This is a genomic window from Bradyrhizobium sp. AUGA SZCCT0177 (assembly GCF_018130125.1).
Lineage (GTDB): Bacteria > Pseudomonadota > Alphaproteobacteria > Rhizobiales > Xanthobacteraceae > Bradyrhizobium.
In genome coordinates, this window is record NZ_JAFCMA010000002.1 from 333865 (window position 1) to 387542 (window position 53678).

Sequence of the window (53678 nt, forward strand, 5' to 3'; positions counted from 1 at the left end):
TCGCGCCCGGCAATTCAATCGGCACCATCAACGTCAACGGCAATGTCACCTTCAACGCCGGCTCGTATCAGGTCGAAATCAACGCCGCCGGACAATCCGACAAGATCGCCGCGACCGGCACTGCGACCCTCAATGGCGGCACCGTGCAGATCGTGCCGCTCGGCACCGGCTTTCTCGCCAACACGCAATATACGATCGTCACCGCGGCCGGCGGCGTCACCGGGACCTTCGCATCGCTGGCGCCGCTGACCGCGCCGCTGGTGTCGGGGCAGCTCAGCTACGACGCCAACAATGTCTATTTCACGCTGCAGCAGATCGCAGGCTTCAGCACGCTGTCGCTGTCGATGTCTGGCTTGACTCCGAACCAGGCCGCCGTGGCTGGCGCGCTTGACCAGACGCAACTCGGCGGTGTGTCCGGGCCACTCTCCACCGCCATCAACACGCTCGCCGCGCTCAACACGCTCAGCATCAAGGCCGGTTTCGACGATCTCGCCGGACAAATTCACGCCGATGGGCGCCGCTTCACCACCGATCAAGCCGACGCCTTCCAGAATTTCATGTGGAACGCCGGTACCCAGTCGCGCGGCGAGACCGTGCGGATGTCGGTGTCTTCCTACGCGCCGGAGCCGACAGACCCGATCGGCAAGGCGCTTGCCGCGCGCCGCGCCGCACCGGCGCAGAGCGTGTGGTTCGGCGGCTATGGCAATTGGGACAGGGTGGCCGCGACCGACATCGCCTTCGGTACCAACACTAGCATCGGCGGCGCCGCACTCGGTGTCGATCTGTGGAACAGCCCCGGGTTCACGGCCGGCCTCGCAGTCGGCGCATCGACCGGCAAGATCCGGTCGGCTGTTCGCGCCGAACGGATCGATGCCAATGCCGGCCACGCCGGGTTCTATGCGCGCGGCGAGAGCTTCGGGTTCAACGTCGCATCGGCCATCAGCTATTCCTTCGCGGCGCTCGAATCCTCGCGCACGATCTCGTTCCTGGGAGAAACCGCCGCCGGCCAGTCCCGTGCCAACACGCTTGCCGCCACGTTCGGCATCGCGCGGCCGTTCCAGTTCGGCGGCTTCAAGGCCGAGCCCTTTGCCAACCTCGACTGGTATGCGACGAGGCAGAACGGCTTCAGCGAAACCGGCGCACCCGGCGTGAACCAGAGCGTACAGGCCGGTGGCTTCGACGCGCTGTTCGGCACCGCGGGTCTGCGCTTGACGCATCAAACCGTGATGGCGAATGGCCTTCCGGCGCAATTCGGCGTCACGCTCGGCGCGCGGCATGAGTTTTCCGGCAACGCGCCAGGCATGCTTGCGGCCTTCGAAGGCGCGCCAGGAATTCAATTCGCGATCAGCGGCGTCGAACGCGCCCGCACCACTGCGCTCACCGGCGTCGAGGCGCGGTGGGACCTCACGGCCACGACGTCTTTCAAGGCCTCCTACGAGGGCGCGTTCGCACCGGGCCTTGACCGGCACACATTGCGGGGCGCAATCCGCTGCGAATTCTGAGGCAGGCCCCTATTCCACCTTGCCGATCTTCTTCACCGCGGCGACCAGCCGCGCGCTGTCGTCGGTGACGAACTTTGCAAATTCCGGCGCGTCCATGTAGGCGACCGGACTGCCCGCGGTCTCGAAGGTCCTGATCACCTCGGGCGCCTTCACCGCCTGCGCCATCGCGCCGCGCAACTGCGTCATGATCGGCGCCGGCAGCGCGCTCTGCGCGAACAATCCCGCCCAGATGTAGAACTCGACGTCCTTGTAGCCGAGTTCCTGGAAGGTTGGCAGATCGGGAAAGCTTGCGATGCGCGCGGCGCCCCAGTTCGCGAGCACGCGCATCTTGCCGTCGTCGACCTGCTGCTTCAGCGTGCCCGGCGCCGAGGCCACCGCCTGCACCGTGCCGCTGAGCAGCGCGGTCAACGCAGGTGCGGCGCCGCGAAACGGCACGTGCAGCAGTTTGATGCCGGCGCTCGCCGCGAACATTTCCATCGCCACATGCAGCGTACCGTAGGGGCCCGACGAGCCGTAAGGAATCTGGCCGGGACGCTTTTTGGCGTCATCGACGAAATCCTGCAGCGTCTTCCATGGCGCCGAGGCCGGCACCGCCAGCAGCGTGGGGTCGGCCAGCACGCGCGCGACCGGCGCGAATTGCGAGACTTCGTAGGCCACCGGGCGGTCGAACAGCCGGTCGGCTTCCGGCAGCACCGCCAGCGACGACAGCGTCATCAACAATGTGTAGCCGTCTGGTTCGGCGCGCGCCGCCGCCGCATTGCCGACCGATCCGCCGCCGCCACCGGCGCGATTGTCGACCAGCACAGGCTTGCCGAGGATTTTTTCCAGCGCCTGCGCCACCGGCCGCGCCGCGAGATCAGCCTGGCCGCCAGGCGGAAACGGCACGATCATGGTGATGTTGCGCGAGGGGTACGCGGCTTGCGCGAAGGCTGCATTCGAGAGCGCAGATTGCGCGAGCGGCAGCACGGCGGCGGCTTTGAGAAGTTCGCGGCGATTCATCGGCATTTCCCCCGGAGTTATTGTTTTGGTTATTGGGGGTAGCCTAGCGTGAAGCTGCTGACGTTGCGAGGGGCCTGCTCTTTTTCACCCTCCCCTGGAGGGGGAGGGTCGACTCACATGGAGCGTAGCGAAATGTGAGACGGGGTGGGGTGAAGGTCTCTCCCCTCGAACAGTGCCCGAGTTGAGACATCACCCCACCCCGCCGAGCATCGTGCTTCGCACGGTGCTCGACGACCCTCCCCCTCCAGGGGAGGGTGAACGCTACGTCCGCTTCTTCCCCTTGGCAAAATGCTTCATCAGAAACTCCGCCAGCACCTCGACGCGGGCAGGGCGCGGGCCGCCGGGGGGTGTCACCAGATGCACCGCGCCTTCCGGCTGCTTCCAGCCCTTGAGGATCACCTCGACCTCGCCGGAGGCGATTGCATCGCCGACGATGAAGTCGGGCAGATCGGCGATGCCGAGCCCGGCAATCACCGACGGCAACACCGCCTCGCCATTGTTGACGCGAAGCTGCCCGGCCGGGCGCACGCTGGCCTGCTCGCCAGCGGCGTTGGTGTAGTGCCAGACGCCGGGCGTCGAGAGATAGGCGTAGCCGAAACATCTGTGCTGGGAGAGATGCATCGGATGCGTCGGCCGGCCGTGGCGCTTGAGATAGGACGGCGCGGCCACCGTGTAGCGCGGCATCGCGCAGAGCCGCCGTGCGATCAGGGAAGAATCAGGCAGCCGCGCGATGCGCAGGCCGGCATCAAAGCCCTCGCCGATCAGATCCACCGTCGCGTCGCTGAGATGCAGGTCGATCGAGACTTCCGGATACTGGCTCAGGAATTCCGGCAATAGCGGCGCCACCGCCTTGACCCCGAACGTCATCGGCACCGCGAGCCGCACCAGCCCGCGCGGCGCCATCGATTGCGACAACGTCTCGCTCTCTGCCGCCTCGCCGTCGATCAGAAGCTGCGTCGCGCGTTCGGCCAGTTTTTGGCCGGCATCGGTCAGCGCTAGCCGCCGCGAGGTGCGGTTGAACAGCCGCGCGCCGAGCCGTTGCTCGAGCCGGCTCACCGCCTTCGATACCGTGGCCTTGGACAGCGCGAGTTCGGTTGCGGCCGCCGCAAACGACCGCAATTCCACGACCTTTGCAAAAATCGCGAGCGCTTCGAAATCCGGGAGCTTCGCCATTCGGCCCGCCTTGTCAGATCGGATTCGAGCCTCGCCCGAAATCAGGATGCAAGCTTGACGATACCATACGGATTGAATTTGAAATCGCCTTCCGCGTAATCGGACTCGAAGGACAGTTTGGCGCGCCGCGACTTGAGCGTTGCCTCCAGTCCTTGCCGCGCGATCTCGTCAGCGACCGCATCCATGGTCGCGACGGCTTCGCGTTCACTGCCATGGGACTTCGGCACAAACACTTCGGGCAATCCGGTGAGGTGAAAACCGACGCTTTCCAGATAATCGTCCGAGGCCAGCGGCCGTTTGGCAAATGCCAGGCGGCAAACGCGGCGCAACGCGAAGTCATCATCGGATTTCAGCGCGGCACTGGCCTGAAGGATGAGTTCGTTCCACCTGACGAGGCTGTGCGCGACACCGGCGCTCTCGCCCTTGACGGCGGTGGCCCCCGCCTTGATGACCTGGTGGACGAGCATCAGGGCGCCGGTGGAAACGACCATGGTGGTTTCCGACGTCATGGGCGGGCCCAGCACGTACAGCACCGATTGGTGATTTTCCACCGCGTCCTCATCGGCGCTGGAGCGGGCATTGGGATGCACGCGATCCCAAGAAACCCCAAACGAGCGGCTCATGCGCGGATCCGGTTTGTCCTGGGAATAGGTGTGGTCGATGCTGAAGCCGGTGGCGAAATCGCGGATCGCCATTGAAGCCGCGTCCGACAGCTTCGCCAGGCCGTTCGCAGCGCAGAGGAAGCAAACAACGTGGCGAGGTTTCACCGCCAATCGCCGCGCTTTCGCAGCGGCATCCTGACCGGACGAGGCCGGCGTCCGGCCGCCAGCGTCTGACGGTCCCGCCACTAGCAGCGCTCCCATCAATCCCAATACTCCGCGGCGAACGGCGTTCATGCGCAACTCCTCCATACGGCGCCGAATGACGGTGCCATGCCCCTCCCCCGGTGGCTCGCGCCCGAGTGACTTGGCATCAGTCTGGGCAACCCGCCCGGCGGTTCGGTCCAGGAGGCCGATTCCGCGGCTTGGGCGGTCGAAAATATGGATGTCCGACACAGGCGGTCTTTCCATTATATGATAAATAGAAACAATGTGTTTCAATAGTTTCTATTTCTATACCACATCGGGAGGCATATCCAATGGCCATCGGAATTCAAGCAACGGAGAAATCCAATGGCCAAGAAACTTTCGGGCAAGGTTGCCCTCGTCACCGGCGGCTCGCGCGGTATCGGCGCGGCCAGCGCCCGCGCCCTCGCGGATCAAGGCGCCAACGTCGCCATCAGCTATGTCGCCTCCCCTGACAAGGCCGAAGCCGTCGTCAAGGAATTGAAAGCCAGGGGTGTCGAAGCTCGCGCCTTCAAGGCCGACCAGGCTTCGTCTCTCGAGGTCGAGCAATTGGTGAATGACGTCGCCAAGCACTTCGGCCGGCTCGACATTCTCGTCAACAATGCCGGCGTCGCCGTCAGCGGCGCAGTCGATGATGCCAACGCCGACACCGCGGCACTGGCGCGCCAGGACGCGATCAATGTGCATGGCGTGGTCACCGCGATCCGCGCTGCCTCGAAGCTGATGGGCGAAGGCGGACGCATCGTCACCATCGGTTCGGGCATTGCGACCCGCGCCTCGTTCCCGGGCCTCGCCGACTACGCCGCCACCAAGGCAGCGATCGTCGGCTACAGCAAGGGCGCATCGCGCGACCTCGGCCCCCGCGGCATCACCGTGAACGTGCTGCAGCCGGGCTCGATCGATACCGACATGAACCCGAAGGACGGCGGCGACTTCGCCGAAGCCCAGCGCACGCAGCACGCGCTGCAACGCTACGGCACCGCCGAAGAGATCGCGGCCGGCGTCGTGTTCCTCACCAGCCCGGACGCGTCGTTCGTGACCGGCACCGTGCTCAATGTCGATGGCGGCTTCGGCGCCTGATCCAATCCAACCAACAGAGGCCGGGCGCGTTGCGCCTGGCCCCCGCCAACACTTTCAAAGGAATATTCCCATGATCGAACTCAGACCCTTCGCAAAACTCGGCGGCGCCGACCACGGCTGGCTGAAGGCAAAGCATCACTTCTCCTTCGGCAGCCATTATGACCCCGACAATATGGGTCACGGCTCGCTGCGGGTGTGGAATGATGATGAGATCGCCCCCAACACCGGCTTTCCCGCCCATCCCCATGCCAACATGGAAATCATCACCTATGTGCGCGAAGGCGCGATCACCCATCAGGACTCGCTTGGCAACAAAGGCCGTACTGAAGCCGGCGACGTGCAGGTGATGAGCGCGGGATCCGGCATTCGTCATGCCGAGTACAATCTGGAGCCGACCAACACCCGGATCTTCCAGATCTGGATCGAGCCGACCACCAAGGGTGGCCAGCCGACCTGGGGCGCCAAACCGTTTCCGAAGTCGGACCGTTCCGGAAAGCTCGTCACCATCGCCAGCGGTATTGCCGGCGACAAGGATGCGCTGCCGATCCGCGCCGACGCCCGCGTGCTCGCCACCACGCTGAAGGCCGGCGAGAGCGCGGAATACGAAGCCGGCAAGACGCGCCATCTCTATCTGGTGCCGGCGGCCGGTAGCATCGAAGTCAACGGCGTGCGCGTCAACGCCCGCGATGGTGCCGCGATCCGCGATGAGGCCAGGCTGACCATTACGGCACTGGAAGATTCCGAACTGGTGCTGGTCGACGCGGCGTAGGCGCCAAACACACAACTCGTCATGCGCGGGCTTGACCCGCGCATCCATCCCGCTTCGCGAGAATCTTTCGAAGACGATGGATTGCCGGGTATAGGCGAGCGGAAGCGACGCCGTCCTTCAGACGGCTATGCCCGGCAATGACAACCTCCCAATCAACAACCCACCGACAAACTCAGGAGAGCCATCATGGCCAAAGTACTCGTGCTCTATTACTCCGCTTACGGTCACATCGAGGCGATGGCGAACGCCATCGCGGAGGGCGCGCGCGAAGCCGGCGCCACTGTCGATATCAAGCGCGTGCCCGAACTGGTGCCCGCCGAGATCGCCAAGGCTTCGCATTACAAGATCGATCAGGCGGCCCCCGTCGCCAAGGTCGAAGAACTTGCCAATTACGACGCCATCATCGTCGGCACCGGCACCCGCTTCGGCCGGATGGCCTCGCAGATGGCGAATTTTCTCGATCAGGCCGGCGGCCTCTGGGCCAAGGGCGCCCTGCACGGCAAGGTCGGCGGCGCCTTCACCGCGACCGCCACGCAACATGGCGGCCAGGAGACCACGCTGTTTTCCATCATCACCAACCTCTTGCACTTTGGCATGACGATCGTCGGCCTCAACTATGGCTTTGCCGGCCAGATGAAGCTCGATGAAGTCACCGGCGGCGCGCCCTATGGCGCCACCACGATCACCGGCGGCGACGGCAGCCGTCAGCCGAGCGACAACGAACTCGCCGGCGCGCGCTATCAAGGACGCGCGATCGCGGAGACCGCCAAGAAACTCCATAGCTAACTGCATGGCTGATGCGAGATGGGCGGCATTCTCATTCTGGATTGCCGCCCTAGCTATCCATCAGGGACGATGGATTTAGCGATGGTCGAATTTCTCTTTATGGCTCAACTGGTGCGCCGTCCGCTGCAGGCGATTGCACGGCGCTGGTGGTGCCGCAGTCTCTACCGCGCCTCGCGCGGGCAGCGGCGCTGCCCGGAATGCACTAAATCGTGAAATCGGCGGGACGCTGCGGCAGGTCCAGGCGCGGATCAATTCTCGTGGACAGCGCTGACTTCTGCCGTTGAAAGCCACCAGCCATCGCCCGCAAACCAGCAGGTATCGTCGACGGCGTTATCGAGCCGGAGAGACCGCACGAGTTCCCAGCCGTGCAGAAACGTCTCCGTCAAACGGCGGCCGGCATCCTCGTCCTGAAGGCCGACACAGCCGATGAACTGGGCCCGGCCAAAGAACATCGCTGGCCAAGCCGCGCTCTGACTGGGACGTTTGACCAACAGCATCCCTCCCAGCACGCCTTCGGGCGCCAGCGGAAACAACAGCCGGCCACCGGGACGCAATGCATCGAGCCACACTTTGGCTGGTTGGGCTGCACCGGCACAAACGTAGATCAAATCCGCTTTCGGCAAATCCGCCGCAATGCCCGATTTAGACTGAACATTTACCTGTGGCAGGTCTTTCAGATTGCCGCGCGCGCGATCCGCCAGGCCTTCGTCAATCTCATAGGCGTGCACCTGACCACTCGGTCCGACGAGTTGTGCGAGGATAGCTGTGTAGTACCCCGTACCCACGCCGACCTGCAGGACAATCTCGCCTTCCTTTAATTCGCAGGCACCGAGCCAGTAGGCATGAGCGCTGGGCATTCCGATATTGAGACGTTGCGCGCTATCCAGCGCGACCAGTGTATTTTGATAGATAAATGCCGGATCATCATTCGGGGTCGTCACGTAATCATGCGCGCCGAGCGTGATCAGCCAGGGCCCCGGCCCCACAAACGGTTCACGCTTTACCGCGCGAAAGGCCTGTTCAATCCGGGAATCCCGGACCTTGGCTGCGGCGCAGACAAGGCTGGCGTAGAATGAATGCAGATTTTCCGACCGCTCTTGCATGATCAACTTCCGGCATTGCGATGCTCGATCCTATTCGAGGCTGTCGCATGCAGGAAGCTCCGCACGATGGGCAAAAAGCCGGGAAGCGCCGCCATCACGGCGAAACGGGATCGCGATATGCGTTCCAAGTCCAATCGGAATGAAACGGCGCTAATGCTGCAATTGTGGCTTGACCATGGTCTGGCGAACTTCGGCGCCGCAGTCGGCGCATTCAAAGGTGAAGTCGATCTTCGCCATGCTCCAATGCGGCTCGACGTCCCTTACAAACATCGGAATCCCGATGCAGCTCGGACAAATGACGAAAGCCGGCTCGATGTCGTCGTGATGGTGGATATAGGCTGGCATGTCGGCACTCCCCACGGAAGCATTCAGCTGTAGCCCTTGACCCGACCATCAGCATACGCCGCTGCCGTAAACGCGATCATGAACTCTTGCGAACACAGGTAGAACAGCCGCACAATCCTGCCGAGTGTGACAGATTTGCACGAGCGTGGCGTTCTTGCCACAGCGCATCAGTTCTCTTCGCGCGGCGAGGGTTTAGCGGGCGCCCGCTTCAGATAGGCGCCGAGCTTCGGATGCTTGCGCAGCTCGCGCGCGGCGCGGTCGCGCAATGCGTAAGGCAATCCGCGCAGGCTCAAGGCGGCGCTGATGTCGACCAGCGGCAGCGGCGTCACGCCAAAACGCCGTTTATAGTCATAGTCGCCCACGCTGAAATCGAACTCGCGCACGCCGTCCCTGTGCAAGGCGGCCATGGTACGTTCGATGACCAGCCGGCCCGGCGAACAAGCCGACCATTTGTCGCCGGCATTGCTGACCCGCAGCATGACATAGCGCGGGCCGCTACGAACGCCGAGCAAGGTCGCGACGACTTCCTCGCCGACCGTCAGCGCCGACAACACGGCATAGCCATCGCCGACGCCATCACGCACGAGGTTTCGATAGAATTCGGCACAGGCCCCGTCGCCGAGAACGAAGTTCACTCCGAGATGCTGCATGCGGGCGCTCTGTTGCGCATCCAGGGCGGCAAGCACGCGCAAGGCTTCGTCGTTCTCTCCTGCAATCTTGAATGTAGCGGCAGGATACGCCGTAAACGCGCGCCAGCTCCGTTCGAGAACCCTGCGGACGTCGCGCTTGAGCGAACGCTTGTACTGATCGAAATCCTCGCCTGTGGTGACGAGATTACCGTTCAGCGAGCACGGCCCGGCTCCATCCAGCATCGCCAGCGGGTTGGACCCGCCCTGCAGATCGAGCGGCATTTTCTTGAATCGAATGAGATCAGCGCCGCCAGGCAGCCGGCGCAACGCCAGCCGCAGCTCGCGCCACAGGATGGCTGCCGCCTTAGGTTCGCGCGGCGCGGCCGGACCGAGCAGCGGCGCATTGTAATCGGTCAGTTCGAGGTCGGCGAACTCCACGACGCAAATGCGCTTCAGCTTGCGCCTGATCAGCGGCAGAAGCAGTGCGACTTCCCCTGTCGCACGATCCCTGACGGTTGCAATGAATGGCTCGATACCGGGCTGTCCGGCGAACGCGCCATACCATGCTGCGAGCCACTTTCCGTGCTGGAAGATGGTCGCCTGTCCACGACGATACGCACCGTCCCAGTTACCTGCGACGGTATCCCAATTGTCGAATTCCACGGAGAACGCCGCAACCTGCGACGTGCGGTTCCGCCCCACGTGCCGTACTGCGCCGTTCGTCAGTGTCGTCACGATCAAGCCGCCTTCATGCCGCCTTGGAAAGATCGACCACCTGCTCGGGATGGTCGTGGTCGAGCCGGAATTCGATCTCGTTGCGCGCCTTGCGCTCGCGCTTGACCCAGGAAGTGTTGCGCAACGCCTTCTGCATCACCGCCTTGCCCCAGAACGCCGGACCCTTGAGCGAACGGCTCTTGGGCGTATATCCGAAGCGATTGCGCAACAGACCGTTGGCCAGATTGACGATCCGGGTCCGCCTGATCTCTTCATTCTCGTAACCCACCGTCATGGAGATGTTGACGGTGCCGAGATTGTCGACGCGATGCGGCGCGTTCAGCGGCCAGTTCAGCATCTGCCCGGGCTCGAGATCGAGCACCGTTGCATAGCGATCGTACCATTCGTGATAGGGCATATCGAGTTCGAGCTCGAACAGCTGGATGTCCTCGAGGTTCTTCGGAGTCACGAAGGGAGGGTTCGACGGATAGATATGGACGCGCTTGCGGCCGGCGATTTGAATCAGGCTCTGGCCGGGAAGATCGGCGTGGTAGTGAACCTGCGCCTTCGGCGCCGAGATCAGAATGCCGGCGTTGTATTGGTGCGGCAGCGCGAAGTGCGGGACCTTCTCGCCGATTTCGGTGAACATCTGGGCCAGCAGGTCGCTGTAGCGCGAGTCGATATCCGAAACCATGCGCAGGTTGAGCCAAAGGTCGCCCCTGGAAATCGCGTCGATGACCTGACGACCGCTGAAATTGCCGATATCGCCCTGCCGCCAAATACGCTTGCCTTCCTTCACGCCGGTCTGCATCAGGCTGTAGTGCTCGCGCGGATAGTGCTCGATCAGTTCGGCAAGATGATCCATCGAGAACAACGGCGACTTGTGCATGTTGTGCGCAAGCCGGATGGGTGCGTGTCCCCACAGCACCGAATGGGTGTCGTCCCAATTGCTGAAAATGCGATCTGCTGCCATCGTCCAACTCCTTTTTTACCAAATATTTTTTTCGCCCGGATGACGACCGATTTCGGCTGCGTCCCGCACGCTGTCCCGAAATCTCAGATGGCTGCCACGCCGTCGATCATCCGATGTCCCGTTATGAGACGGCCGGACAACCTTCACGCTCTAACTGGCAAGAAGGATGCCGCAGGGGTGTCGCACCCGCTTACCGGACGATAATGTCTGGGATGTATGGCTAACGCTGGTCTACCTTAGAAAGCACCGGCGATCCCCACGATGGCTTCAGAACCGCAATATCGGGCGCTGTTTCTCGGCGCGGGACCGCAAATGCAGTGCGGCGTCGGGCAATTCACGCGATTGCTGGGAGAGTGGATCGAAAAGGCTGAACCCGGCAGCTGCACGACGTTAACCCTGACGCGATCGGAAGGGTCATTCACCGATATCTGGCGCGCCGTCGGCTCCGCACGGAGCGTGGTCTGCAACTTTCCGATCGTGGCCTGGAAGCGCGTGATGTTCGCGCCGCTGCTGGCGATGGCCATGGCGCGGCTGCGCCGGCGCAAAACTGTCCTGATTCAGCACGAATGGGCCGGGCTGCATTGGCTGCGCCGGATCACCTATATCCCGGCTCTCGTGCTCGCCAACACCATCGTCATGTTCTCGCCGCTGGTGCGACGGGAACTCGCCGAGGATTCCCTGGTGGGCTGGACCGCGAAAAAACTCGTGCTGGCCCCGCTGCCGCCGAACATCGAGGCGCCTGCAGGGATGGCGGATTCGGAATTGCGCCGGCGTCTCACGGCTGCAAGGCAGGATGGACGGCTGGTGATCGGTCATTTCGGTTCGATCTATCCGGCCAAGCAACCCAATGCGCTGCTGGAGATCGGCGCGATCCTGAAGCAGCGTGGGCTGAGGCCGCTAATCGTCTATGTCGGCTCCTTCATCCGCGGCACCGACAACGTCGAGGAGGAATTCCACGCCCGCGCCGCGGAACTCGGGATCGCCGATGATGTGATCGTATCCGGTTTTGTCGCCTCCGATCACGAGGTGTTCGGGCTGTTCGGCGCGGTCGACGGGTTCTGTTATCCGCTCGATGAAGGTCTCACTGCGCGCCGCTCCAGCGTTCTTGCCTGCGTGCAGGCCGGCCGGCCGCTGATCGTAACCGGCCCCGAGATGCCTGACGAATTCGACCATCATCTGCGCTTCAAGGAATTGATCGATCGCGGCGCCATCGTGCTCGTGCCGCGGGGATCGAGCGCGGACACCTACGCCGATGGCATCGTTGCCGCGCTGAAACGGCCGCCGGTGCAGGCCGCGTTCGACTTCGATGGGTGGTGGCAGGACGTCGCGAGCGCGGTTCGCGCGCAGCTCTAGATTCTTGATTTGACGCGTTTTCTTGACGCGAACCGGTGCCCACTTCGCTGGAAAACGCTTTGAGCCTCACTCCCGGACACGAAATCGCGCCAGAAAGTGCAAGCCGAACACCGCCACCAGGAAGGTGAACCACAGGGGATCGGCGCGGTCGAGGAAGAAGCTCTCCATCGCCGACAAGTAAAGTCCGAACAGCCAGATGCGCAACAGCGCCATCGCCAGCGGACCGTTATTGCCGCCCTGATCGGCTTGCTGGAAATTCCGGAGCGGCACGATCACCAGCACCACGATGAGCAGGATCAGTCCGGGCAGGCCCATGCCGAGCGCGGTATCGAGATAACCATTGTGGCTGTGTGCCGCGAACGCGGCCCATTCCTTGCCCGCTGGCAAATCCTCGAACGCCTTGCTGCCCCAGAAAGCGACGAAGCCATAGCCGGTTGCCAGCCGCTGCCGCAGCGCGTCCAGCGCGAAATTCCAGATGTCGGTACGGCCGGTGAAGGTCGAATCCAGCGGCAGCAGCTTGGCGACCGCAGCCAGGCCATCGCTCATGACGGTGCCGACGCTGAGCATGTTCAGCAACAGCAGCGGCGTCAGGAGCAGGATCGCCCGCACCCAGAACGAGCGAAACACAGAAGTAAGCGAGGTCAAAAGCAGCACGGCGAAGCACAGCGTCAGCGAACTCTTGCCGGCGGCATGAAACAGAAACAACGAACTAAGGCCGATAATGACCGCGCCGGACAGAAGTGCGCCGGAACGCGCGATGTAGATCCCCAGGAACAGCAGCATCGCCATCACGCCGGCGGCCACGTTCTTGTGACCGAAGGCACCGCGCCAGTCGCCGGCAAGAAGCGGCTCCTGCGGGTCGGTTGCCTGATGGATCGCAAATTGCGGCGCCAGCAGGATTCCGAGGTAACAGACCGCGAGCAGGATCAGCGCCGCGATACTGAGGAACCGCATCAGCTCGTTTTGCGATCTCGGCAGCAGCAGCATGGTCGACGTCACAGCGATAACGCACGCCGTCAAAACAAACCGCCGCATCGACGTGGCAGGATCGACCGACAAAACCACCGTCACACAGACCCATCCGGCAAACAGCAGGAACGATGGCGTCAGCAAAGTCGCCAGCCCGCGCATGTTGTCACGCGCCGCGAGCACAATCATCAGCACTGCAAGGCCGCCGAACACCAGATAGGTCGGCGCCTCATTGCCGGTACTGACTTCACCGATTTGTATTTCGCCGAGATCGGCGAACGGCCGCAAGGAAATCCATGCCAGCACCAGCGCTCCGACGAACGCGGCGCAGCGGACGACATCCAGCACTTGCTGCCGCCAAACCCCTCCTGCGACGATACGAAGCTGAGACGTGATGGCGAGTTGGCTCACGTGATCTTCGAGGCCTTGTAGGGTTGAGGTTCGATGCCGACCGCCGCCAGCACGCTACCGATCGCTACCGTCATGGGATGCATCGCAATGATGCGGTCGCGCTCGATCAGGGCAGCCCGCGCGGCCTGGAGAAACGACAGCGGAAACGCCGCCAGCAATTTGAGCGTCAGCCTGGCGCGCAGCCAGAGTGTCGGCGTCGCCTTGCGCTGGACGTGATAATTGATCGCGCCGATCCGCAGGCCGCGGCTGATCAGCCAGCTCAGCTTGGTCCGGCTCGGTGGCACCGTCTCGCTGATCGTGGCCTCCGCCACCCAGTGAAAGCGCATGCCAAGGCGGAGGCAGCGGTAAAAGAAATCGGTGTCGCCGCCGCCGAGGAAATTGAAACGCAGATCGAACGCCGGGGCGTCGACGCGCTCGAACACCGAGCGCCTGATCAGGCAATTGCCGCAGCCATAAATCACCGGAACCGGCCCTGACGTGTCGTAGGCCGGGGCGAAGGCCGGATGACGACGCAGCCCGCGCTTTCGCGCGTCATCGAAGTCGGGCATGACCGGCCCGCCGACGATGTCGGCCCCGGTGGCTTCGGCCGTCAATATCATGCGCTCCAGCCAGTCCGGCGAGGCAATTTCGTCATCGTCGATCATGAGGAAACTTGCCGCTGCCGGGAAGGTTGCCAGCGCCGTCTCGAACGCGGCGTTGATCGCATGGCAATTGCCCTGGCGCGGCTCGACCACGCAGAGACCGGGGAGCTTGTTCGATGCCAGGAATTCGGTCGCAACCGGAACGCTCTCGCTCCGCAACGCATCGTTCTCGACCATGACCACCGCAAAGCGGTGGCCGGTGCGCTGGCTGGCCAGCGATTCCAGCGTCTGCCGCAGATGCTGCGGCCGGCGAAAGCAGGGAATGCAGACGACGATCCCGATTGAAGAAGGATCGAGGGAAGGCGAGATCGCCGCCAGGGCGCGGGCTGCGTTCGGCATGGTGTCAGCGGTTTCCATCGGCGGGCAATCCGTTCAAACTCTGGCGCATGACGTTTGCTATGGGTCCAGACGATACAAGAGCATTGCTGCAATATCCGGTCCGACAGGATGCCTGGTGGTGCCGAATTGTTCCCGACGGTTAATGGACGGGGTTAAGTTTGAATTAAATCAGGTTCAGGCTCCGGGCTCAGCGGCTGAACAGCTTGCCGAACAGCTTCTGGGATTTGGGAAACTGCCCGTTGGAGATTCGCGTGGGCCACAATCCGTCGACGTCGAAATAGGCCGCGTAGGCGATGTTGTTCCGATGCTTCACGAACCAGTCGTGCATCTGCTGAATGAAGTATGGATTGTCGCCGAAATTGCCGACGCCCCATTCGGGATAGCTCATCGGCTTGCCATGCCTGGCGGCAAAGTCGCGGTGCCATTCCAGGCCAAACGGAGCCTTGAGATAGAAGGCGTTCCAACGCTCTTCCGGCGAGCCCTCATGTTTGAAATCGTAGATATCCAGACCGATGTAGTCGACGACATCGTCGCCCGGATAGGCCAGGTCCGCCGGCGTATCCTGCGTTCCCCATCCCGGACACCAATCATATTTGAACTCGCTGGAGTGGCGCCGGAAGATTCGGACCACGCGCCGGAACGCCGCGATGTAATCGGCTTCATGATCCTTGGCGAACCACGCCATCTGGGACAGATTCATCTCCCAGCCGAGACGGATGATCGCCCTTGGCTGTGCATCGGCGATCGCACGCGCCGCCGCCTCGAACTCGCCGTCGTGCAAGCCGTTGGCGACGTCGGCGAGCGGCGTTCCCGGAACGGTCAGCGGCACCGACCAGACGACATTCCGCGACGGGTTGAGCTTCTTCCAGATGCCGGGAACCCAGGTCAGTTTATGGAAGTCTTCCCAATTCGCCTGGCCGTAGAAATCAACGCCCACCACCGACGATGGCGGTTGTTTCAGCCATTTTTCCCAGGTCTGCAGGGTATGCTCGCGCCCAACGGGACCCCAATCGACGAACGCGCCGGCAAATTTTGCAGGACTCGAATTGACAGGACTCGAATTGACGCGCGGAGCGGCGTTGGTGTCGACGCGGGCCAGCAACAGCAGGCTCAAGACAAAGGCCACCAGGAAAAATACCAGGCGCTTGAGGCCCACCCGGCGGCGAGGCGCGGGGCGGTCAGTTCGAAACATTAGACGTCCTTGTCAATTTGTTGCCGAAGACAGCAGATAGCCTTCGGCCGACCTCGGCTGCGCCCTTGTCGGTGAGATGGCCCGCGTCGAACTGCATCGGAATATCGGCTTCGACGAACTCGTCGCAACGACCATCCCGGCAGACCGCATCGTAGACGGATGAATAGGTCGCGCCGCGAGCCTTTACCAAAGCGCCCATGGCGAGATCGCGCTCGCGAATTCCGGGTATGCGCCTTGTGCTGGCAAGGGACGGATGGTCGCGCAAAATCCCGTCGATCAGGAGCCGCGGCAGAGGGGCATCGTATTCGACGATCGGTCCAAGCACGATGACGTCGGCCCCTCTGGATTTCAGGGTATCCAGCGTGGCCGACAGGTTCGGCAGATCCTCATCCTTCCATGACGCGGAGAGAATGACCTTGTCGACGTGGTTGTTGACGAGGAAATCATTGAACGCGAGTTCCATCAGATCGCGACAGGCTTTCATTTCGACCCGAGCCCCCGCCGGAACAGCCGGGCGGCATTCGCTTGCCGTTGCCTGCAGGATATTCACCTGCGGCATGGCGACGGACAGCCCGGACCAGAGGTGCGCAGCATGGCTGTCGCCAATGAGCAGATAGTTCGGCCGCGCCGGATCCAGTTTCAGGCAGGTTTCGGCGTCGAATCGCTGGCGGTTGGCCGATATGAAGCAGCGTCCGGTCCGGAACGCGGCGGACGAATCGTAGGCAAGATAAGCACCGATATCCACGACGCGTTGCGGAAAGCGGTATGGCGCGCCACTCGCGAAGAATACCAGCGCGCACAGCGCGAACGTCGAGCCGATCGCGGCTGATGCGGCGCCGAAGACGGCCCCCTTCGATGTCTCCCGCGCCATCGAACGGAACGGCAGTTCGACCAATTTCCACGACAGATAGGCGAGCCCCACTGACAGCGTGATCAACGTCAGTTTGGTCGATGCTGCCGATTCCGCGCCGAACACCATGTCGGTGCGCTGGAACACGATCAGCGGCCAATGCCACAAATAGAGCGAATAGGATATCAGCCCGATCGCTACGAGAGGCGGCAGCGACAGCAATCGTCCGGCCATCGATGCCCCGCTCTCGCTGGAAGCGATCACCAGCACCGCGCCGAGGCAGGCGAGCGACGTCATCAGGAGAAGCGGCACTGATGCCGATCCAAGCAGGATCACGCCGAGCAGCAGTAGCAGCCCGGCTCCGCCGCAAATGTTCTTCCAGAATCTGGTTTCCGGCACCGGGATAAATTTGACCGCCAGCATCGCACCCAGCGCCAACTCCCAGGCGCGGAAAGGCGTGAGATAGAATGTAAAGGTGAGATTTCTCGTGCTCATGGCGATGGCAGCGGCAAACGACAGCACAGCGACAACCGCGAACAAAAATTTGGCGCCCTTCGGGACCCAGCGATAGACAAACAGCATCAACAACGGCGCGATGAAATAGAACTGCTCCTCCACGCTAAGCGACCAGGTATGCAGCAGAGGCTTTGTTTCGGCCGGCGCATCGAAATATCCGGCGGTCTGGGCAAAATAGGCGTTGGAAATCGAGCCAATGGCGCTGGCAAGACTCTTGGAATAGCCGATCAGTTCGGCCGGCAGCAAATAGATGTAGGCAAAAATGCTTGTCACCAGGAACATCACAAACAGCGCCGGCAGGATTCGCAGGATCCGGCGCTTGTAGAAATTTCCGAGCGAGAACGATCCGTTGCGGATATCCGCATCGATCATGCCGCAGATCAGATAACCCGAGATGACAAAGAAGATGTCGACGCCGACGAAGCCGCCTGCGAATCCGGGTACACCGACATGGTAAAGAACCACCGGAACCACAGCGAGGGCCCGCAGCCCGTCGATATCAGCGCGGTACTTCATTGCCGAGCCCTCGCGACGCTGCCGTAACCGCGACCGCCCCTCACCGTTTCAAAAACGGACACTCTGGACAGTCCAGGTGTGCCGAAACGGGTTGATGCCTCGGAGATCTCCGCGGGCAACGGGAAATTGGATTGGAATGGCGGGCAATCTGTCATGGGTAACACTCATGGCGATGAACATCGGCGATGCGGAATCGTGCTCTGCAATATCCGGGCAAGCTTCGCAAAAGCGCCGCTTCGCGCACGAATTGCGCTTGCATCGTGGTTAGCGCGAGCGGTTAACCCGCTTGCGACGGTGAACGAAACGCAGAATTAACCACATCAAATCGCCCCGACCGTTAGCGGAACCGTCCGGCACCGATCTTGCTCAATGGTCTGGCAAAGGGATTCCGAGTCCAGAAAGCGCCCGCCTTGAACGTCATCGCCAACGAGATTTCCGACATCAACCGAGTAGCGTCGTGCGACGCCATGCTCGGGCGCGGAGTCACGGGCAAGCCCGCGGGGCTCGCAGCGCCATGCTGATCGGACAAGCCAGCATCAACCTGACTGCCAATATCCTCTCGGCATTGCTGGGCCTATTGAGCGTGTTCATTTTCACGCGGCTGTTCTCGCCGCATGATTATGGCGTCTATCTGCTGGGCATCGGTTTTGCGTCCGTCATCAGCGTTTTCCTCGTCGGCTGGTTTCGTAATCTCATTCTGAGCGGACACGCCCGCGACGACGGCCCCGATGTGCGCGGCCGCGTGATCTCGGGTTACCTGATCTGCTGCCTCACCGCGCCGATCGCCTACGTCGTTGGACGACTGGTCGGATTGGACACGCATGCGGCGCTGGCGGCGGTCGTGCTTTCCGTCGCGATCGGGCTGTTCGAACTGACCCAGGATCTGGTTCGCGCCCGGCTGATGGCACTTTCGGTCATGAAGGCCACGCTGGTCCGCGCCGTTGCCGTGCTCGGCCTCGGTGCGGTCGTAGCACTTGTCAGCCCGAGCGGCTTCCTGCTGCTGCTGTCGTCCGCGCTCGCCTACCTGCTTGCGGTGCTGGTCCAGTCGCGCACCGCCTGGCGCGGCACCAAGGTCAAATTCGACGGTACCGGCCTTGCGGCGCTGGCGAAGACCGGCCTGCCCCTCACCCTTTCACTTACCCTGCTCGCGATTTCCAGCGTCACCGATCGCTTCATGATCGCCAATCTGGTGGGCGCAGCGGACGCCGGCAAATATGTCGCCGCGCTCGATCTGGTCCGGCAGACCCTGATGATGCCGGCCATGAGCGCTGCCGCGGCATTCTTTCCGATGGCGGTTCAGATTCACGCCAGCAAGGGCGATGCGGCGGTCCGGTCGCATCTTTCCGATTGCGTCGAGTTGCTGCTCAGCATCACGCTGCCGGCCTGCCTCGGCTTCGCGGTCATTTCCGCCCATGTCGCCAACATCATTCTCGGACCGGACTTCCGCGAGTTGGCGGCGCAGACCATGCCGATCATCGCGGTAGCCGTGGTCTTCCAGATCCTGACCCAGCAATATCTGCACGCCAGCTTCCTGCTCTCCGGGCGCAACTCGTTTTATCTGATCAATACGGCTTCGATCATCGCGGCCAATGTGATCCTGTCCTACGTCCTGGTCAGCCATTACGGCACGGTCGGCGCGGCCTGGGCGCGGCTCGGCGCCGACGTAATTGGATTCACCTGTGCGCTGATCCTCAGCCGCTTTGCATTCAGGGTCCCGCTGCCGCTCGGCCGGCTGGCGCTGATCATGATCGCCGGACTGATCATGGCGTTGACCGTCGCTGCGCTCGACAGAAACCTGCACGTCGCCGATCTGACTGCCTGCGCCGTGCTGGCGAGCGCAGGACTCATCACCTACGCCGCCTTGTGCTGGCTGTTCGACATCTCCCGGATTCGCGGCCGCCTGAAAACCGGCTTCGCGATGTTCCGGGCCAAATTCGCAAACATCAACGGATAAGAACAAATGACCAAGACATTTGCCCTCGATCCCCTTCATTCGGCTTTCACTGACGCCGCCGACAAGCCGGCCGCGCTGCATCCGCAGTCGCTGCTTGAACTGCCGCCCGGCGAGGCCCGGCAGAGCCTGCTGACGGTTCACAGCATTCTCGAGGCGAAACTGCCCGCGACCGGCCTTAAAATCTATGAGGCCGGCGGCGGCTCGACCAGCTTCCTGCCGCTCAGCGTGCTGAAGCGTGCCCACGTCACCGTGGTCGATATCGACGAAGACCAGATCCGCAACAATGATTACGCGCAGGAAACGATTCTCGGCGATATCCAGACCTATCGCTTCGCGCCCGACAGTTTCGATCTCGTGATCTGCTACAACGTGATCGAGCATGTGCCCGACGTCGAAGCGGCGCTGCTTGGCTTCTGCCAGTCGCTAAAGGCCGACGGATTGATCCTGATCGGCGCACCGAATCCAGGGTCGCTGTCCGGCGTCGTCACCAAATATTCGCCGCACTGGTTCCATGTCTGGTTCTACCGCCATATCCGCGGCGACAAGAACGCCGGCCTGCCCGGCTGCGCGCCGTTCCCGACTCATTTTCATCCGCTTGTCACGCTGGCGAACCTGGATGCCTTCGCCGACAAGCACGGCCTGCAGATGATCTATTGCAAGCAGTATGAGAGCCCGCGCTATCCGGAGATGCGCCGGCGCAAGCCGCTGTTCGCGAGCCTGATCGACGCGGCCGCCAAGGTGATGAACGTCTTCCTGCCCGGCAAGACCGACGTGCGGCACGGCGACTACCACGTGATCTTGAGGAAGCGCTGAGAATGAACGCGATGTTCTCAGAGGCAAAAGCGAAAGTCAGCCACCGGCTGGCGATGTATCTGCACGCCAATTCCTTCCAGATGCGCAATACCACGCCGATGGTCAGCTTTACCTTTGACGATCTCCCGAAAAGCGCGGCGACGACAGGCGCGGATCTGCTCGAAACACACGGCGCGCGGGGCACCTTCTATGTATCGGGAGGCCTGATTGGCGGCGAAACGCGGGAATGGCCGACGGGCGACGCCGACGACCTGCTTTCCCTACATCGCCGTGGCCACGAAATCGGCTGTCATACATTCTCGCACCGGCGCGCCAGCGATCTCGACGTGGCCGCCCTTGCCAACGAAATCATGCGAAACCGCGGCTACCTCCGCGCGCTGGACGCCTCGATCGAAACCGAGACTTTTGCCTATCCTTACGGATTGGGATCGGTTGGACGGAAGAACCAGCTCAAGGATCAGTTCCAGACCTGCCGCAGCATCGAACCTGGCATCAACAGCGGCACAGTCGATTTACAGCTTCTTCGCGCCGTGCCGCTGATCGATGGCCAGATGGACCGCGCCGGGATCGAACGCATGTACGACGAGGCGGAAACCAATAACGGATGGTTAATTTTCTACGGCCACGACGTCGCTGAACGGCCGAGCCCCTGGGGTTGCTCACCGGCGCTGCTCAACCACGCCCTCGAGGCGGCGGCGCGCCGGAAAATCCCGGCTATGACAATGGCGGAGGCATTGCGATGCGCCCGCGCATAAACGCTTTGTTTGCCATTTCGGTGAATAGTCCCTCAATGAGTATGGTTAATTTTCCCTGTTGCGTTTTTGGCGCGTTGAAGTCTGGCGCGCGTGGCGTAAGGCGAAGAGTAACCCCTCAGCCGATGTGTGCGGCAGTTGGAATGGAAGCTGGGGTCGATGCTTATCTATGACGAGCCGATAAACCAGGCCAAGCTTGACCCGCGGCCCGCCGCAACGCCGGCATTGGGTGGCTTCAGCGTGCTCGATCTGGTTCAACTGCTGTGGCGGCGGAAGATCGCGATCGCCTCGGCGGCGCTGCTCTGCGCCTGCATCGCCGTGGCGATCGGCAAGAGCCTGACACCGAAATATACCGCAACGGCCCAGCTCTACGTCGATCCCCGCGAATTGCAGCTGGTCGATCGCGAACTCACGCCGCGCGCCCCGGACCTTTCCGGCCTTGCGATGGTGGTCGAGAGCCAGGGGCGCGTGATCACCTCGAACAATGTGCTGTTGCAGGTGATCCGCGAGACCCATCTCGAGAAGGACCCTGAGTTCGGCGGCGGCGACGGCAAGAGCCTGTTCGGAACGCTGCTCGGCCTGTTCGGGATCGATCTGCGTCCGACCGCCGAACAGCGCAAGCTCGTTGAAATGGCGGCGCTGGAAAACCTGATCCGCCACATCAATGTGAAAAAGACCGACAAGACCTTCATCGTCGACATCGACGTCTGGTCGATCGACCCGGTAAAGGCGGCGATGCTCTCAAATGCGATCGCCAAGGCCTATTTGACCGAATCCACGCAATCGCAGGCCGCGAGGGTCCGTCGCGCCACCAGCGACCTTTCCAGCCGGCTGACGGAATTGCAGGAACGGCTTCGCAACGCCGAGAACACGCTCGCGGTCTACAAGGCGCAGAACAACTTCGTCGGCACGCAGGACACGCTGATCAGCGATCAGCAGCTCTCCGCCAGCAACCAGCGGCTTGCCGCGGCGCGGGCGCTGACGCTCGACGCGCAGGCCAAACACGATCAGATCGCCGCCAGCCGCAAGACATCGGCGGACGCCGGCGCCATTCCCGAGGCGCTGCAATCGCCAACCATCGCCAATCTGCGTTCGCAATATGCCGAAGCCAGGAAGCGCCAGGCCGAATTGCAGAGCGAGTTGGGGCCGCGTCATCCCGCCTTGCGCCAGATGGAGAAGCAGGTCGAGGATCTGCGCCGGACCATCGGCGAGGAAACCGATCGCTTTCTGCAGGCGGCGAAGAATGACCTGACCCGCGCCCGGGATTACGAAGCTTCCCTGAACAAGGCGCTCGAAACCCAGAAGCGCCAGAGCGTCCAGATGAGCCAGGCCGCGGTCCGGTTGCGCGAGCTCGAACGCGACGTGGAAGCCAGCCGCGACGTCTACCAGTCGTTCCTCAAGCGCTCGCGCGAGACCGAGGAGCAGGAAACCCTGAACACCTCGAGCGCCCGCATCATCGGCGATGCCACCGTGCCGCAGCGGCGTACTTTCCCGCCGGGGATGGCCTTGTTCGCCATAATCGGCTTTATGCTGGGCGGGCTCGCCTCGGCCGCCTGGATCATCGCCGTCGAGCGGTTGACGCCTGGCGCCACCCCGGTTCGACCCAACACGCCGGTCAGGACATCGGCCTCGTCCGCCACGGGAAATCGGACGCTTGCCGCGGCCACGAGGCAACCGTCTGCCACCCCGCAGCCCGCCGTCAGCCTGATCGCGAAGCCGTCGATCACCCGCCTGCAGGAATCGGACGTGGTGCGCACCCTCGGCGGAATCCTGGCGACGGGCGGCACCCTCGATGTCACCCGCCTCGGCTGGCCGACGCTGCGCGCCGGTTTCCCGCTGATGACGTTCCTCAACAGCATGCGCGAAATTCGGACCGCAATGGCGACGCGCGCGGCCAAGGACACCGCGCCCGTCATGGCCGTGATCGGCGCCGGCAATGGCGAGGACCGCAGCATTGCCGCGCTCAACGTCGCGCTCTCGGCCGCCCGCGATGGCGCCAGGGTGCTGCTGATCGACGCCGATCAAAAGACCTATACACTGTCGAACAAGGTGGCCCACCTCGGCAAGGAAGAGACCGGCCGTCTCGGCTGGCTCAATATTGGCGCCAAGGCTGCGCGCGCCATCAAGAGCGCGAACGGAATTTCGATCCTGCCGGCCCTCAAGGCCTCGGATATCAAGGCAAGCGACACCATCCGCAAGGCGATTGCGCAGGCGCGCATCGGCGGCGACTACGATCTGGTGGTCCTCGACGGGCCCGCCATGCCGTGGAGCCCGGCCGACCACGCACTGTTCGACGCCACCGATGGGCTGGTCGCGATCCTGCCGGTCAAGCTCGACATCAACGAGAGCATGGAAGACATCATCACCGCGCTCGGCGAGACCGAGCGCAAGCTGGTCGGTGTCGTCATCAACGAACTCAACCCCACGGCCGTCAACCGTCAGCGAGACAAACAGTATGCGTGAGCGTCGCTTAAACCCCCTCGGGAGAGCCGCTACTGCCGGCGTTCCCCGAATCACACTGGGCGGGCTGCGGCTTGCCGTGCTCGACCTCGAGCAGACCGCGGACTTCATGATCGAGATGGTGTTCCCGCAACGCCGGCTCGCTCGCCCGCTCTATCTGACCTCGGCCAATGGCGAAGTGCTGGCGCGCTGCTCCACCGAACCGATGACCGACCGGCTGTTTCGCTCCGCCGACCTGATCAATGCCGACGGCCAGCCGCTCGTGACGGTGTCCCGGTTGAAATCGCCGACGCCGCTCCCCGAGCGCGTGGCGACCACCGATCTGTTCCACGTCGTCGCCCGCAAGGCGCAGGCGGCCGGATTGACCTTCTACATGTTCGGCGCCGATGAGGCGGAGAACGCCGCTGCCGTCGCCAACGTTCGCAAGCTCTATCCGGACCTGAAGATCATCGGACATTCGCACGGCTTCCTCCGCGGCGACGCGCTGCGGGCCAAGCTCGACGAAATCAACGCGCTGGCGCCCGATTACCTCTGGCTCGCGCTTGGCGTTCCCTATGAGCAGGCCTTTGTCGAGGAATACACCTCGCGCCTGTTCAAGGTCGGCGTGATCAAGACCTCTGGCGGACTGTTCAACTTCCTGTCGGGCAGCCGGGCCCGCGCACCGTATTGGATGCAGGCGACAGGGCTCGAATGGGCCTGGCGCATCTGGCTGGAACCGCGCCGGCTGTTCTGGCGCTATTTCACCACCAATCCGCGCGCGCTCTATCTGCTGTTCAACAAGAGCCGGCCTTCGGCCACCGAACGGACCCGGGATTGATGGGCGCCGGTCTGACGAGCGATCGTCCGGCCATCCTGGTCACGGGCGGCGCGGGCTACATCGGCTCGCATTGCTGCCGGGCGCTTGATGCGGCCGGTTATCTTCCCGTTTGCTACGACAATTTTTCGACCGGCCACCACAACTTCGTCGCAGGCGCGCTGGTTACCGGCGACATCGCCGACAAGGCCACGCTGGCGCGCGCCTTCGCCGAGCACGACATCGTCGCAGTCATGCATTTCGCCGCGTCCAGCCTGGTCGGCGAATCCGTGGTCGACCCACAGAAATACTACGTCAACAACCTCGCCGGCACGCTGGCGCTGCTGGATGCGATGCGCGAGGCCGGCTGCAGCCGCCTGGTGTTCTCGTCGACCGGCGCGGTCTATGGCAATGCCGACAGCAAGGCGCTGCCCGAAAACTATCCCTGCGCGCCGATCAATCCCTATGGCGCCTCGAAATGGATGATCGAGCGCGTGCTTTCAGATTATCGCGGGGCTTACGGGCTCGGCTCGTTCGCGCTGCGCTATTTCAACGCCAGCGGCGCCGACCCCGCCGGCGGCATCGGCGAGCAGCGCGAGGTGGAAACCCATCTCATTCCCCGCGCGATGATGGCGCTGCAGGGACACGTGCCGGACTTCGCGGTATTCGGCGACGATTACGCGACGCCGGACGGCACCGCGATCCGCGACTACATCCATGTCACCGACCTTGCCGCCGCCCATGTGCTGGCGCTGACGCTCTTGCTCGAAGGGCATTCCGGCGGCGTCTTCAATCTCGGAACCGGCAAGGGTTTTTCGGTGCGGGAGATCCTCGCGGCGATCGCGAGCGAGACCGGGCGCGAAATGCCACACGTCGTCAAGCCACGCCGCGCCGGCGACCCGACCTATCTGGTCGCGGACGCTTCCGCCGCGCACGAAACGCTGCACTTCCGCCCTGCTTATTCGGACCTTCCGACCATCATCCGCACCGCCTGGGCCTGGCACAAGAAAGCTCACCCGCTCAAAAACGGGTGAGTAAGCACGGACGTGCGACCGGTCTAAGCCGCATTGTTCCTGCGGCCCTGTACGCCCGCGATTATCGTCTCTCGCCTGTCACGCATGCGGGCACGCGGCTTGCCCCGTGGGAACGAGACCGGCTAGCATCCACGACAACACAGATGAGCGCATTTCAGCTCACGCATGACAAAAGGGAGCAAACCATGACGGCGACCAACCGGTTCTGGCGATACCTCGTGACGCCCCTTGCTCTCGCCGGGATGCTCAGCATCTCCTCCGCGGCTGAACTCAATCCCGCCGCCGTCACTTACAAATTGCCGGACCAGATTCCGTGGGGCCCGGTCAACGCCGCGGGCGCGCAAAGTGCCGTCGTCGTTGGCGATCCGAGCAAGCCGGGCTTCTATGTGGTCTACAACAAATGGACCAAGGGCAATCATTTCAGCCGCCCGCATTTCCATCCCAACGACCGCTACATCGTCGTGCTGCAGGGTACCTGGTGGGTCGGTTCAGGCCCGAAATTCGATCCCGCCAACACGACGCCGATGCCGGCCGGAAGTTTCGTCACGCATTTCGCCAAACAAGTGCATTGGGACGGCGCCAAGGATGAAGATGCCGTTCTCCTGATCATGGGCGAAGGTCCGGCGACCTCGACTGGAGCGGAAGAGAAATAGCCGCAGTGCTGCAAATCTATTCCGGCGACTAATTTCGTTCGCGGACGTGTCCGGCGTTCTAAGCGGAAGCGACGGCCTCAGACGGCTTCCCTGGTCATGGCCGCATTCGCGCCTTGCGCCGAAGCGGGACCTTGCGGTTGCAACGGCGCGTCGTTGTTCGACAAACCCGCGACCTTGCGGATGAGCGATACCGGGGTTCCCGAGAACGACTCGATGCAGAGTGCTACGACCTCGGGCGGTGAGCTGTCGACCATGGCGATCACGGCCTTTTCGTCCAATTGATCCGGTTCCCAGTAGGACGTCGCGAGGCTTTGCGTGGTCAGCCGGTGCGTCGCCCTGTGGGTCGGCGACTGGTTCACAAAGTACCCATAGAGGATGTATTCGGAAAACGAGCGCGCCTTGCCGAGCGCCACCGCCCAGGGCATTCCAGTGACGGCTTCGATCGTGGCAGTCATGTCGCGCAAAGTCGACTTGTCCCAGACAAGCACGTTTCCGATATAGTCATCGGCGGGAAACGCCGTGTTGCTGCCGCCCAAAAGGCGATCACTGTTTCGGACCCAGACAGGATGCAACGGCTTATCCGCCGGAATCGCCAGGCGGTCGACATAGAGCGGGGTTAAATCCGCGCCGGCATAGGCGGCCACATCGAACGGACGAAAGAACGTGTTATCGGAATCGACGATGCAATAGCGCTGATGGGGCAAGTGCAGGGCGCCCGCGATCTTGAGTAGCTGCTGGATATGCCAGCCGTGGAGCGGACCCGACCGGAACGACCACCACGTCCTGCGCCCCGAGCGCGAGACAAACGGCGGCAACGCCCGCAGCCAGGACGGCAAGAAGTGCGAACTCGGCAGCACGGTGCGACGGCTATTCTCGAACCGGGCGAAGTACGGCACGTCATCGTCATTGACGATAACGTAATGCCGTTCGTATCCGCTGACGAACCGATCGATGCTCTCGCACAGCAATTCGAAACGCTCGAGGTCGCCGCGATAGGTCGGGGTCATCAAGGCCACGTTTTTGAGCACGCCACTTCCTGTCATGATGTACTGTGGGTCCGGCGATAGAGATCGATCCCGACTAGATTGATATAATAGATGATCGCTCTAGCGCTTCAAACAACGCTTCGCCGTTAAGATAAACAGCGACTGATTAGGCTGACTCCGGATTTCCAAAGAAAAAAGCGTGGAACGCCCGCGATATTCCAACGGTCAATTTCGTGAAAACGATGCCTGATTTCCGGCGGGGGTATGCCCATGTGAAGGTATGGTTATTGAATGGTTAACCGGCGCGCATTGCGCCGGCCACAGATGCGGATATCATCGCCAGGACAAGGGAAGTTCCGATGCATCCGGCGGCAAAACTGCAGTTTGAGCGCGTTGTCGTCGAATTTGGGCGGTGGCGGGTGCTCGCCGAGGATGACCGGCCGCCCGCTCCGGCCTGGTGGTGGGGACCGGCGGTCGAGGTACGGGATATCGCCCTGACGCTACCGGCGCATTGGAGCGCCAGATTGGGTTTGCCCGATGGCGCGACTTACGCCGACGGCGCGGGCGTCCTGTTCCATTCCCTCGCCGGCCAGGTCATCCAGCCCTGGCCTTATGACTTTTCGCGCAAGGTGAGGTCCACGGATTCGGACGTGCGCGATTTGCATGCGCAGCCGTCAGACGACAGCGCTTTCCAGCCCTGAAGGCGAAGCCGATTCACGCGCATCGCCGGTGTCGGGTTGCAGCGGCGGCGAGGCCAGCAGCGGCTCGGTCCGAAGCATATCCGCCATCTGCCGCGGCGGCAGCGGTTTGCTGAACAGGAAGCCTTGCATCTCATCGCAGGCATGATTGCGCAGGAACGTCTGCTGCTCGATGGTCTCGACGCCCTCGGCGATGACGGTCATCCCCAACGCCTTGCCCATGCTGATGATCGCCTGCGTGATGGCCTGGTCCTCTGAATCAACGGGCAGATCGCGGACGAAGGAACGGTCGATCTTGATGGTGTCGATCGGGAATTGCTTCATCAGCGACATCGACGAATAGCCGGTGCCAAAATCGTCGATTGCAAGCCGGATGCCGCGGTTCTGGATCGCGTCGAGCACCTTGATCGCCCGCGACACGTTGCGCATCACCATGCTTTCCGTGACTTCGAGTTGCAGCAGCACCGGCGACATACCGCTTGCCAGCAACGCCTCGTCGACATCATGCAACAAATTGGCGTCGGCGAACTGTCGCGGCGACAGGTTGACGGCCATCGTCACCGGCCGCAGGCCGCGGCGTTGCCAGGCCATGTTCTGCGCACAGGCTTCCGTCAGCACCCAGCGGCCGATCGGCACGATCAGCCCGGTCTCTTCCGCCAGCGGAATGAATTGCCCCGGCGATACCAGGCCGAGTTCGGGATGGTTCCAGCGCAACAGCGCCTCGACGCCGGTGATCTGACCGCTCGCCATATCGACCTTCGGCTGGTAGTGCAGCGAGAACTGGTCGCGCTCCAGCGCGCGGCGCAGGGCGCTCTCCAGCGTCAGACGCTCGATCGACTGCGCCTTGATCTCCCTGGTGAAGAAGCGGAAGCTGTTCTTGCCGTCCTCCTTGGCAAGATACATCGCCATGTCGGCGTTCTTGGTCAGCGTCTGCATGTCGGCGCCGTCAGACGGATACATCGCGATGCCGATCGAGGCCGTGGTGTGGCACTCATGCCCGCTGAGCTGCAAGGGCTGGCTCAACACGGACAAAAGACCGCCGGCGATGCGTTCGACCTCGTGCGGTTCGGCGGCCTCTTCCAGGATCACGACGAATTCGTCGCCGCCGAGCCGCGCCACCACGTCGCTCGAACGCAACGCGCCACGCAGCCTGCCTCCGATTTCCACCAGCAGCATGTCACCGGCGTCATGGCCCAGCGAGTCGTTGATGACCTTGAACCGGTCGAGATCGATGAACAGCACCGCAAACGACCGCTGATAGCGTTCCGCGGCATCGATCGTCCGGCGCAGCATGCCGTTGAACATCTCGCGGTTCGGAAGGTTGGTCAGGCTGTCATGCGAGGCCAGATATTCGATCCGCTCGTCCGCCCGCATCTTTTCGTCGGCGCGGTCAAAATTCTCCAGCGCCAACGATACGTTGTCGATGAGCCGCTGCAGCAGTTCGGAGAATTCCGGCGTGAACGTATCCTTCTCGATCGCAACGAAGATCATGACGCCAACGACCCGCCCCCGCACCAGCAGCGGGTAGGCTGCGCTCGCACGGGTCCCATCCCTGCGGGCGCGCGCATGGAACACCTGGCTACGCGGGTCGGCAAGGTAGTCGTTGATGATGCAGGGCTTGCCCGAGCGAATCGCCATGCCGGTGGACCCGCGTCCTTCCGGATGGGCCTTATTGGCGGACACCCGCACCTCGCGCGAACTGGCCGCGGTCGGTCCGGCGGCCGCGACAATGTCCAGATAATCGCTGTCGGTCCTCGTCAGCGCGATGGAAGTGGCGGTAAACTTGCCGCCGTTTGCGGTGGCCTGGCACACCAGATCGAACAACTCGTTGCGCGAACTTGCCCGCACGATGGCTTCATTGGTCGCGCTGAGTGCCGCCAGCATGCGCGTCAGACGCTCTTTCTGCTCCTCGGTCTTCGCCTTCTCGTCGGCGCGCTCGAACGTCTCCAGCGAGAACGACACGTTGTCGGCGAGCCGTTGCAGGAGCTCGGTGAATTCAGGCGTGAACGCGTCCCTTTGCAAGGAGACGTAGAGCATGACGCCTACCACCTGCCCGCGCACGAAGAGCGGAAAGCCGGCGGCTGATCTGGAGCCGAGTTCGCGGGCCTTGGCGTGAAATACCGCGGCGCGCGGATCGGTAAGATAGTCGTTGAAAATACAGGGCTGGCCCGAGCGGAACGTTATCCCGCAAACACCGCGGCCTTCCGGATGCGCTTCATTGATCGACAGGGTGACCTGCCGCGCGCTATGGCCGGTCGGACCCGCGCCGGCGACGATTTCCATGAAATCGCTGCCGGGCTTTGCCAGCGCGATGGTGGTGGAGGTGAACCTGCCGCCGGTCGCCGCCGCCTCGCAAACCAGTTGATACAGTTCGTCGCGTGATCCCGCCCGAACGATCGCCTCATTGGTCGCGCTGAGCGCGGCGAGCATGCGTGTCAGGCTCTCCTTCTGGCGCTCGGTCTTCGCCTTCTCGTCGGCGCGATCGAAACTTTCGAGCGCAAAAGACACATTGTCGGCCAGCCGTTGCAACAGCTCGGCAAACTCCGCGGTAAACGTGTCCGCCTGGGAGGAAATGAACAGCATCACGCCGACGATCCGCGCCTCGACCAGCAGCGGAAATGCGGCGCCTGACCTTGCGCCGTCGTTGTCAATCACCTGATCGAACGCATTGTTTCGCGGGCCTGCCAGGAAATCGTTGTTGATGCAGGCCTGCCCGGAACGGAACGCCGTCCCGCAAACCCCGCGGCCTTCCGGAACTGCCGCGCTGATCGAGACCTGCAGACGGCGGGCGTTTTCCGCCGTCGGCCCGGCCGAGGCAACCATGTTGAAGGAATCACTGTCTGACCTGACGAGGAGGATGCTGGTCGAATTGAAGCGGCCCCCCTGTGCTGCGGCAGCGCATACCAGTTCGAACATCTCGGTGCGCGACCGGGCCCGCATGATCGCTTCATTGGTCGCGCTGAGCGCCGCGAACATCCGCGTCAACCGCTCCTTCTGTTCGTCGGCTTTCGCCTTGGCGTTGGCGCGTTCAAAATTTTCGAGGGCGAACGAGACGTTTTCCCCGATCCGCGCCAGCAGCGCGATGATCTCCTCATCCGCCGCCCATGCCATGCCGACAAAGAACATCACGACGCCGACGCTTTGTCCCGCCTTGATCAGGGGCACGGCGACGCAGGCAACGACGCCGGCCTCACGTCCGGCCTGCTGCCACGGGCCACCCTGCGAGATGTCGTGGTTGACGCAAAGCCGCTGCGTCCGGAACGCCTGACCGGCAACCCCCTTGCCGTAGTCATTGTCTGCATCGGTCGAGAAGCGTGTCCGGGTCAGCAGATCGAGGCTCTCGCCGCTGCCGGCCACAGGCTTCAGCCAGATCGAATCCGGCTCTGACAGCAGGACCACCGTCGCGACCGACTTTCCGCTGTAAACGGCGGCATCGCAAACGCGCTGATAAAGTTCCTGTTCGGTCTTGGCGCGAAGAATCGCTTCGTTGGTCGCGCTGATGGCGCCGAACATGCGATTCAACCGCCGCATCGTCCGCTCGCCATCCTTGCGCGCAGCTTCATGATCGAAATTATCGAGGGCGAATGAAATGTTCGCCGACATGCGTTCGAGCAATGCGACGACCGGGGCGTCAATCGACCCGACTTCGCGCCGCGTGACGAGGAAGACGCCGATGCTGCGGCCGTTGCAGGTCAGCGGCAACCCGGCGGCCGCGCCGACCTGTCCGGCAGCGGCACCCTGGCGCCAGGCCAGCGAATGCGCGTCGTTGAGGTAATCGTTGCTGATGCACAGCTTCTGATGGCGGAAAGCCTGCCCGCAAACCCCCGAGCCCTCCGGGGTATCAGCCAGGATCGAAATGTCGATGGCGCGCAGCCTTGCGGTGTCTTCGCCGAAGCCGGCCGCAAACCGAAGCAGATTGGTATCGTGGTCCAGCAAAAAGACGGCGGTCGCCAGGAAGTCTCCGCTGGAGAAAGCGGCTTCACAGACCTTTTCGTACAGTTCTTCCGGCGATTTCGCGTACAGGATCGCTTCGTTGGTGGCATTCAACGCCGCAAATGTACGCGCGATACTGGTCTTCACGGCTCTCGAGCTCCCAGCAGACAATAAGGGCCTGCTGCCCCACGGAATTTTATGCGCGGGAGAGGCCTAAATGGTCGTTATTGGCGGCCGGAAGTTGCGATTCAGAGTAAATACCTGCCCAACATCGCAAGGCCGTCCTCCGAAGAACTACGGTCCGTTCACGATTTATCAGCCATGGCAGCGGCGGTGCCTCCGGCGGCCAAGGGCCTGGGCGGCGCGGTAGCCAATTTTCGTCAGATGAAATCCGAACCGCGCGAGCCCGCCTCACGGGCATGCCCGGTACGGATATTCTGCCCTTGCTCTCCCGCCACCGCTTTGAGACCATGCTTCGACAACAACAAGCAAGACCCGCTGCTCGCGGGCATTCGACGAGGAAACCCATGCCGATCGTACAGGCCGACCGTCTCACACGCATCGGCGCGGCACTGCTCAGGGCCGCCGGCGCATCGGACGAGGAAGCCAAAGCGGTCGCCGTCGGCTGCGTCAACGCCAACCTCGCCGGCCACGATTCCCATGGCATCATCGCGATCCCGACCTATATCGACCGCGTCAAGGCCGGCCATATCGTGCCCGGAGCGAAGTGGACCATCGTGCAGGAATCGCCGACCACGACCGTAATCGACGGCCATTGGGGTTTTGGGTTTCACGTCAACGCCAAGGCGATGGCGCTGACCATCGAGAAGGCGAAGACCGCCAACGTCGCGGCCTGCACGGTGTTCCGCCAGAGCCATGTCGGTCGGCTCGCCGCCTATCCATTGATGGCGATGCAGGAGGGCATGATCGGCATTGCGACCGCCGACTCCGGCCGCTCGCCGAAGATCGTGGCGCCGTTCGGCGGCCGCGAGGCACGGCTCGGAACCAACCCGATCTCGATTGCCGTTCCCTCCAACCTCGACGCACCGTTTTATCTTGACATGGCGACCTCGGCCGTCGCCGCGGGCAAGATTGCGCTGGCCGTGTCGCGCAACGAGGAAATCCCGAAGGGATGGATCGTCGATGCCGAGGGACGGCACACCACCGATCCCGGGGAGTACAAGAAGGGCGGCGCCCTGCTGCCGCTCGGCGGCAGCGAGGGTTACAAGGGCAGCGGCCTTGCCGCGATGGTCGAGGTGCTGTGCGGGCTGCTCACCGGGCTGGGCTTCGGCGTCGAGCCGACCGGCCGCCACAATGACGGATGCTTCATGGCGGTGTTTAACGTCGCGGCGTTCCGGCCGCTGAAGGATTTCAAGAAGGAAGTCGCCGAGTTTGCGCGCTATCTGAAAGAGACGCCGCCATCCGAAGGCTCCACCGGCGTGTTCTATCCCGGCGAAGTCGAATATATCCGCGAGCAGCAACGCAAGCTTTCCGGCATCGAAATCGAGGATGCCACCTGGGACAAATTGCGCGAGCTGACCGCCGAATACCAACTCGGCGCCGAGCTCGATTTTAGATGAAGCAGCGCTTGGCCGGTACAAGGAGAACAAGATGACACGGCAGATGGCGATGGTCGGCTTCCTGCAGGCGCAGAACTGCACCAATCTGCCGAGTTCCTGGCGGCACCCGGAATCGCGCGACGATTCGATGTCGGCCGACTACTACCAGGAGATCGCCCGGATTCTGGAAGCCGGCAAATTCCACATGGCGTTCTTCGACGATCGCCTGGCAATGCCGGACCGCTACGGCAATGACCACGCCCACACGGTCGAATACGGCATCCGCTGCGTGAAGATGGACCCGATCGTGGTGCTGACCACGATGGGCATGGTAACCGAGAAACTTGGGTTGGCCTCGACCTGCTCGACCACCTATTTCGAACCCTTCGACGTCGCCCGCCGCTTCGCCACGCTCGATCTGATGACAGGCGGACGCGCGGGGTGGAACGTTGTCACCTCGCTCAATGACGGCGAGGCCCACAACATGGGCAAGGATGCCCATCTCGAACATGACTACCGCTACGACCGCGCCGACGAGTTCATGGAGGTCGTGCTCGGTCATTGGGACACCTGGGAAGACGGCTCGCTGATCGTGGACAAGAAGAGCGGCCGCTTTGCCGATCCGGCCAAGGTCAGGCGGCTCGACCACAAGGGCCAATTCTTCAAGTCGCGCGGGCCGTTCACCGTGCCGCGTTCGGCACAAGGCCATCCCGTCATCATCCAGGCCGGCGCGTCCGGCCGCGGCCAGCGCTTTGCGGGGCGATGGGGCGAGGTGATTTTCACCGCCGCGCGCAACGTGGCCGCCGCCAAGGAAGGCTATGCGGCGGTCCGCAACGAAGCCGCGAAAGCCGGCCGCGATCCCGACCAGATGTTCCTCTGCAACCTCACCACACCCGTCTGCGGCGCGACCAGGAGCGAGGCCGAGGACAAGATGGCTGTCATCAACAAGCTGCCGCTGCAGATCGATGCGCTGTCGCTGCTCGCGGAGGCGCTGAACTACGACTTCGCCTCCAAGCCGCTCGACGAACCCCTGACAACAGAAGAGCTCAAGAGCATGCAGGGTATCCTGGGCATTCGCGACGGCGTGCTCAAGAATTCGGGCAAGACCAATCCCAGCGCGCGCGACTTCGTCACCTTCTCCGGCCGCGGCCAGGTGCAGGACGCAATCGTCGGCGGCCCGAAGGAAATTTCGGACAAGCTAGAGGAGATGTTCGTCGAGCGCGGCTGCGACGGCTTTGTCATCGCCGCCACCATCGTGCCCGGCTCCTACGCCGACTTCGTCAAGCATGTCGTGCCGGAACTGCAGCGCCGCGGCCTATTTCACAAGGATTATGCCGGCAAGACCTTGCGCGAGAATCTAGGCCTGCCGCGCACCGCCGCCGGCGCCTGGAAGGCCAAGCCGCAGGCCGCAGCCGAATAAAGCAAAGGACACTTCATGCGTTGGCTCAAATTCACCGGCGCCGGCAACACATCCTGGGGCCTCGTCGAGGGCGACAAGGTCATGTCAGTCAGCGGCGATCCCTTCGGCGAATGGCAGCGCGGCGCGCAAACCCATGCGCTCAAGGACGTGAAGATCGAACTGCCGTTGATCCCGCGCACCTTTTATTGCGTCGGCCTGAACTATCTGAAGCATCTCAAGGAAGCCGCCGACAAGGCCGGCACGGTTCCGAACGTGCCGGACCGACCCGAGATCGGCTACCGCGCGCAGAACGCGCTGATCGCCCATGATGAGGATGTGGTGATCCCGGCGACTGCGACCGAGAAAATCCATTACGAAGGCGAACTCGTCGTCGTCATCGGCAAGAAGGCAAAACACCTGACCGAAGCCAACGCGATGTCCTGCGTGTTTGGCTACACCATCGGCAACGACGTCAGCGAACGCACCTGGCAGAAGGCCGATCGCTCGCTGTGGCGCTCCAAGAATGCCGACACCTTCAAGCCGATGGGCCCCTGGATCGAGACCGATGTCGATCTCGACCGGATGGAAACCGCGATCCGGGTCAACGGCAAGGAGACCGGCCGCTTCCGCACCAACGAGATGATCTTCGGCATCGTGCCGTTCATCGTCGAGCTGACGAAATATTTCACGCTGTGGCCGGGCGACGTGATCTGGATGGGCACCGACGGCGCCTCGCCGGATCTGAAGGCCGGCGACGTGGTCGAGATTGACATCACCGGCATCGGCACCCTGCGCAACAAGTTCGTGGCGGAGAAGCGGTAGGATGCCTACTATTCGATCTTGATCCCGGCGTCCTGGATCACCTTGCGCCAGCGCGCCTCCTCGACGCTGAAATAGCGGTCGAGTGCTTCGGGCGGCTCTGCCACCATCACGAGGCCTTCGTTGACGCCGAGCTTCTTGAACGCCTCTGACTGGACGGCCTTGGCGGCCGACTTGTTCAGGAGGTCGATGACCTCTGGCGGCGTTTTGGCGGGCGCGTACAGGCCGTACCAGGCTTCGGCCGCGTTACCGGGAACACCGGCTTCCGACACCGTCGGCAATTCCGGGAAGGCCGGCGAGCGCTCGGCCGACGTCACCGCGACCGCGCGCAACTGGCCGGCCGCGACCAGCGAGGCGGCGCTGGCAACGGTGGTGAAGATCACCTGGATCTGTCCGCCGAGCAGGTCGGTGATCGCGGGTGCCGCGCCCTTGTACGGCACGGTGGTCAGGTTGACCTTGGCCATGTGCTTGAACAGTTCGCCGGCCAGATGCGCCGAGGTGCCGGTGCCATAGGTGCCATACGACAATTTATTGGGCTCGGCTTTGGCCACCGCAATCAGGTCGGCAATCGATTTGATCGGCGACGCCGGATTGACCACGACGAGGTTGAAGGAACGCGCGATCAACGCCACCGCCGCAAAATCCTTATGCGCATCGTAAGGCAGCTTCGCGTTCAGGCTTGGATTGACCGCATTGGCAAAGGTTCCCATCAATAGCGTGTAACCGTCAGGCGCGCTGGCCGCGACCGACTGCGTGCCGATGATGGTGCCCGCCCCGGGCTTGTTCTCGATGATGATGGAGGCGCCGAGATCCCTGGCCATCTCCTGCGCCAGCGTCCGCGCAATCACGTCGGTGCCGCCGCCCGGTGCGAACGGCACCACGATCCTGATGATGCGGTCGGGATAGGCGGCGAAGGCGGGCGGGCTTGCAAGCACGACGCACGCTACGAACCCGAACAGGATCACGAGATTCTTCGTGGCGCGTCGAATTTGCATGTTTGAGTCCGCCAAAGGTTGGCCTATCCGGACCGTCCGCGCTATTCGCCTGGTGAAGGGGAACGCCGCGATTTCATCGCCCCTTTTCTCATGCGCGGGCTTGGGACCCGCGCCTCCGTCTAGAATGAGCCTTTCGAAAGGATGCATTGCCGGGTCGAGCCCGGCAATGACAATCAGTTAAACCGCGGTCGCCTTGGCGAACTCGACATAGATTTCGCGCAGGCGATCGGTCATCGGGCCGGGCTTGCCGGTCGCGACTTTCTTGCCGTCGATCGATACCACCGCCTGCACGAACACGGTGGCGCTGGTGATGAAGGCTTCCTTCGCGGCCAGCGCCTCTTCCACCGTAAACGCGCGCTCCTCGATCCGGAGCTGGCGTTCTTCGGCCAGCTTGACCACCGCCTTGCGGGTGCAGCCCGGCAAGATCTCGCTGCCGTTCTGCCGCGTCACCAGCACGTCGTCCTGCGTCAGGATGAAGGCCGAGGACGAGCCGCCCTCGGTGACCTTGCCGTCCTCGATCATCCAGGCCTCGCCGGCGCCGGCCACGGCTGCGGCCTGCTTTGCCAGCACTTGCGCCAGCAGCGCCACGCTCTTGATGTCGCGGCGGGTCCAACGCAGATCCGGCACGGTGATGACGGCAATCCCCGTCTTGGCCGACGGTGCGTTGATGATGTCCTTGACGGAGGTAAACATGACCAGCGTCGGCTTGACGCCCTTTGGAAACGCAAAATCACGGCCGGTGTCGGCGCCGCGCGTCACTTCCAGATAGACCATGCCGTTGACGAGATTGTTGCGCGCCACCAGTTCCTTCTGGATTTCCTGAATCCGTTCGATGGTCTCTGGCAACGCCAGCTCGATCTCGCCGACCGAACGCTCCAGCCGCGCCAGATGCGAGGCATTGTCGATCAGCTTGCCGTCCAGCACGGCGGCGACCTCATAGATGCCGTCGGCGAACAGGAAGCCGCGGTCGAGAATCGACACCTTGGCGTCGGCCATGGGCACGAATGAACCGTTGACGTAAGCGATCTGTTCCAAGCGAAGTCTCCTGAGGGCGCGAAGGGGTGTTGGGGACTCATATACGCAAATTGTTAGTGCCGATAAACCCTCAGCGTCATTCCGGGGCGTGCGAAGCACGAGCCCGGAATCCATAACCACGATCGAGAGTATGGATTCCGGGCTCGCGCCAAACGGCGTGCCCCGGAATGACGGTGGCGGCTAATGCGACAGAATCTTCGACAAGAATTTCTGCGCGCGGTCGCTGCGCGGCTTGCCGAAGAAGTCGTCTTTCAGCGCATCCTCGACGATCTCGCCCTGGTCCATGAAGATAACGCGATGCGCCACCTTTCGGGCAAAGCCCATTTCGTGGGTCACGACCATCATGGTCATGCCCTCGCGGGCCAGATCGACCATCACGTCCAGCACTTCGCTGATCATTTCGGGATCGAGCGCCGAGGTCGGTTCATCGAACAGCATGGCGATCGGATCCATCGCCAGCGCGCGTGCAATCGCCACACGCTGCTGCTGTCCGCCTGACAATTCGGCCGGGTATTTGTTGGCATGAACCTTCAATCCGACGCGGTCGAGCAGCTTGGCGCCCTTGGCCATCGCCTCGTCATGGGACCGGCCCAGTACCTTCTCCTGCCCCAGACACAGATTCTCGATGATCCTCAGATGCGGGAACAGTTCAAAATGCTGGAACACCATGCCGACGCGGGCACGCAGCTTCGGCAGGTCGGTCTTGGGATCATTGACCTTGATGCCGTCGAGGATGATCTCGCCTTCCTGGATCGGCTCCAGCGCGTTGACGCATTTGATCAACGTCGACTTGCCCGAACCTGACGGACCGCACACGACAACCACTTCGCCCTTGGCGACCTTGGTCGTGCAATCCTTCAACGCCTGGAAGGTCGGCCCGTACCATTTATTGACGTGATTGATTTCGATCATGCGCGTTCCCTAACGGACAATACTGATGCGCGCCTGCAGGCGCCGGACGGCGAACGAGGCGGCGCAGGAAATCGTGAAATAGACCACCGCCGCGAACAGGTACATCTCGACCAGCCTGCCGTCGCGCTGCGCAACCTTGCTCGCCGCGCCGAGGAAATCCGGCATCGACAGCACGTAGACCAGCGAAGTGTCCTGGAACAGCACGATGGTCTGGGTCAGCAGCACCGGCAACATGTTGCGGAACGCCTGCGGCAGCACGACGTAGCGCATGGTCTGGGCGTAGGTCATGCCGAGCGCATTGGCCGCGGCAGGCTGGCCCTTGGAGATCGACTGGATGCCGGCGCGCATGATCTCGGAAAAATACGCCGCCTCGAACATGATGAAGGTGACGAGCGCGGAGGTGAAGGCGCCGACACTGATCGGGCGCGACGCGCCGGTCAGCCATTGCCCGACATAAGGCACCAGGAAATAGAACCAGAAGATCACCAGCACCAGCGGCAGCGACCGCATGAAGTCGACGTAAAGCCCGGCGATCCGGCCGAGCACTTTGAAACCGGACAGCCGCATCAGCGCGATCAGCGTGCCGAAAATGATCCCGCCGAGCGCAGAGAGCCCGGTCAGGGTCAGCGTGAATGCCATGCCGTCGAGAAACAGGTAGCCGAGCGAACGGCGGATGACGTCGAAATCGAAATTGGCGAACATGCGGCTATTTCCCCGTGATGTAGCCGGGGATCGCCAGGCTGCGTTCGAGGAAGCGCATGCCGGTGACGACGACGATGTTGATCAGCAGATACATCACGGTCGCGGCGGTGAAAGCCTCGAACACCTGGAACGAGAATTCCTGCATCGACCGCGCCTGGCCGGTCAGTTCGATCAGGCCGATGGTGATCGCGACCGCCGTGTTCTTGATGGTGTTGAGGAACTCCGAGGTCAGCGGCGGCATGATGATTCGGAACGCAATCGGCAGCAACACGTAGCGATAACCCTGCAACGTCGTCAGCCCGAGCGCGGTCGCGGCCTGCTTTTGCCCGCGCGGCAGCGAGGCGATGCCGGCGCCCAATTGCACGGCGACGCGCGCCGACATGAACAGGCCAATCCCGATCGCCGCGGTATAGAACGGCGCATTGGGCATCTGTTTCAGCCACAGCCCCCAGCTGCGCGGCAGCAATTCGGGCAGCACGAAGAACCACAGGAACAGCTGCACCAGAAGCGGCATGTTGCGGAAGAACTCGACCCAGGCGAAGCCGATCCAGTAGGCGGTCTTCGACGGCAGCGTCCGCAACACGCCGATGACAGAGCCGAATATCAGCGCGATGATCCAGGCGAAGATTCCGGTCTGGATGGTAAGCCACAGTCCCGACAGCAGCATATGGAAATAGGTGCCGGTCCCGCCCGGGGCCGGCTCGAAGAAGATGCTCCAGTTCCAATTATAATTCACGAAGGCCTACCGTCCGCTGCGTCACCGAAACGTACCCATGCAATGGTTGGGCCATTGCATGGGCAGAAGCATCTATTTGCTTATTTGTAGGCGTCCGGATCCGGCGAGTCAGACGGCTTGGCGTACTGGTTCTTCAGCTCCGCGCTGATCGGCGAGTTCAGGTTCAGGCCCTTGGGCGGGATCTTCTGGGTGAACCATTTGTCGTAGATCTTCTGGCCCTCGCCGCCCGTATAGAGCGCTGACGTGGCGGCATCGACCACCTTCTTGAAGGCCGGGTCGTCCTTGCGCAGCATGATGCCATAGGGCTCCGGCTTGGAGAACGCGTCCTTGGAGATCACGTAGTCATCCGGCGCCTTCGAGCCGGCAACCAGGCTCGCCAGCAGGATATCGTCCATCACGAACGCCACCGCGCGGTCGGTCTCGACCATCAGGAAGGCTTCGGCGTGGTCCTTGGCCGGAATGATGTTGGCGCCGAGCTTTTTCTCCGCATTGGCTTCGGTCAGCTGCTTGATGTTGGTGGTGCCCGATGTCGAAACCACCGCTTTGCCCTTCAGATCGTCGATCGAGTTGATCTTGCTCGACTTCTTCGAGACGTAGCGGCTCGCGGTCAGGAAGTGGGTGTTGGTGTAGGCGATCTGCTTCTGGCGTTCGGCGTTGTTGGTGGTCGAGCCGCATTCCAGATCGATGGTGCCGTTGGCCAGCAGCGGAATCCGGGTCGACGACGTCACCGGATTGAGCTTGACCTCGAGCTTGTCGAGCTTGAGCTCCTTCTTCACGGCATCGACGATCTTGTAGCAGATGTCCATGGCGTAGCCGACCGGCTTCTGGCTGTCATCGAGATAGGAGAAGGGAATCGACGAATCCCGGAAGCCGAGCGTGATGGCCCCGGTATCCTTGATGTTCTTCAACGTTCCGGTGAGTTCCTGCGCCATCGCCGGCGTGGCGCACAACGCGCCGGCCAGCGCGTAGCCAATCATGTAATTGCGGTTCATACTTGTACTCCTTGTGTGGTTTACGTCGATCGTTCGAGGATTTCGCCGAGCACCGGCGAAATGTAGCGGCGAAACTGTTCGGGGTTCTCGCTCATCGGAAAATGACCAAGCTGCTCCATTATCGTAACACTGGCGCCCCCGATAGCGGCAGCAGTCCTCGTCGTGTCTTCCGGCGTACAGGAGAAATCATACTCGCCCGTGAGCAGAAACAGCGGGCATACTTTAGTATCGATCCTCTCCACCCGGCCGCGCAAGTCGCCATCGACCCGATAAAAATAAAGATCGCCCTTGAAAATCCCCGGACCGCCCTGCTTGTAACCCCATAGCGTTTCGGCTCGCGAGGCTTGCGGGCTCTGCGGGGCAATGAGACCCGACACCAAGGCTGCGCAGACCTCGCCGCCATGGACGTCGGGGCGGTGAAGCCATGTGGTGTCATACCACGGCGCCTGGAAATCCGCCGCCTCCAGCCCGATCAGCGCACGGAATTCGGCGGCGTGGTCGATCGCAAGGTTGAGCACGATGCGGCCGCCGATCGAGCAGCCCATCACCACGGGCTTTTCCAGCCGCAGCGCCTTGCAGAAGGCGCGGATATTCTCTGTGTAGCGCGCGGTGGTGAGCTGGTACTCGTCCCCATTCCAGTTCGCCGGCGGATTCGATTTCCCATGCCAGGGCATATCGAAGGCGATGATCCGAAAATTCTTCGCGAACTCCTCATCGGCGAGCAGATGCCGCCATTGCCGCGCATCGGAACCCGCGGTGTGCAGGCACACCAGCGGGATGCCGGCGCCGTTCTCCTCGAAATAGATGCGATGCATTTCGCCGCCGATGTCGACATGGACATAGCGGCCGATCATCGGCTCGACGTAACCGCTCATCAGGCAGCCACCGCGAAATGGTGCCGCGGCAAGGCCAGCACATCCTTGAAATACTGCAGATGCGCCATGAAGGGATGCAGATCGCCCTCAAGGGCCGCTTCGCCACGCTTGGTCAGGGCGAGCAGATCATGCCAGCCCGGCCGCGGCTCGGATTGCCAGTACGCCGCCCAGGCCGCAGGCGAGGCGCGATAGGAAAACCGCCACGACCGCATCAGCACCGGCGCCGGCGTCAGATCGACGATCCGGCCGGCACGGATCGAGGCGTGAAAGGGATGGCCGGTCGGCCCGAGCAGGCATTCGCAATCGAGAAACCGGCCGCGAACGATCAGCGCCGGCGTCTGTTCGAGAAGCGCAGGGATTGCGGCGAATGCCTTGATAACCGCGGCGTCGGTTGCGTTCGAAGCTGAACTCATGCGCTCCAGGCAGGATTCCCTGCAATGCCCACATTGGCAAACTGAACGGAACCACCCCGTCCGACCGGACCTATGATGGCCTGAAAGCCTAGGCCTTCGCAAGCCACCGCGACCTATAGCTTACCTTGATTATAGGCCCAGGTCAGTTGAACGCTCAGACTGAGCATGCGCGAGCTGGTCGCGCTGGATGAAGGGCTTGATCCCTCAAGCCCCATGGCTCGGCTTGATCACCTTGAGCGCACCCGGTTTCGCCGGCTGCGCCATTGCCCGTGTCAGGATCAGCGCTTCCTTCTTCAACATCTCCGCAAGCTCGGTTTCGCGCCGCCTGATCCGGTCGCTGGAGGCGCCGACGCTCAGCGCCGCAATCACCTGCCCGGCATCGTCGCGGATCGGCACGCCGACCCCGCCCATGCCGGGAAGCGCGACGTCGATCTGCACGGTGTGGCCATGCTTGCGCGCCGCGACGATCCGCTCGCGCAGATACTTCGATGTGATACGCGGCGATTTCGCCAGCCGCGGCATGATGATTTCGATGATGGCGTCGATCTCGGCGTCCGGCAGCCACACCATCAGCGCAAGGCTGCCGGCTCCGACCCCGAGCGGCCGCCGGCTGCCGATCTGCAGGTAATTGGGCTGCAACGGATGGCTGCCGACGGAACGCGCCAGATACAGCGCCTCGACGCCGCTGCGCACCGACAATAGCGCGGTATCGGCCGATCGCTCCGAAAGCCGCAGCAGGCTCGGCTGCGCCAGTTCGGCGATGTCGACAGTGCGGCGCGCGCTGACCGCCATCACCCGCGCCTCCTGGCCGAGTTCGTAGGTTTTTGCGCCGGTCACGCGCGTGACAAAGCCCTCCTCGATCAGCGAGCCGAGGATGCGCAGCGCCGTCGCCTTGTTCAGCGAGGTGACGTCGGCGATCTCGGTCAGCCGCAGCGGAGCGTTCTGCGCCAGCACACGCAGGATCGCGCAGACTTTTTGGATGGCGTTGAAATTGGCCGGCTGCCCGATGACGGACAGCGATGGCTTCTTCTTAGGTGACGTCGCGTTCATGCCGCCCTTCCCCGCATCGCGCTCCCCTGATCCTAGAGAGCGCGGCGCGCGGGCGACAGAGCAATATTTCGCCTGACGATACGCTGAGCTAAATTTTATAGCACGAAACGGCACTTTCGCGCCGCAGCATCGTTCTTATTCCGTCACGCGAACCATTGCCGGCATCACGGTCTACGCGGCATCTCGCCCAAGTCCCAGAACAGGCCCGCCATGATGGCCAGCGCTTCCTCGGTGACCGGCAGGAGGATGTGTTCATCCGGTGCGTGCTGCGAGCAGCCGGGATAGGAATGCGGAATCCAGATCGTCGGCAGACCGAGCCCTTCGGCAAAGACGCCGTTGGGCAGCGAACCGCCAATATTCGGCAGGATCGCCGGCGCCTTTCCGGTGGTCTGCCGGATCGAGTTCGCCGCCCAGTTGACCCAGGGGCTATCCAAATCGGTACGCGACGCGCCAAACCTCTGCTGGCCGCTGACATCCACCATCGGAAAGCCATTGGCGTGCAGATAGGTCCTGACAGCGTCGACCACCTTTTCGTATTCGGTGCCGACCACGAAGCGAAGCTGCAGCACGGCGCGAGCTACGCCCGGGATGGCGTTCGCCGGTTGCTCGATATTGCCCGATGACATCGCCAGCACTTCCAGCGTGTTCCAGGCATAGACCCGTTCGGCGGCCGACAGGCCATCCTCGCCCCAATTCTCGGAGACCTGCGGCTCATCCGCCGTGGGCTCGACCTCCACATCGGCCAGTGCTGCGCGGATCAGGTTCGAGATGCGCGGCGGCTTCATGATGTCGAGCTTCATCCGCCCCCTGTGATCGACCAGCGCGGCGATCGCGTTGGCCAGGATGGTCGCGGGGTTGGCGAGCAGGCCGCCCCAATTGCCGGAATGATTGCCGCCTTCGCGCAGGTTGACGTCGAGATGGATGCGCACGCCGCCGCGACAGCCGAGGAAGATGGTGGGACGATCCGCCGAAAGCCGTGGACCATCGGATGCGAGCAACAGGTCGGCCTTGAGTTCCTGCTGCAGCGACTCGCAGACCTCAGCCAGATCAGGCGAGCCGATCTCCTCGCTGGTCTCGATGATGAACTTGGCATTGAAGCCGAGCTTGCCGCCGCGGGCTTCGCGAACGGCGCGCAACGCCGCCATGTTGATGCTGTGCTGTCCCTTGTTGTCGGCGGTGCCGCGGCCGTAGACGCGATCGCCCTTGGTCGTGGTCTGCCACGGGTTGAGATTGTCGCGCCATTCACCGACCATGCCACCCACGACGTCGCCATGGCCGTAGGAGAGCACCGTCAACAATGACGGATCCTCGCGATAGTCTGCCAGCAGATACGGGCCCTTGCCGATCGGCGACTCGATCAGCCGGGTCGAAAACCCGAGCTCTTCAAAGGCAGGCTGCAGTCCTTCCACGAGATAGGCGCGCAAGGGATCGCCCGGCAACGGTTCCTGGCTCTGCGTAGGAAAACCGACCCTGCGGTTGAGCTCGGCGAGAAATTCGCCGGAGTGAAACTGCTGACGCACATTTTCAATCGCGTCGGCTCTCGTTGCCATGTCTTTTTCCTTTCGCGCTCGCGAACGTATCACTCGTTGGTGTAGCCAGACAACTCATCTACTGGAAGTAGCACGAGTTGCGCCGAATAGGGCCTTGCTAACCCTCATGGAATGCAACAGTTTCCGCCAACAGCCCGGTTACCCGACCCGGCGGCGTATCCGGGAATACCCAAGGTTCCACCATCATGAAGAAACAGATCCGGCTCAACGCCTTTGCCATGAACTGCGTGGCGCATCAATCGCCCGGGCTGTGGACCCATCCGCGCGACCGTACCCTTGACTATAACCGCCTGCCCTATTGGCTTGATCTCGTCAGGACGCTGGAACGCGGGCGGTTCGACGGCTTGTTTCTCGCCGACGTGCTCGGCGTCTATGACGTGTTCGGCAATAGCCCCGACGCGGCGCTGCGCAACGCTACGCAGACCCCGGCGAACGAACCCCTGATGCTGATCCCGGCGATGGCGGCGGTGACGAAACATCTCGGTTTCGGCGTCACCAGCAACCTGTCGTTCGAGCCGCCCTATCCGTTCGCGCGCCGGATGTCGACGCTCGACCACCTCACCGAGGGACGGGTCGGCTGGAACGTGGTGACCGGCTATCTCGACAGCGCCGCGCGCGGTGCCGGCAAGGACAAGCAGACCGCGCATGACGACCGCTACGAGATCGCCGATGAATATATGGAGCTGGTCTACAAGCTCTGGGAAGGCAGCTGGGAGGACGAAGCCGTGCTGCGCGACCGCGCGCGCGGCATCTTCGCTGACCCTGCGAAGGTGCATCCCGTCTCGCATGAGGGCAATCATTACCGGCTCAACGCGATTCATCTGAGCGAGCCGTCGCCGCAGCGCACGCCGGTGCTGTACCAGGCCGGCACCTCGCCGCGCGGCCGGCAGTTCGCGGCCCGGCACGCCGAATGCGTGTTCATGTCGGGCCCGTCGGCCAAGATCATCGGACCGCGCGTCGCGGCGATCCGTGACCTGGCACGCGAGATCGGACGCAACCCGGCCGAGATCCTGATGTTCAGCATGATGACGATCATCCTCGGGCGCACCGAGGCGGAGGCGAAGGCGAAATACGCCGACTATCGCAAGCACATCAATCCCGAGGGTGCGCTTGCGCTGATGTCGGGCTGGACCGGCGTCGATTTCTCCAGCTACGACCTCGACCAGCAGGTCCGCCACGTCCAGAACGACGCCGGCCGCACCGCGCTCGACAACGTCACCCGCGCCGATCCGGACCGGGTCTGGACCGTGCGCGAAGTCGTCGAGCACGTCGGCATCGGCGGCGCCGGACCCGTCGTGGTCGGCACGCCCGAGAAGGTCGCCGACGATATCGAGGCCTGGTTCGAGCAGACCGACGTCGACGGCCTCAACGTCGCCTTCGCGACCTCGCCCGGCGATTTCGAGGACATCGCCGACATGCTGGTGCCGGAATTGACGCGGCGCGGACGATACAAGAGCGCGTATGCCGAGGGCACGCTGCGCGAGAAGCTGTTCGGCGAGGGCCGCGCGCGGCTGACGGCGCAGCACCCGGCGAGCCAGTATCGGCCGGGGGTGCGGGTGAAGGCGGCGGAGTAGAAGCCACGCTCTATCGCCGGCATTGCGAGCGTAGCGAAGCAATCCATACTTCCTTTGTCGCACGGTGGATTGCTTCGCTTCGCTCGCAATGACGAACGACGTCAATTCACCGAATTACTCACCACCACCTCGATCAGCTTGGTGCCGGGGCGACCAATCGCCGACGACAGCACGGACTTCAATTGGCCTGGATCGGTGACGCGCATAGCTTCCAGCCCGAGCGATTTGGCGAGCCCGGTGAAATCCACCGGCGGATCGACGAAGTCCATGCCGACATAATGATCGTCGCCGTGGAAGGCGAGCAGGCGCTGCTTGATGATGCGGTAGCCGCCATTGTTGACGATCACGAAGGTCAGCGGCAGCTTGTGGTTCGCCGCGGTCCATAGCGACTGGATCGAATACATCGAGCTGCCGTCGCCGGAATAGCACACGACCGGGCGCTCCGGATTGGCGAGGCTGACGCCGACGGAGGCCGGCAGTCCCCAGCCGATGCCGCCCGAGGCCAGCGCGTGATAGCCGTAGCGATCACGATGCGGCCGCAACGCCAGGATCTGCCGCGACGACGTCAGGCCTTCGTCGACCAGGATCGCATTGTCAGGCATCGCCTCGACCACCTGCAACGCCAACCAGTCCGGATCGATCGGCGATTTGGTGCTGGCTTTTGCAATCTGTTCGATCAGCGGTTTGCGCTTCGCGGTCCAGTTCTTTGGCGCCAGCGCGGCTACGCCCTGCTTCGCACGCGTCTCAAGCGCGCCGCCACCGGCCGCTTTCAGCGCCGGCACCAACGCGCGCAGGGTTTCCTTCACGTCGGCCTTGAGCGCGATCTCGGCGCCATAATTCTTGGCAAGATCCCAGTCGACAAGGCCGATCTGCACGATGCCGAGTCCATCGGGCAACGGATCAACCTCGCTGTAGACCGACATGCGCAGGGGATCTGCGCCGAGCACGATCATCAGATCGTAAGGCGACAGCACCTCGCGAACCTGCTTTTGCAGGCGCGACAGCGCGCCCATGAAGCATGGGCTTTCCGACAGGAAGTGTGCGCCGTAAGGCGTCGAGCACTGATAGGCCGGCGCACCGATCGTTTCCGCGAACTGCGCGGCTTCCTTTAGCGCGTCGCTCTTGACGATCTCGTCGCCGGTGATGATGACCGGCCGCTCGGCTTTGAGGATGCGCGCGACCAGCGCCCCGAGCGCTTCGTCCGACGGTTTGACGCGGGTATCGACGCGGGTGGAGCGGCCGAGTTCAATGCCGGCTTCGGCGTTGAGGATGTCGCCGGGCAGCGAAATGAACACCGGCCCGGTCGGCGGCGTGGTTGCGATCTTGGCGGCGCGGCGCACGATGCGCGGCAGATCCTCCAGCCGCGTCACCTCGACCGCCCATTTCACCAGCGGCTCCGCCATCTGCACCAGCGGGCCGTACAGCACCGGCTCCATCAGCCCGTGGCCCTGTTCCTGCTGGCCCGCGGTCAGGATCATCGGCGTGCCGGTGAAGGCCGCGTTGAACAGCGAGCCCATCGCGTTGCCGAGGCCGGGCGCGACGTGGACGTTGCAGGCGACAAGCTTACCCGAGGCGCGGCTGTAACCGTCGGCGATCGCGACCACCAGGCTCTCCTGCATCGCCATCACATAGGTGAGGTCAGGATGATCCTTCAGGGCGTGCATGATCGGCAGTTCGGTGGTGCCGGGATTGCCGAACAGATGCGTGATGCCCTCGTCCTTCAGTAGCGCGAGAAAGGCCGAGCGCCCGGTAATGCGATTTTTCATCTTTCCTCCTGCCCGCGGTTCGTTGACCTTTCGCGATCACGCCATCATGACGATCGGCAATGATGAGATCAAATGGAGCACGGTCATGGCTGCCCTGCGTGGGAGAGCGTGCGATCAGAACATCCCCTCGCGGTCAGTGCGTTTCTTCTTCTTCGAGCGCTGCCAGACCACGCCGGGATAGCCTTTCAGCGGCACCAGCGGCTCGCCGGTATAGGCCCATTCCTGCAGCTCCTCGATCGCGATGTGATAGAGCGGCTGGCGGCCGGTGCGGCCGGTGAACAGCGCGCGCGGGATGTTGACCATGTGCGGCGAGCGCGGCCGCTCGTAGGCGATCGGCGTGCCGCAGCTGCTGCAGAAGCTGCGCGCGGTCTTGGTCGCCTTGTCTTCATAGCGCGTGATTGACGTCTTGCCCTTGGTAATGCGGAAGCGCTTGCGCCAGCTTCCGACATAGGTCGCGTAGGCCGCGCCGTGCGCGCGGCGACTCGAAGGCGTATGATCGTGCCAGGCCCAGCGCGCCGGCACGTCGATTTCGAAGCAGACTTTGCCGCACAGGCATTGGCCGGCGGCGGGTTTGCCCACCGCCACCGGTTTTGCCTTTTTCTTTTCGGTTTCCTCTTCCGGAAACATGCTCGATCCTCACGCTTCGTCATTGCCTGCAACAAACGCAAAGCGTTTGTGCAAGGGAGCGAAGCGACGAAGCAATCCATACTTCCTTACGCGGTGAGATGGATTGCTTCCGCCTTCGCTCTTCGAGCTACGGCGGACAGGTCGCTTCGCTCGCAATGACGGTCACGCCTGCGCCAACTCGTCGTGCGCGGGGTAATCGGTGTAGCCGGCGACGTCGCCGCCATAGAAGGTCGCGCGGTTATAGGGCGTCAGCGGGAAGCCGCGTTGCAGGCGGCGCGGCAAATCCGGATTGGAGATGAATATCCGCCCGAACGCGATCGCGTCGGCATGGCCGGCCGCGATCGCGGCATTCGCGGTCTCGCCGGTGAAGCCGCCGGCCGTGATCAGCACGCCTTTCCAAATGGGGCGGAACAACACCATCGCCGAGGGCACGTTCTGATGGTTGACCTCGGCGCGGCCGGCGCCGCTGGAGCGCGGTTCGATGAAATGCAGATAGGCGAGCCCGAGCGGATTGAGCGATTGCACAACATGGCTATAGAGCGGCATCGGGTCGGGCTCGCCGCTGCCATTGGCGATGCCGTAGGGCGACAGCCGCAGGCCGACGCGGCTCGCGCCCCAGACCTCGATCACGGCTTGCGTCACTTCCATCAGGAAGCGCGTGCGGTTTTCGATTCCGCCGCCATATTGATCGGTGCGAAGATTGGTGTGCGACTGCAGGAACTGCTCGATCAGATAACCGTTGGCGCCATGGATCTCGACGCCGTCGAAGCCGGCGGCAAGCGCGTTCTTCGCCGCCTGCCGGTAGGCATCGACCACATCAGGGATTTCGGAGGTCTCGAGCGCGCGCGGCGTCTCGTAGGTCACGGCCTTGCCGTCCGCCGTCCCGGTCTTCAGATCGGGCGGGATCGTAACCGCCGAGGGCGCCACCGGCAGCACGCCACCGGGCTGGAACGAGGAATGCGAAACGCGGCCGACATGCCAGAGCTGCAGGAAGATCACGCCACCCTTGGCGTGAACGGCATCGACGACCTTTCGCCAGCCGGCGATCTGCTGCTCGGTATAGATTCCGGGGACGCCGGCGCTGCCATACCCCGTCGCCATCACGGGCGAGGCCTCGGCGATCAGCAATCCGCCCGGCGTCGCGCGCTGGGCGTAATATTCCGCGTTCAGCGGCCGCGGCGCGAGGCTGGGCTTTTCCGCCCGCATCCGCGTCAGCGGCGCCAGGGCGAGACGATGTTTGAGCTGGTAGGGACCGATCTGCAGCGGGGAAAACAATGATGGGTAATTCATGCCGGTGTGGAACTCCAACTTCTCCGTATTCATACGAGTATGTAACCGGTTCCGCTTGCCCGTAAAAGACTGGAGCAGCTTTTGTTTTGAAAGCGAAGCGGTAGCCCGCTCGAACCGATGTAGTGAGCAAGCATTTCATGCCGAAATCGAGTGCCAAATCGCTTCCTTCGCTCAGCGTACGCATCGATCTGGATGCAAACGCCCGGATCGGGCCGGGCAAGATCCAGCTGCTGGAGAATATCCACACATGCGGCTCGATTTCGGCCGCCGGCCGCGCGATGGAGATGTCGTACAAGCGGGCATGGGATCTGGTCGACGAGATCAACCGCATCTGCCGGCAGGCCGCCGTCGAGCGGCAGACCGGCGGCAAGAACGGCGGCGGCGCGGTGCTGACGTCGTTCGGCATCTCGCTGGTCAAGCGCTACCGCAAGATCGAACGCAACGCCGCGAGCGCGGCGCGCAAGGAGTTGCAGGCGCTGCGCAGCGAGATCGGCCGGAAGAAGCGGGCGGGGTAGCACTACTCGTCGTCCCGGCGAAGGCCGGGACCCATACGCCGTGACGCTCGTTGTTATAGAAGGCATCTAACGCCAGCATTCTCACCGATGGGCCGCGGAGTATGGGTCCCGGCCCCCGTGCGCAATTGCGCACTAGGCCGGGACGACACAAACATCCTAACCCGTCTTGATCCAGACCGCCTTGACGTTGAGATACTCCTCAAGGTGCTGCTTGCCTGACTCGCGACCGTAGCCGCTCATCTTGTAGCCGCCGAACGGCACCGCCGGATCCATCGCCTGGTAGCAATTGACCCAGACCGAGCCGGCGCGCAGCGATTTTGCAATCTGATGCGCCTTGCTGACATTGGTGGTCCAGACGCCGCTGCCCAATCCAAACGTGGTGGCGTTGGCGCGCGCGATCAGCTCGTCGGTGTCCTTGAAGGAGATCGCCGAAATCACCGGGCCGAAGATTTCCTCCTGCGCGATCCGCATATTGTCCTGCACATTGGCGAACACCGTCGGCGCCACGAAATAGCCCTTCGACAGCGCGCCTTCGGTCAGCGGCGTACCGCCGGTCAGCGCCTTGGCGCCCTCCTCCTGGCCGATCGAGAGATAGCTGGAGACGCGCTTCATCTGCTCCGCCGACACCAGCGGTCCGATCTGGGTATTGGGATCGAGGCCGTTGCCGACCTGCAGCTTCTTGCCGAATTCGGCGACGCGGCCGACGAACTCGTCATAGATCTTGTGCTCGACGAACAGCCGCGTGCCCGCGCTGCAGATCTGGCCGGAATTGGCGAACACCGCCATCGCCGCGCCCGGCACCGCCGCATCGAGATCAGCGTCGGCGAACACGATATCAGGCGACTTGCCGCCGAGCTCCAGCGACACGCGCTTGAGGTTGCCGGCGGAGGCCCTGACGATGGCTTGCCCTGTCACATGCGAGCCGGTGAAGGCGACCTTGTCGACGCCGGAATGCGAGGACAGTGCCGCGCCCGCGGTCTCGCCGTACCCAGGCACCACGTTGACGACGCCGGGCGGGATGCCGGCCTCCATGCAGAGTTCGGCCAGCCGCAGCGAGGTCAGCGGCGATTCCTCGGCCGGCTTCAGGATCACGGTGCAGCCGGTCGCGATCGCCGGACCGATCTTCCAGACGCTGGCGCTGAGCGGGCCGTTCCAGGGAATGATCGCGCCGACGACGCCGACCGGTTCCTTCAGCGTGTAGGAGAAGATGTCGCCGGGCAGCGAGTTCTCGATGGTCTCGCCATGCAGCGCGGTCGCCTGGCCCGCGTAATACCTGAGCATGCCGAGCACGCGCAGCCGGTTGCCGCGGGTGCGGCTGATCGGCGCGCCCATGTCGAGCGTATCGAGCTGCGACAGCTCCTCGAAATTCTTCTCGACGAGATCGGCGAGCTTGAGCAGCAGGTTCTGCCGTTCGAACGGCTTGACCTTGCTCCACGGACCCTCGAAGGCCCGCCGGGCTGCCGCGACCGCGCGGTTGATGTCCTCGGCGTCGCCCTCGGCCACCGTGGCGAGCAGTTCGCCGGTCGCCGGGTTATGGGTCTCGAACTTCTTGCCGGAGGCCGCATCGACCCATTGGCCGTCGATCAGCATCTTCTTGTAGGAACCATCCGCATAGGGGTGGCGCGTGATCGGAATTGCCTGCGATACAGCCATGTATTTACTCCCTTGGATCGATAGCCATTGTTGCGATGAAGATCGTTGCTGTGATGAAAATCGTTATATCTGGATAACTATATCGTTGGGCTCCGAACCGTAAAGCGGAATGAGCCGCCGGAAGCGAGACGGAAAATGAAGACCTGCCATGCCGGTTCGTACGTACCGATGTTGTCCTGATGAAGATTTGCGCTGATAAGTAGTGTAACCCGATTTGTGTCCGGAGGAAGTCTGCATGCCACATCCAGCCATGTCCACCAGTCATGTCGCCGTGATCACCGGAGGCGCGTCCGGCATCGGGCTTGCGGCCGCGATGCGGTTCGCCGGCCTCGGCATGAAAGTCTGCATTGCCGATATCGGCGCCGCGCGGCTGGCGGAGGCTGCCACAAAACTGTCGTCTGTCGCCAAGGGTGACGACGCCGATGTCATGACCGCCGAGGTCGATGTCAGCCGGTTTGAGGACGTCGCCAGGCTGGAAGCTGCGGTGGAGAAGCGGTTCGGCGGCACCGACATCCTGATGAACAATGCCGGCATCGGCCCCGACAGCAACAGCTTCGGGCCGCTGGAGAACTGGCAGCGCATTCTGAACGTCAACCTCTGGGGCATCATCCACGGCACCCAGGTTTTCGCGCCGCACATGATCGAACGCGGCCGGCCCGGGCTCATCATCAACACCGGCTCCAAGCAAGGCATTACAACGCCACCCGGCAATCCCGCTTACAATGTCTCCAAAGCCGGCGTCAAAGCGCTCACCGAGGCGCTGCAGCATGAGCTGCGTAACACCGATGGCTGCCAGATCGGCGCGCACCTGATGATCCCCGGTCACGTTTTCACTGCCCTCACCTCCCGCGGCCGCACCGAGAAACCTGATGGTGCCTGGACGCCCGAGCAGACCGTCGACTTCATGATTGAACGCATCGATGCCGGCGATTTCTACATCCTGTGCCCTGACAATGACGTGCCGCGGCAACTCGACGAACGGCGCATGCTGTGGGCCGCCGGCGACATCGTTGAAAACCGCCCCGCGCTGTCGCGCTGGCACAAGGATTATGCGGAGGCGTTTGCGCGGTTTGTGAAGGGGGAGCGATAAAATTCGGTGTCGTCCCGGCGAACGCCGGGACCCATACTCCGTGACGGTTATTGTTGCGGGAGGTCTCTAACGCCTGCGCTTTTACCGATGGGCCGCGGCGTATGGGTCCCGGCTCAAGGCCGGGACGACGTGGTTGGGTCATCGCAAACACGCCTTCGCATTCTCGCGGCGCGATGCGCCCGAGCTTTGCCAGAAATTCCTTGCCCCCAAATGAGAGGGCGCAGGGAAGACCGGGTGCGCGCTGCACCCGCGGTCCCGTGTGCGGTTTGCACAAAACAAAATGCACACGAGCATACAGGGCAGCGGAGAACACCCGGCCTTCCCTGCGCAATGGCTTTACGGCTT

Annotated in this window: 47 protein-coding genes (1 of these 47 running past the window's edge); 21 read left to right on the forward strand and 26 right to left on the reverse strand. The window is 62.9% G+C overall.

Translation table 11 applies throughout. From position 1 onward, the window contains the following. Positions 1–1502, forward strand: the 3' portion of a protein-coding gene (locus JQ597_RS03955) for an autotransporter outer membrane beta-barrel domain-containing protein (protein WP_212262921.1). 1126 nt of this gene lie to the left of the window's left edge; the window shows 1502 of its 2628 coding nt (coding positions 1127–2628); the start codon falls outside the window, past its left edge; it ends in the stop codon at positions 1500–1502. 9 nt (positions 1503–1511) lie between these two features. On the opposite strand, the gene JQ597_RS03960 is transcribed toward JQ597_RS03955, so the two are convergent. The 3 genes from JQ597_RS03960 to JQ597_RS03970 form a co-directional block, all read right to left on the reverse strand. Then, positions 1512–2501: a Bug family tripartite tricarboxylate transporter substrate binding protein gene (locus JQ597_RS03960; protein WP_212262922.1), complete on the reverse strand. Its 990-nt coding sequence runs from the start codon at positions 2499–2501 to the stop codon at positions 1512–1514. Between the two features lie 261 nt (positions 2502–2762). Further along, positions 2763–3674, reverse strand: coding sequence for a LysR family transcriptional regulator (locus JQ597_RS03965; protein WP_212262923.1), 912 nt, complete (start codon positions 3672–3674; stop codon positions 2763–2765). A 41-nt stretch (positions 3675–3715) separates the two neighbouring features. Further along, positions 3716–4774, reverse strand: a complete 1059-nt coding sequence (locus JQ597_RS03970; protein WP_349628778.1) for a hypothetical protein — start codon at positions 4772–4774, stop codon at positions 3716–3718. A gap of 72 nt (positions 4775–4846) precedes the next feature. On the opposite strand from JQ597_RS03970, the gene JQ597_RS03975 reads away from it, so the two are divergent. The 4 genes from JQ597_RS03975 to JQ597_RS38025 all read left to right on the forward strand — a co-directional run bounded on the left by JQ597_RS03975 (position 4847) and on the right by JQ597_RS38025 (position 7367). Beyond that, positions 4847–5599, forward strand: coding sequence for an SDR family NAD(P)-dependent oxidoreductase (locus tag JQ597_RS03975; protein WP_212262924.1), 753 nt, complete (start codon positions 4847–4849; stop codon positions 5597–5599). Positions 5600–5669: 70 nt separating this feature from the next. Then, a complete protein-coding gene (locus tag JQ597_RS03980; RefSeq protein WP_212262925.1) occupies positions 5670–6368 on the forward strand; it encodes a pirin family protein in 699 nt (232 codons plus the stop codon). A gap of 186 nt (positions 6369–6554) precedes the next feature. Next, a complete protein-coding gene (wrbA, locus tag JQ597_RS03985; RefSeq protein WP_212262926.1) occupies positions 6555–7154 on the forward strand; it encodes an NAD(P)H:quinone oxidoreductase in 600 nt (199 codons plus the stop codon). Between the two features lie 81 nt (positions 7155–7235). After that, the gene (locus JQ597_RS38025; protein WP_283813387.1) at positions 7236–7367 is read left to right on the forward strand and encodes a hypothetical protein; all 132 of its coding nucleotides are present in this window, start codon (positions 7236–7238) and stop codon (positions 7365–7367) included. Between the two features lie 35 nt (positions 7368–7402). On the opposite strand, the gene JQ597_RS03990 is transcribed toward JQ597_RS38025, so the two are convergent. Then, complete coding sequence (locus JQ597_RS03990; RefSeq protein ID WP_212262927.1) at positions 7403–8257, reverse strand: protein-L-isoaspartate O-methyltransferase family protein; 855 nt, start codon at positions 8255–8257, stop codon at positions 7403–7405. A 66-nt stretch (positions 8258–8323) separates the two neighbouring features. Here JQ597_RS03990 and JQ597_RS03995 point away from each other — a divergent pair, with 66 nt between their 5' ends. After that, positions 8324–8635 (forward strand): hypothetical protein, encoded by a 312-nt coding sequence (locus JQ597_RS03995; RefSeq protein WP_212262928.1) that lies wholly within the window; start codon positions 8324–8326, stop codon positions 8633–8635. A 134-nt stretch (positions 8636–8769) separates the two neighbouring features. Here the strand turns inward: JQ597_RS03995 and JQ597_RS04000 are convergent, their stop codons facing one another. Beyond that, a complete protein-coding gene (locus JQ597_RS04000; protein WP_212262929.1) occupies positions 8770–9966 on the reverse strand; it encodes a GNAT family N-acetyltransferase in 1197 nt (398 codons plus the stop codon). Between the two features lie 13 nt (positions 9967–9979). Continuing rightward, positions 9980–10918 (reverse strand): hypothetical protein, encoded by a 939-nt coding sequence (locus tag JQ597_RS04005; protein ID WP_212262930.1) that lies wholly within the window; start codon positions 10916–10918, stop codon positions 9980–9982. 261 nt (positions 10919–11179) lie between these two features. Between JQ597_RS04005 and JQ597_RS04010 the strand changes: the two genes are divergently transcribed. Beyond that, complete coding sequence (locus JQ597_RS04010; RefSeq protein WP_212262931.1) at positions 11180–12271, forward strand: glycosyltransferase family protein; 1092 nt, start codon at positions 11180–11182, stop codon at positions 12269–12271. Positions 12272–12337: 66 nt separating this feature from the next. On the opposite strand, the gene JQ597_RS38220 is transcribed toward JQ597_RS04010, so the two are convergent. The 4 genes from JQ597_RS38220 to JQ597_RS04030 form a co-directional block, all read right to left on the reverse strand. Further along, the gene (locus JQ597_RS38220) at positions 12338–13651 is read right to left on the reverse strand and encodes an O-antigen ligase family protein (RefSeq protein ID WP_212262932.1); all 1314 of its coding nucleotides are present in this window, start codon (positions 13649–13651) and stop codon (positions 12338–12340) included. Further along, complete coding sequence (locus tag JQ597_RS04020; protein WP_212262933.1) at positions 13648–14649, reverse strand: glycosyltransferase family 2 protein; 1002 nt, start codon at positions 14647–14649, stop codon at positions 13648–13650. Before JQ597_RS04020 ends, JQ597_RS38220 begins: the two co-directional genes overlap by 4 nt. A gap of 169 nt (positions 14650–14818) precedes the next feature. Next, positions 14819–15823, reverse strand: coding sequence for a glycoside hydrolase family 26 protein (locus tag JQ597_RS04025; protein WP_212262934.1), 1005 nt, complete (start codon positions 15821–15823; stop codon positions 14819–14821). Further along, entirely contained in the window at positions 15810–17705 is a 1896-nt protein-coding gene (locus tag JQ597_RS04030) for an acyltransferase family protein (protein WP_212262935.1), read from the reverse strand. Before JQ597_RS04030 ends, JQ597_RS04025 begins: the two co-directional genes overlap by 14 nt. Before the next feature lie 514 nt (positions 17706–18219). Here JQ597_RS04030 and JQ597_RS04035 point away from each other — a divergent pair. The 7 genes from JQ597_RS04035 (at position 18220) to JQ597_RS04065 (ending at position 26164) form a co-directional block, all read left to right on the forward strand. Further along, positions 18220–19659 carry a lipopolysaccharide biosynthesis protein gene (locus JQ597_RS04035; RefSeq protein ID WP_212262936.1) on the forward strand — a complete coding sequence of 480 codons (1440 nt, stop codon included), beginning with the start codon at positions 18220–18222 and terminating at the stop codon, positions 19657–19659. Positions 19660–19665: 6 nt separating this feature from the next. Then, positions 19666–20472, forward strand: a complete 807-nt coding sequence (locus JQ597_RS04040) for a class I SAM-dependent methyltransferase (RefSeq protein WP_212262937.1) — start codon at positions 19666–19668, stop codon at positions 20470–20472. 2 nt (positions 20473–20474) lie between these two features. Continuing rightward, positions 20475–21227 (forward strand): polysaccharide deacetylase family protein, encoded by a 753-nt coding sequence (locus JQ597_RS04045; RefSeq protein ID WP_249133071.1) that lies wholly within the window; start codon positions 20475–20477, stop codon positions 21225–21227. 156 nt (positions 21228–21383) lie between these two features. Continuing rightward, positions 21384–23687 carry a GumC family protein gene (locus JQ597_RS04050; protein ID WP_212262938.1) on the forward strand — a complete coding sequence of 768 codons (2304 nt, stop codon included), beginning with the start codon at positions 21384–21386 and terminating at the stop codon, positions 23685–23687. Then, a complete protein-coding gene (locus JQ597_RS04055; RefSeq protein WP_212262939.1) occupies positions 23680–24501 on the forward strand; it encodes a WecB/TagA/CpsF family glycosyltransferase in 822 nt (273 codons plus the stop codon). Before JQ597_RS04050 ends, JQ597_RS04055 begins: the two co-directional genes overlap by 8 nt. After that, positions 24501–25511: a UDP-glucose 4-epimerase GalE gene (gene galE / locus JQ597_RS04060; protein WP_212262940.1), complete on the forward strand. Its 1011-nt coding sequence runs from the start codon at positions 24501–24503 to the stop codon at positions 25509–25511. The genes JQ597_RS04055 and galE overlap by 1 nt, the downstream gene beginning before the upstream one ends. 185 nt (positions 25512–25696) lie before the next feature. Beyond that, positions 25697–26164, forward strand: a complete 468-nt coding sequence (locus tag JQ597_RS04065; RefSeq protein WP_249133072.1) for a cupin domain-containing protein — start codon at positions 25697–25699, stop codon at positions 26162–26164. Between the two features lie 77 nt (positions 26165–26241). On the opposite strand, the gene JQ597_RS04070 is transcribed toward JQ597_RS04065, so the two are convergent. Next, complete coding sequence (locus tag JQ597_RS04070) at positions 26242–27192, reverse strand: DUF6492 family protein (RefSeq protein ID WP_349628779.1); 951 nt, start codon at positions 27190–27192, stop codon at positions 26242–26244. A gap of 317 nt (positions 27193–27509) precedes the next feature. On the opposite strand from JQ597_RS04070, the gene JQ597_RS04075 reads away from it, so the two are divergent. Beyond that, positions 27510–27851, forward strand: a complete 342-nt coding sequence (locus JQ597_RS04075; RefSeq protein ID WP_212262942.1) for a hypothetical protein — start codon at positions 27510–27512, stop codon at positions 27849–27851. On the opposite strand, the gene JQ597_RS04080 is transcribed toward JQ597_RS04075, so the two are convergent. Beyond that, on the reverse strand, positions 27825–31928 hold the full coding sequence (locus JQ597_RS04080) for a bifunctional diguanylate cyclase/phosphodiesterase (RefSeq protein WP_212262943.1): 4104 nt from the start codon (positions 31926–31928) through the stop codon (positions 27825–27827). The genes JQ597_RS04075 and JQ597_RS04080 overlap by 27 nt on opposite strands. Positions 31929–32308: 380 nt before the next feature. Between JQ597_RS04080 and JQ597_RS04085 the strand changes: the two genes are divergently transcribed. From JQ597_RS04085 to JQ597_RS04095, 3 genes are read left to right on the forward strand one after another with little or no spacing between them, the layout of a single operon-like run. Further along, positions 32309–33361, forward strand: a complete 1053-nt coding sequence (locus JQ597_RS04085) for an Ldh family oxidoreductase (RefSeq protein WP_212262944.1) — start codon at positions 32309–32311, stop codon at positions 33359–33361. Between the two features lie 31 nt (positions 33362–33392). After that, positions 33393–34760: an LLM class flavin-dependent oxidoreductase gene (locus tag JQ597_RS04090; protein WP_212262945.1), complete on the forward strand. Its 1368-nt coding sequence runs from the start codon at positions 33393–33395 to the stop codon at positions 34758–34760. Between the two features lie 15 nt (positions 34761–34775). Then, positions 34776–35561 (forward strand): fumarylacetoacetate hydrolase family protein, encoded by a 786-nt coding sequence (locus JQ597_RS04095; RefSeq protein ID WP_212262946.1) that lies wholly within the window; start codon positions 34776–34778, stop codon positions 35559–35561. Positions 35562–35569: 8 nt separating this feature from the next. Here JQ597_RS04095 and JQ597_RS04100 read toward each other — a convergent pair whose 3' ends face one another. The 10 genes from JQ597_RS04100 to JQ597_RS04145 all read right to left on the reverse strand — a co-directional run bounded on the left by JQ597_RS04100 (position 35570) and on the right by JQ597_RS04145 (position 44818). Further along, the gene (locus JQ597_RS04100) at positions 35570–36553 is read right to left on the reverse strand and encodes a tripartite tricarboxylate transporter substrate binding protein (RefSeq protein ID WP_212262947.1); all 984 of its coding nucleotides are present in this window, start codon (positions 36551–36553) and stop codon (positions 35570–35572) included. 177 nt (positions 36554–36730) lie between these two features. Next, on the reverse strand, positions 36731–37588 hold the full coding sequence (locus JQ597_RS04105; RefSeq protein WP_212262948.1) for a D-amino-acid transaminase: 858 nt from the start codon (positions 37586–37588) through the stop codon (positions 36731–36733). Between the two features lie 180 nt (positions 37589–37768). Further along, positions 37769–38500 carry an amino acid ABC transporter ATP-binding protein gene (locus tag JQ597_RS04110; protein ID WP_212262949.1) on the reverse strand — a complete coding sequence of 244 codons (732 nt, stop codon included), beginning with the start codon at positions 38498–38500 and terminating at the stop codon, positions 37769–37771. Positions 38501–38509: 9 nt separating this feature from the next. Beyond that, the gene (locus tag JQ597_RS04115; protein ID WP_212262950.1) at positions 38510–39202 is read right to left on the reverse strand and encodes an amino acid ABC transporter permease; all 693 of its coding nucleotides are present in this window, start codon (positions 39200–39202) and stop codon (positions 38510–38512) included. A gap of 4 nt (positions 39203–39206) precedes the next feature. Beyond that, positions 39207–39938: an amino acid ABC transporter permease gene (locus JQ597_RS04120; protein ID WP_212262951.1), complete on the reverse strand. Its 732-nt coding sequence runs from the start codon at positions 39936–39938 to the stop codon at positions 39207–39209. An 80-nt stretch (positions 39939–40018) separates the two neighbouring features. Continuing rightward, positions 40019–40930 carry an amino acid ABC transporter substrate-binding protein gene (locus tag JQ597_RS04125; protein WP_212262952.1) on the reverse strand — a complete coding sequence of 304 codons (912 nt, stop codon included), beginning with the start codon at positions 40928–40930 and terminating at the stop codon, positions 40019–40021. 20 nt (positions 40931–40950) lie between these two features. Beyond that, positions 40951–41805 (reverse strand): alpha/beta fold hydrolase, encoded by an 855-nt coding sequence (locus tag JQ597_RS04130; RefSeq protein WP_212262953.1) that lies wholly within the window; start codon positions 41803–41805, stop codon positions 40951–40953. Further along, complete coding sequence (locus JQ597_RS04135; RefSeq protein ID WP_212036865.1) at positions 41805–42218, reverse strand: hypothetical protein; 414 nt, start codon at positions 42216–42218, stop codon at positions 41805–41807. Before JQ597_RS04135 ends, JQ597_RS04130 begins: the two co-directional genes overlap by 1 nt. 204 nt (positions 42219–42422) lie before the next feature. After that, on the reverse strand, positions 42423–43268 hold the full coding sequence (locus tag JQ597_RS04140) for an IclR family transcriptional regulator (RefSeq protein ID WP_212262954.1): 846 nt from the start codon (positions 43266–43268) through the stop codon (positions 42423–42425). A gap of 164 nt (positions 43269–43432) precedes the next feature. Next, positions 43433–44818, reverse strand: coding sequence for a M20 family metallopeptidase (locus JQ597_RS04145; RefSeq protein WP_212262955.1), 1386 nt, complete (start codon positions 44816–44818; stop codon positions 43433–43435). A 185-nt stretch (positions 44819–45003) separates the two neighbouring features. Between JQ597_RS04145 and JQ597_RS04150 the strand changes: the two genes are divergently transcribed. Next, positions 45004–46392 carry an LLM class flavin-dependent oxidoreductase gene (locus JQ597_RS04150; RefSeq protein WP_212262956.1) on the forward strand — a complete coding sequence of 463 codons (1389 nt, stop codon included), beginning with the start codon at positions 45004–45006 and terminating at the stop codon, positions 46390–46392. Between the two features lie 101 nt (positions 46393–46493). Here JQ597_RS04150 and JQ597_RS04155 read toward each other — a convergent pair whose 3' ends face one another. The 3 genes from JQ597_RS04155 to JQ597_RS04165 all read right to left on the reverse strand — a co-directional run bounded on the left by JQ597_RS04155 (position 46494) and on the right by JQ597_RS04165 (position 50075). After that, positions 46494–48158: a thiamine pyrophosphate-binding protein gene (locus JQ597_RS04155; RefSeq protein WP_212262957.1), complete on the reverse strand. Its 1665-nt coding sequence runs from the start codon at positions 48156–48158 to the stop codon at positions 46494–46496. A gap of 114 nt (positions 48159–48272) precedes the next feature. Further along, complete coding sequence (locus tag JQ597_RS04160; RefSeq protein ID WP_249147224.1) at positions 48273–48785, reverse strand: GFA family protein; 513 nt, start codon at positions 48783–48785, stop codon at positions 48273–48275. Between the two features lie 162 nt (positions 48786–48947). After that, positions 48948–50075 carry an alkene reductase gene (locus JQ597_RS04165; protein ID WP_212262958.1) on the reverse strand — a complete coding sequence of 376 codons (1128 nt, stop codon included), beginning with the start codon at positions 50073–50075 and terminating at the stop codon, positions 48948–48950. A 137-nt stretch (positions 50076–50212) separates the two neighbouring features. Between JQ597_RS04165 and JQ597_RS04170 the strand changes: the two genes are divergently transcribed. Further along, positions 50213–50590 carry a winged helix-turn-helix domain-containing protein gene (locus JQ597_RS04170; RefSeq protein WP_212262959.1) on the forward strand — a complete coding sequence of 126 codons (378 nt, stop codon included), beginning with the start codon at positions 50213–50215 and terminating at the stop codon, positions 50588–50590. Between the two features lie 156 nt (positions 50591–50746). Here the strand turns inward: JQ597_RS04170 and JQ597_RS04175 are convergent, their stop codons facing one another. Beyond that, positions 50747–52243 carry an aldehyde dehydrogenase family protein gene (locus JQ597_RS04175; RefSeq protein ID WP_212262960.1) on the reverse strand — a complete coding sequence of 499 codons (1497 nt, stop codon included), beginning with the start codon at positions 52241–52243 and terminating at the stop codon, positions 50747–50749. Between the two features lie 235 nt (positions 52244–52478). Between JQ597_RS04175 and JQ597_RS04180 the strand changes: the two genes are divergently transcribed. Beyond that, the gene (locus JQ597_RS04180; RefSeq protein WP_212262961.1) at positions 52479–53333 is read left to right on the forward strand and encodes an SDR family NAD(P)-dependent oxidoreductase; all 855 of its coding nucleotides are present in this window, start codon (positions 52479–52481) and stop codon (positions 53331–53333) included. The last annotated feature ends 345 nt before the right edge of the window (positions 53334–53678 follow it).

Excerpts from the sequence above, each read along its gene's own strand:
- JQ597_RS04030 (WP_212262935.1), bottom strand. The coding sequence starts at position 17,705 with ATGAAGTACCGCGCTGATATCGACGGGCTGCGGGCCCTCGCTGTGGTT.
- JQ597_RS03980 (WP_212262925.1), top strand. The coding sequence starts at position 5,670 with ATGATCGAACTCAGACCCTTCGCAAAACTCGGCGGCGCCGACCACGGC.
- JQ597_RS04165 (WP_212262958.1), bottom strand. The coding sequence starts at position 50,075 with ATGAATTACCCATCATTGTTTTCCCCGCTGCAGATCGGTCCCTACCAG.
- JQ597_RS04075 (WP_212262942.1), top strand. The coding sequence starts at position 27,510 with ATGCATCCGGCGGCAAAACTGCAGTTTGAGCGCGTTGTCGTCGAATTT.
- JQ597_RS04140 (WP_212262954.1), bottom strand. The coding sequence starts at position 43,268 with ATGAACGCGACGTCACCTAAGAAGAAGCCATCGCTGTCCGTCATCGGG.
- JQ597_RS38025 (WP_283813387.1), top strand. The coding sequence starts at position 7,236 with ATGGTCGAATTTCTCTTTATGGCTCAACTGGTGCGCCGTCCGCTGCAG.
- JQ597_RS04135 (WP_212036865.1), bottom strand. The coding sequence starts at position 42,218 with ATGAGTTCAGCTTCGAACGCAACCGACGCCGCGGTTATCAAGGCATTC.
- JQ597_RS04180 (WP_212262961.1), top strand. The coding sequence starts at position 52,479 with ATGCCACATCCAGCCATGTCCACCAGTCATGTCGCCGTGATCACCGGA.
- JQ597_RS04100 (WP_212262947.1), bottom strand. The coding sequence starts at position 36,553 with ATGCAAATTCGACGCGCCACGAAGAATCTCGTGATCCTGTTCGGGTTC.
- JQ597_RS04160 (WP_249147224.1), bottom strand. The coding sequence starts at position 48,785 with ATGTTTCCGGAAGAGGAAACCGAAAAGAAAAAGGCAAAACCGGTGGCG.
- JQ597_RS04150 (WP_212262956.1), top strand. The coding sequence starts at position 45,004 with ATGAAGAAACAGATCCGGCTCAACGCCTTTGCCATGAACTGCGTGGCG.
- JQ597_RS04020 (WP_212262933.1), bottom strand. The coding sequence starts at position 14,649 with ATGGAAACCGCTGACACCATGCCGAACGCAGCCCGCGCCCTGGCGGCG.
- JQ597_RS04125 (WP_212262952.1), bottom strand. The coding sequence starts at position 40,930 with ATGAACCGCAATTACATGATTGGCTACGCGCTGGCCGGCGCGTTGTGC.
- JQ597_RS04130 (WP_212262953.1), bottom strand. The coding sequence starts at position 41,805 with ATGAGCGGTTACGTCGAGCCGATGATCGGCCGCTATGTCCATGTCGAC.
- JQ597_RS03960 (WP_212262922.1), bottom strand. The coding sequence starts at position 2,501 with ATGAATCGCCGCGAACTTCTCAAAGCCGCCGCCGTGCTGCCGCTCGCG.
- JQ597_RS04035 (WP_212262936.1), top strand. The coding sequence starts at position 18,220 with ATGCTGATCGGACAAGCCAGCATCAACCTGACTGCCAATATCCTCTCG.
- JQ597_RS03975 (WP_212262924.1), top strand. The coding sequence starts at position 4,847 with ATGGCCAAGAAACTTTCGGGCAAGGTTGCCCTCGTCACCGGCGGCTCG.
- JQ597_RS04090 (WP_212262945.1), top strand. The coding sequence starts at position 33,393 with ATGACACGGCAGATGGCGATGGTCGGCTTCCTGCAGGCGCAGAACTGC.
- JQ597_RS03965 (WP_212262923.1), bottom strand. The coding sequence starts at position 3,674 with ATGGCGAAGCTCCCGGATTTCGAAGCGCTCGCGATTTTTGCAAAGGTC.
- JQ597_RS04115 (WP_212262950.1), bottom strand. The coding sequence starts at position 39,202 with ATGTTCGCCAATTTCGATTTCGACGTCATCCGCCGTTCGCTCGGCTAC.
- JQ597_RS03990 (WP_212262927.1), bottom strand. The coding sequence starts at position 8,257 with ATGCAAGAGCGGTCGGAAAATCTGCATTCATTCTACGCCAGCCTTGTC.
- JQ597_RS04145 (WP_212262955.1), bottom strand. The coding sequence starts at position 44,818 with ATGGCAACGAGAGCCGACGCGATTGAAAATGTGCGTCAGCAGTTTCAC.
- JQ597_RS03995 (WP_212262928.1), top strand. The coding sequence starts at position 8,324 with ATGGGCAAAAAGCCGGGAAGCGCCGCCATCACGGCGAAACGGGATCGC.
- JQ597_RS04050 (WP_212262938.1), top strand. The coding sequence starts at position 21,384 with ATGCTTATCTATGACGAGCCGATAAACCAGGCCAAGCTTGACCCGCGG.
- JQ597_RS04170 (WP_212262959.1), top strand. The coding sequence starts at position 50,213 with ATGCCGAAATCGAGTGCCAAATCGCTTCCTTCGCTCAGCGTACGCATC.
- JQ597_RS04155 (WP_212262957.1), bottom strand. The coding sequence starts at position 48,158 with ATGAAAAATCGCATTACCGGGCGCTCGGCCTTTCTCGCGCTACTGAAG.
- JQ597_RS04040 (WP_212262937.1), top strand. The coding sequence starts at position 19,666 with ATGACCAAGACATTTGCCCTCGATCCCCTTCATTCGGCTTTCACTGAC.
- JQ597_RS04055 (WP_212262939.1), top strand. The coding sequence starts at position 23,680 with ATGCGTGAGCGTCGCTTAAACCCCCTCGGGAGAGCCGCTACTGCCGGC.
- JQ597_RS04175 (WP_212262960.1), bottom strand. The coding sequence starts at position 52,243 with ATGGCTGTATCGCAGGCAATTCCGATCACGCGCCACCCCTATGCGGAT.
- JQ597_RS04085 (WP_212262944.1), top strand. The coding sequence starts at position 32,309 with ATGCCGATCGTACAGGCCGACCGTCTCACACGCATCGGCGCGGCACTG.
- JQ597_RS04010 (WP_212262931.1), top strand. The coding sequence starts at position 11,180 with ATGGCTTCAGAACCGCAATATCGGGCGCTGTTTCTCGGCGCGGGACCG.
- JQ597_RS04005 (WP_212262930.1), bottom strand. The coding sequence starts at position 10,918 with ATGGCAGCAGATCGCATTTTCAGCAATTGGGACGACACCCATTCGGTG.
- wrbA (WP_212262926.1), top strand. The coding sequence starts at position 6,555 with ATGGCCAAAGTACTCGTGCTCTATTACTCCGCTTACGGTCACATCGAG.
- JQ597_RS04065 (WP_249133072.1), top strand. The coding sequence starts at position 25,697 with ATGACGGCGACCAACCGGTTCTGGCGATACCTCGTGACGCCCCTTGCT.
- JQ597_RS04110 (WP_212262949.1), bottom strand. The coding sequence starts at position 38,500 with ATGATCGAAATCAATCACGTCAATAAATGGTACGGGCCGACCTTCCAG.
- JQ597_RS04095 (WP_212262946.1), top strand. The coding sequence starts at position 34,776 with ATGCGTTGGCTCAAATTCACCGGCGCCGGCAACACATCCTGGGGCCTC.
- JQ597_RS04025 (WP_212262934.1), bottom strand. The coding sequence starts at position 15,823 with ATGTTTCGAACTGACCGCCCCGCGCCTCGCCGCCGGGTGGGCCTCAAG.
- galE (WP_212262940.1), top strand. The coding sequence starts at position 24,501 with ATGGGCGCCGGTCTGACGAGCGATCGTCCGGCCATCCTGGTCACGGGC.
- JQ597_RS04045 (WP_249133071.1), top strand. The coding sequence starts at position 20,475 with ATGAACGCGATGTTCTCAGAGGCAAAAGCGAAAGTCAGCCACCGGCTG.